At 45.4% G+C, this 57,671-nt stretch carries 46 protein-coding genes (1 of these 46 running past the window's edge); 11 read left to right on the top strand and 35 right to left on the bottom strand.

Features of this window, described 5'->3' with window-relative positions; translation table 11 throughout:
• Window positions 1–1,070 carry the 3' portion of a S41 family peptidase gene (locus ABV001_RS08150; protein ID WP_352422336.1) on the top strand. 646 nt of this gene lie to the left of the window's left edge, so the window shows 1,070 of its 1,716 coding nt (coding positions 647–1,716); its start codon lies beyond the left edge, outside the window; the stop codon is at window positions 1,068–1,070.
• Between the two features lie 183 nt (window positions 1,071–1,253).
• Here the strand turns inward: ABV001_RS08150 and ABV001_RS08145 are convergent, their stop codons facing one another.
• From ABV001_RS08145 to ABV001_RS08085, 13 genes are all read right to left on the bottom strand, one after another.
• Window positions 1,254–2,120 carry an N-acetylmuramoyl-L-alanine amidase-like domain-containing protein gene (locus tag ABV001_RS08145; RefSeq protein WP_352422335.1) on the bottom strand — a complete coding sequence of 289 codons (867 nt, stop codon included), beginning with the start codon at window positions 2,118–2,120 and terminating at the stop codon, window positions 1,254–1,256.
• A 75-nt stretch (window positions 2,121–2,195) separates the two neighbouring features.
• Window positions 2,196–3,269, bottom strand: a complete 1,074-nt coding sequence (aroC, locus tag ABV001_RS08140) for a chorismate synthase (RefSeq protein ID WP_352422334.1) — start codon at window positions 3,267–3,269, stop codon at window positions 2,196–2,198.
• 240 nt (window positions 3,270–3,509) lie between these two features.
• Window positions 3,510–5,591 (bottom strand): cation:proton antiporter, encoded by a 2,082-nt coding sequence (locus tag ABV001_RS08135; protein ID WP_352422333.1) that lies wholly within the window; start codon window positions 5,589–5,591, stop codon window positions 3,510–3,512.
• Between the two features lie 17 nt (window positions 5,592–5,608).
• Complete coding sequence (locus ABV001_RS08130) at window positions 5,609–6,220, bottom strand: FKBP-type peptidyl-prolyl cis-trans isomerase (RefSeq protein ID WP_352422332.1); 612 nt, start codon at window positions 6,218–6,220, stop codon at window positions 5,609–5,611.
• A 173-nt stretch (window positions 6,221–6,393) separates the two neighbouring features.
• Window positions 6,394–7,566, bottom strand: coding sequence for a MalY/PatB family protein (locus ABV001_RS08125; RefSeq protein ID WP_352422331.1), 1,173 nt, complete (start codon window positions 7,564–7,566; stop codon window positions 6,394–6,396).
• Window positions 7,567–7,806: 240 nt separating this feature from the next.
• Window positions 7,807–8,652 (bottom strand): DUF3316 domain-containing protein, encoded by an 846-nt coding sequence (locus tag ABV001_RS08120; RefSeq protein ID WP_352422330.1) that lies wholly within the window; start codon window positions 8,650–8,652, stop codon window positions 7,807–7,809.
• 21 nt (window positions 8,653–8,673) lie between these two features.
• Window positions 8,674–11,385 carry a DNA gyrase/topoisomerase IV subunit A gene (locus tag ABV001_RS08115; protein ID WP_352422329.1) on the bottom strand — a complete coding sequence of 904 codons (2,712 nt, stop codon included), beginning with the start codon at window positions 11,383–11,385 and terminating at the stop codon, window positions 8,674–8,676.
• A 179-nt stretch (window positions 11,386–11,564) separates the two neighbouring features.
• Window positions 11,565–12,479 (bottom strand): M48 family metallopeptidase, encoded by a 915-nt coding sequence (locus ABV001_RS08110; protein WP_352422328.1) that lies wholly within the window; start codon window positions 12,477–12,479, stop codon window positions 11,565–11,567.
• Between the two features lie 273 nt (window positions 12,480–12,752).
• Complete coding sequence (locus tag ABV001_RS08105) at window positions 12,753–13,208, bottom strand: DUF4293 domain-containing protein (protein ID WP_352422327.1); 456 nt, start codon at window positions 13,206–13,208, stop codon at window positions 12,753–12,755.
• A 1-nt stretch (window position 13,209) separates the two neighbouring features.
• Window positions 13,210–13,545 carry a DNA-directed RNA polymerase subunit omega gene (locus ABV001_RS08100; RefSeq protein ID WP_352422326.1) on the bottom strand — a complete coding sequence of 112 codons (336 nt, stop codon included), beginning with the start codon at window positions 13,543–13,545 and terminating at the stop codon, window positions 13,210–13,212.
• A 107-nt stretch (window positions 13,546–13,652) separates the two neighbouring features.
• Entirely contained in the window at window positions 13,653–14,468 is an 816-nt protein-coding gene (locus tag ABV001_RS08095; protein WP_352422325.1) for an outer membrane protein assembly factor BamD, read from the bottom strand.
• Window positions 14,469–14,844: 376 nt separating this feature from the next.
• Window positions 14,845–16,356 carry a GH3 auxin-responsive promoter family protein gene (locus tag ABV001_RS08090; RefSeq protein WP_352422324.1) on the bottom strand — a complete coding sequence of 504 codons (1,512 nt, stop codon included), beginning with the start codon at window positions 16,354–16,356 and terminating at the stop codon, window positions 14,845–14,847.
• Window positions 16,357–16,387: 31 nt separating this feature from the next.
• Complete coding sequence (locus ABV001_RS08085; protein ID WP_323423430.1) at window positions 16,388–17,089, bottom strand: Crp/Fnr family transcriptional regulator; 702 nt, start codon at window positions 17,087–17,089, stop codon at window positions 16,388–16,390.
• 197 nt (window positions 17,090–17,286) lie between these two features.
• On the opposite strand from ABV001_RS08085, the gene ABV001_RS08080 reads away from it, so the two are divergent.
• The 9 genes from ABV001_RS08080 to ABV001_RS08040 all read left to right on the top strand — a co-directional run bounded on the left by ABV001_RS08080 (window position 17,287) and on the right by ABV001_RS08040 (window position 29,297).
• The gene (locus ABV001_RS08080) at window positions 17,287–19,461 is read left to right on the top strand and encodes a DUF5686 family protein (RefSeq protein ID WP_352422323.1); all 2,175 of its coding nucleotides are present in this window, start codon (window positions 17,287–17,289) and stop codon (window positions 19,459–19,461) included.
• Window positions 19,462–19,658: 197 nt separating this feature from the next.
• A complete protein-coding gene (gene ispE / locus ABV001_RS08075) occupies window positions 19,659–20,483 on the top strand; it encodes a 4-(cytidine 5'-diphospho)-2-C-methyl-D-erythritol kinase (RefSeq protein ID WP_352422322.1) in 825 nt (274 codons plus the stop codon).
• A gap of 147 nt (window positions 20,484–20,630) precedes the next feature.
• A complete protein-coding gene (locus ABV001_RS08070) occupies window positions 20,631–23,174 on the top strand; it encodes a S9 family peptidase (protein WP_352422321.1) in 2,544 nt (847 codons plus the stop codon).
• A 97-nt stretch (window positions 23,175–23,271) separates the two neighbouring features.
• Window positions 23,272–24,057: an inositol monophosphatase family protein gene (locus ABV001_RS08065; protein WP_352422320.1), complete on the top strand. Its 786-nt coding sequence runs from the start codon at window positions 23,272–23,274 to the stop codon at window positions 24,055–24,057.
• Window positions 24,057–24,851 (top strand): zinc transporter ZupT, encoded by a 795-nt coding sequence (gene zupT, locus ABV001_RS08060; RefSeq protein ID WP_352422319.1) that lies wholly within the window; start codon window positions 24,057–24,059, stop codon window positions 24,849–24,851. The genes ABV001_RS08065 and zupT overlap by 1 nt, the downstream gene beginning before the upstream one ends.
• Before the next feature lie 64 nt (window positions 24,852–24,915).
• A complete protein-coding gene (locus tag ABV001_RS08055; RefSeq protein ID WP_352422318.1) occupies window positions 24,916–25,476 on the top strand; it encodes a helix-turn-helix domain-containing protein in 561 nt (186 codons plus the stop codon).
• Between the two features lie 86 nt (window positions 25,477–25,562).
• Window positions 25,563–27,215, top strand: coding sequence for an AMP-binding protein (locus tag ABV001_RS08050; protein ID WP_352422317.1), 1,653 nt, complete (start codon window positions 25,563–25,565; stop codon window positions 27,213–27,215).
• 340 nt (window positions 27,216–27,555) lie between these two features.
• Window positions 27,556–28,437 carry an ACP S-malonyltransferase gene (gene fabD, locus ABV001_RS08045; RefSeq protein ID WP_352422316.1) on the top strand — a complete coding sequence of 294 codons (882 nt, stop codon included), beginning with the start codon at window positions 27,556–27,558 and terminating at the stop codon, window positions 28,435–28,437.
• Between the two features lie 158 nt (window positions 28,438–28,595).
• Window positions 28,596–29,297: a DUF4919 domain-containing protein gene (locus tag ABV001_RS08040; RefSeq protein WP_352422315.1), complete on the top strand. Its 702-nt coding sequence runs from the start codon at window positions 28,596–28,598 to the stop codon at window positions 29,295–29,297.
• Between the two features lie 23 nt (window positions 29,298–29,320).
• On the opposite strand, the gene corA is transcribed toward ABV001_RS08040, so the two are convergent.
• From corA to ABV001_RS07950, 18 genes are all read right to left on the bottom strand, one after another.
• Window positions 29,321–30,373, bottom strand: coding sequence for a magnesium/cobalt transporter CorA (corA, locus tag ABV001_RS08035; RefSeq protein ID WP_352422314.1), 1,053 nt, complete (start codon window positions 30,371–30,373; stop codon window positions 29,321–29,323).
• Window positions 30,366–30,662 (bottom strand): HigA family addiction module antitoxin, encoded by a 297-nt coding sequence (locus ABV001_RS08030; RefSeq protein ID WP_352422313.1) that lies wholly within the window; start codon window positions 30,660–30,662, stop codon window positions 30,366–30,368. The genes corA and ABV001_RS08030 overlap by 8 nt, the downstream gene beginning before the upstream one ends.
• 143 nt (window positions 30,663–30,805) lie before the next feature.
• Window positions 30,806–31,591, bottom strand: a complete 786-nt coding sequence (locus tag ABV001_RS08025) for an outer membrane beta-barrel protein (protein ID WP_352422312.1) — start codon at window positions 31,589–31,591, stop codon at window positions 30,806–30,808.
• Window positions 31,592–31,627: 36 nt separating this feature from the next.
• Window positions 31,628–32,722, bottom strand: a complete 1,095-nt coding sequence (locus tag ABV001_RS08020; RefSeq protein ID WP_352422311.1) for a PCMD domain-containing protein — start codon at window positions 32,720–32,722, stop codon at window positions 31,628–31,630.
• A gap of 316 nt (window positions 32,723–33,038) precedes the next feature.
• Window positions 33,039–35,186, bottom strand: coding sequence for a methylmalonyl-CoA mutase (scpA, locus tag ABV001_RS08015; protein WP_352422310.1), 2,148 nt, complete (start codon window positions 35,184–35,186; stop codon window positions 33,039–33,041).
• Between the two features lie 92 nt (window positions 35,187–35,278).
• Entirely contained in the window at window positions 35,279–36,190 is a 912-nt protein-coding gene (gene menA / locus ABV001_RS08010) for a 1,4-dihydroxy-2-naphthoate octaprenyltransferase (RefSeq protein WP_352422309.1), read from the bottom strand.
• Window positions 36,191–36,229: 39 nt separating this feature from the next.
• Window positions 36,230–36,595: a four helix bundle protein gene (locus ABV001_RS08005; protein WP_352422308.1), complete on the bottom strand. Its 366-nt coding sequence runs from the start codon at window positions 36,593–36,595 to the stop codon at window positions 36,230–36,232.
• Window positions 36,596–36,625: 30 nt separating this feature from the next.
• Window positions 36,626–38,533, bottom strand: a complete 1,908-nt coding sequence (locus ABV001_RS08000) for a methylmalonyl-CoA mutase family protein (RefSeq protein ID WP_352422307.1) — start codon at window positions 38,531–38,533, stop codon at window positions 36,626–36,628.
• A 137-nt stretch (window positions 38,534–38,670) separates the two neighbouring features.
• Window positions 38,671–39,543, bottom strand: a complete 873-nt coding sequence (locus ABV001_RS07995; protein WP_352422306.1) for a LuxR C-terminal-related transcriptional regulator — start codon at window positions 39,541–39,543, stop codon at window positions 38,671–38,673.
• Window positions 39,543–39,884, bottom strand: coding sequence for a nitrous oxide-stimulated promoter family protein (locus ABV001_RS07990; RefSeq protein ID WP_323423450.1), 342 nt, complete (start codon window positions 39,882–39,884; stop codon window positions 39,543–39,545). Before ABV001_RS07990 ends, ABV001_RS07995 begins: the two co-directional genes overlap by 1 nt.
• Before the next feature lie 82 nt (window positions 39,885–39,966).
• Window positions 39,967–41,268 (bottom strand): hypothetical protein, encoded by a 1,302-nt coding sequence (locus ABV001_RS07985; protein ID WP_352422305.1) that lies wholly within the window; start codon window positions 41,266–41,268, stop codon window positions 39,967–39,969.
• Window positions 41,269–41,304: 36 nt separating this feature from the next.
• A complete protein-coding gene (rodA, locus tag ABV001_RS07980) occupies window positions 41,305–42,765 on the bottom strand; it encodes a rod shape-determining protein RodA (protein WP_352422304.1) in 1,461 nt (486 codons plus the stop codon).
• 12 nt (window positions 42,766–42,777) lie between these two features.
• Window positions 42,778–44,673 carry a penicillin-binding protein 2 gene (mrdA, locus tag ABV001_RS07975; protein WP_352422303.1) on the bottom strand — a complete coding sequence of 632 codons (1,896 nt, stop codon included), beginning with the start codon at window positions 44,671–44,673 and terminating at the stop codon, window positions 42,778–42,780.
• Window positions 44,663–45,178, bottom strand: coding sequence for a rod shape-determining protein MreD (mreD, locus tag ABV001_RS07970; protein WP_352422302.1), 516 nt, complete (start codon window positions 45,176–45,178; stop codon window positions 44,663–44,665). Before mreD ends, mrdA begins: the two co-directional genes overlap by 11 nt.
• Window positions 45,175–46,026 (bottom strand): rod shape-determining protein MreC, encoded by an 852-nt coding sequence (gene mreC / locus ABV001_RS07965; protein ID WP_352422301.1) that lies wholly within the window; start codon window positions 46,024–46,026, stop codon window positions 45,175–45,177. Before mreC ends, mreD begins: the two co-directional genes overlap by 4 nt.
• 159 nt (window positions 46,027–46,185) lie before the next feature.
• Window positions 46,186–47,211: a rod shape-determining protein gene (locus ABV001_RS07960; RefSeq protein WP_323423456.1), complete on the bottom strand. Its 1,026-nt coding sequence runs from the start codon at window positions 47,209–47,211 to the stop codon at window positions 46,186–46,188.
• Between the two features lie 44 nt (window positions 47,212–47,255).
• Window positions 47,256–48,779: a bifunctional phosphoribosylaminoimidazolecarboxamide formyltransferase/IMP cyclohydrolase gene (gene purH / locus ABV001_RS07955; protein ID WP_352422300.1), complete on the bottom strand. Its 1,524-nt coding sequence runs from the start codon at window positions 48,777–48,779 to the stop codon at window positions 47,256–47,258.
• Window positions 48,780–48,938: 159 nt separating this feature from the next.
• Complete coding sequence (locus ABV001_RS07950; RefSeq protein WP_352422299.1) at window positions 48,939–49,904, bottom strand: ROK family protein; 966 nt, start codon at window positions 49,902–49,904, stop codon at window positions 48,939–48,941.
• Between the two features lie 237 nt (window positions 49,905–50,141).
• Between ABV001_RS07950 and ABV001_RS07945 the strand changes: the two genes are divergently transcribed.
• Window positions 50,142–51,590 (top strand): tryptophanase, encoded by a 1,449-nt coding sequence (locus ABV001_RS07945; protein WP_352422298.1) that lies wholly within the window; start codon window positions 50,142–50,144, stop codon window positions 51,588–51,590.
• Between the two features lie 163 nt (window positions 51,591–51,753).
• On the opposite strand, the gene ABV001_RS07940 is transcribed toward ABV001_RS07945, so the two are convergent.
• The 4 genes from ABV001_RS07940 to ABV001_RS07925 form a co-directional block, all read right to left on the bottom strand.
• The gene (locus ABV001_RS07940) at window positions 51,754–52,242 is read right to left on the bottom strand and encodes a hypothetical protein (RefSeq protein WP_352422297.1); all 489 of its coding nucleotides are present in this window, start codon (window positions 52,240–52,242) and stop codon (window positions 51,754–51,756) included.
• Between the two features lie 111 nt (window positions 52,243–52,353).
• The gene (locus ABV001_RS07935; protein WP_352422296.1) at window positions 52,354–54,105 is read right to left on the bottom strand and encodes a RagB/SusD family nutrient uptake outer membrane protein; all 1,752 of its coding nucleotides are present in this window, start codon (window positions 54,103–54,105) and stop codon (window positions 52,354–52,356) included.
• A gap of 20 nt (window positions 54,106–54,125) precedes the next feature.
• Window positions 54,126–57,326 carry a SusC/RagA family TonB-linked outer membrane protein gene (locus ABV001_RS07930; protein WP_352422349.1) on the bottom strand — a complete coding sequence of 1,067 codons (3,201 nt, stop codon included), beginning with the start codon at window positions 57,324–57,326 and terminating at the stop codon, window positions 54,126–54,128.
• A 129-nt stretch (window positions 57,327–57,455) separates the two neighbouring features.
• A partial coding sequence (locus ABV001_RS07925; protein WP_352422295.1) for a hypothetical protein occupies window positions 57,456–57,671 on the bottom strand: 216 nt, incomplete at its 5' end.

Below are 57,671 nucleotides of genomic sequence, written 5' to 3'. Positions count from 1 at the left end.
CGGTACAGGACCTGAAAGAGAAAGGAGCTACATCGTTGATCATGGACCTCCGCGGTAACGGAGGTGGTATTCTGGACGAAGCGGTGGATGTAGTGAATCTGTTTGTTCCGAAAGAGGAAGAAATCGTATCCACCAAGGGAAAGTTAAAACAGTGGGACAGGACCTACCTGACACGCAATCAGCCATTGGATAAAATCATTCCTATCGTGGTATTGATAGATACGGGGTCGGCATCTGCGTCGGAAATCGTAGCGGGAGGCCTTCAGGATCTCGACCGGGCGGTGATCGTAGGTAACCGGTCATTCGGAAAGGGATTAGTGCAGACTCCGCGTGACTTGCCATACGGCGGTAACATCAAGATCACTACTTCAAAATATTATATCCCCAGCGGGCGCTGCATTCAGGCGCTGGACTATTCACACCGTAACCCCGACGGAAGTGTAGCACGAGTACCCGACTCCCTGACCAATGTATTTAAAACACGGAATGGACGTGAAGTACGCGACGGGGGAGGAATTACACCTGATATCACCATTCCACAGCCTACGGGGGGAACAATTGCATTTTACCTGATGACGGATAATGTGATTTTTGATTATGTGACAGAATGGGTGCAACAACATAAAGAGATTGCCCCACCCCATCAATTCAGGCTTCCGGAGAGTGACTACGAAACGTTTAAGGAGTTCGTAAAGAAACGTGATTTCGAATATGACCAGTTGAGCGAACGTTCACTGCAACAACTGAAGAGCATGATGGAATTCGAAGGATATATGGATGTGGCAAAAGAAGAATTCACCGCGTTAGAGGCTAAATTGCATGCCAACCTGGATCGTGACCTGGAACTCTTTAAAGAAGATATTACCAACATGATCGAATCGGAGATCGTACAACGTTATTACTATAAGAAGGGAGTGCTTCAGCATCAACTGTCCGATGACAAAGTGTATAGCAAGGCCGTGGAGATTTTGCTTAATCAGGAAATGTATCAGTCGATACTCCAGCCTCAATCATCAAAGGTACCTCCTGCTACGGAAATAAAAGAGAAACTGAAAAACCAGTATTCGTGAAGGTTAGGTACCTGGGTGGTTAAGTGCCTGAGTGGTGAGGTGCCTGAGTGGTGAGGTGGAAATCTGCGAGTAAGTGAGGGCAAAGTAAGTTTACTTAAATTTGCCGAGCGGTAGCAGATTGCGCGAAGCGAAAGGTGGAAAGGTGCCTAGGTGGTGAGGTGGTTAAGTGAGGTGGTTAAGTGACTAATTTACAACTGCAACGATGATACCGGTACAGGAAGATTGACCGGCACAATAGTCGTTGAGATTCTTTTGGTCGACCACTACTTTTTTCCGGGTGGATGAGGCATGTACAAAAGAGAGCCTGCCTCCTTTGCGAAAAGTAAAACCCATATGGGTAACATCCAGCCCGGCAATACTTGTGGAAAAGGCAACCACAGACATATGGGGGATTATAGAAGTTTTATCGGCTATGGACCGTTTGGACAGATAATAAAATCCATTCCGTTCATTGATATTGTTTTCTATCACTTGCATCTGCCTGAGTAACATATCATCATCTTTCAATTGCCTGTAAGCATCGCGATGGGTAGTCATGAAATCAATCGTTTTCTCTTCCCTGATGCCGCCTAATCCGGCAGAGCGGTTTTTCAACAACCCTTTCTTCTCATTATCATAAAGCCAGTCGGAGGTGTAGTGTAGTCGTGAGGTATATCCCTGCAGGTTGCCGCCACGATAGCGGATGCATTGTAATTCATTGAGGAAAGTATCAAAATCAGGATTATCCGAACGGGCAGTACGTACCAGGGCGATCACCGATTCAACGAAAGTGGTACAGTCGAACTCACGCAGGTTGACTACCAATTTCTCTTCACCGGGCATCTCCAGCGTATGGGGAACATAAGGAGTATCCAAAAAGAAGAGAGCCGTCTTCTCAAGCAGGCTGTCGGTATGTGCTGATTGCCACGGACCAATATAGGCAATATAACGATCGAATATCTGCCGGTCTTCAGGAGTATAAACGGTTTTAGGAAGGCTACCAGCATTAATCACAGAGGAAAAAGCCACTGCAACTGCCATCATCGAGAAAAAAATAATCTGCTTACTCATTTTTTTAGAATAAAGAGTAAAGAATAAAGTTCCACCTAGACACCTGATTACCCAGTCCCCAAGTCCCGTGAATCATCAAAGCGGGGCTGTAGTTTTCGAGAGCAGGTAAGCATCCAGAAGGGTAATAGCCGCCATGGCTTCCACGATAGGGACTGCACGCGGCAACACACAAGGATCATGCCGGCCACGCGCTTTAATGATTGTATCATTGCCTTGCATATCTACTGTCTGCTGTTCCCGGAGGATGGTGGAAACCGGCTTGAAAGCCACGCGGAAATAGATATCCTGTCCATTGGAAATACCGGCCTGGATACCTCCGGAATGATTTGTGCGGGTACCTACCTTGCCATTGTCATTATAGAAAGAGTCGTTCACCTCAGACCCGCGGGCAGAAACATTGAATCCGGAGCCATATTCAAAACCTTTGACGGCATTGATACTTAACATCGCTGAGCCTAACATGGCATGGAGCTTGCCAAAGACCGGCTCGCCCAACCCTACCGGCGTGCCTTTGACCACACACGTGACAGTGCCGCCGATAGTATCCCCCTGATAGCGTACCTCCTGAATCAGCTTGATCATCTGTTCCGCCATATCGGGATCGGGACAGCGAACAAAATTTTCTTCCGTACGCGAAAGGTCGTATATCCTGTAATCGTTCTCTAAGGCAATATCGCCTACCTGTGAAGTATAGGCTGTAATATCTATATTGAGTCGGCGCAGATAAAGCTTTGCCACAGCCCCCGCCACCACACGGGCAATGGTTTCCCGGGCAGATGATCTGCCGCCGCCACGGTAGTCACGGATGCCATACTTCTCCTGATAGGTAAAATCGGCATGCGAAGGCCGGAAAGCCTCTTTAATATTGTCGTAATCAGACGACTGTTGGTTCTCGTTCCGCACCAGAAAACCAATAGGTGCTCCGGTAGTTTTATTTTCAAATATACCCGATAGAAATTCCACCGTATCCGACTCTTTCCTGGGTGTAGTTATACGGGACTGGCCGGGACGGCGCCTGTCGAGTTCCGACTGTATAAAGTCCATATCGACCTCCACCCCCGGAGGACAGCCATCGATAACTCCTCCCACTCCAACACCATGCGACTCGCCGAATGATGTCAACCTGAATATTGTTCCGAATGTATTCATTATTTTAATTACCAATTACCAATTACTAATTACCAATGACTAATTACCAATGACCAATGATTAATTACCAATGACCAATTATCTCTTTATCACGCAAAATGCATTACCATTGATTACCAAAGCACTATCACTAATCACCGAAGCCACCATCACTAATCACCGAAGCTACTATCACTAATCACCGAAGCTACTATCACTAATCACCGAAGCTACTATCACTAATCGCCGAAGCTACTATCACTAATCGCCGAAGCCATTATCATTGACCACCGAAGGAACTATCAGGGAGACATTGGTCAAATCGTTATGATAATCTCCTACAGAAGCCGATTGTACCGGATAGAGCAACATGAAATTATTGTTTATGAAGTGTTTGTTGATATAATCGGGAATATTACGCATGGCAGGATCATAGGATATTTTCCGTTGGCGGCTCATCACAATGACCAATCCTTCATCTTTACCGATTTCTTTTGTCAATCTGATAAAATCTCTCCATCCTTCAAACTCATTGAAATCAGCATCAATAGGATGTACCTTATGCACATTACGAAGCGTATTAAGTATTTCCCGGTTGGTAAAAAAACTGAGTTTACCACCCGAATTACGACCCAAATTCCATATTTTAGATAACCACAATGAAAAACCGACCTCTTTATCCGCATTGGGTGGAATAACGACCAATCTGCGTTTGACCGTACCCAGTGGTTGGATGGCTTTGTATATGAAAAGGGTGGACTGGCTGTTATCGAGCACTCCTTCCACAAGATATCCAAGGAAAGACTCGGTTATCTCCTGTTTTACGTGAAGTCCCATCACAATATCGGTAATGGAATATTTCTTGACTATCCCAAGGATACCATTGAGAATATTCATATCATACCGCTTCAAGGGGTGGACTACCGTATCGGCAGCCGCACCCAGTATGACTGCCTCTTCAAGCAGTTTTTCGGATGTTTTTTCTGACTCGGGGGTAGATTCATTACTCTTTACAATATTGAGCGCATAAAGATTACTGATATTGGCCTTGGATTTAATAGTAAGACTTAGATCGACCAGGTCCCTGAGCGTATCTTTATTGGCTATAGGGATAAGAATGCGTTCATCAGGGCTCCCTTCTTCCTTTTTAGACATTCCTTCTGCAAGAGATACCTCCACTGCACCTTTCTGTGCGCGGAAAGACGCAATGGTACAAGTGACAAGGATCATAACGATAGTACCATTCAGGATATTATCGTCGAGTAACCCCACCCTGTGTCCCACCATTATCGCAGCCAGCGTGGCGGCCGCCTGGGCATTGCTGAGCCCGAATATCAGCATCCGCTCCGCTTTGGAATAGCCGTAAATCTTTTGTGTAGCCCATGCAGCCAGGAATTTGGCAAGTATCGCCACAACGGTCATTACTACTGCCACCTTAAGGGTCTCGAGGCCAGTGATGAAAGCGTGGTAATCGATAAGCATCCCCACGCTGATAAGAAATATGGGAATAAAAATAGCATTTCCCACGAAACCGATCCTGTTCATCAATGAAGATACATGCGGGATAAGCCTGTTCATAGAAAGTCCTGTGAGAAAAGCCCCGATAATGGCTTCAATTCCGGCTAATTCAGCAAGGAAACCACCAAGAAATATCATCGTCAGCACAAAAATGAATTGTGAGGTGCTATCATGAAAATTCTTGAAAAACCATCTGCCGATAATAGGAAAAAGAAAGATAACTACCAGTGAAAAAACAATCAGTGAAAGGGTCATCTGTGTCCAAAAGGCAGAAGTGACCTGCCCTTCGTTCATACTAATAATGATGGCCAGTACCAATAACGATAGTGTATCAGTAATCATTGTGCCTCCCACCGCTACGGTGACAGCCCTATTCTTCCCCGCCCCCAACTTACTGATGATGGGATATGCCACAAGTGTATGGGATGCAAACATACTTGCCAGCAGTACGGAAGAGATAAGCGATAGGTCAAGCAGGTACAATCCGGCAAAAATACCGATAATCATGGGGATCAAGAAAGTGAGCATTCCGAATACCAAACTCTTCGAACTGTTCTTCTTAAATTCGGCCACGTCGATCTCTATACCGGCAAGAAACATGATATAAAGCAAGCCGGCATTACCCAGCATGATCATGTTACTGTCGCGCAGCATCAAACCAATCCCATAAGGACCGATAACAGCCCCCGCAATAATCAACCCTATCAGTGAAGGTATCCTGATCTTGTTGAACAGTATAGGTGCCAACAATACGATCACGAACAAGATCAAAAATTGTACCGTAGGATTATGGATGGGTAGAGATAAATCGAGCGCTAATATCATCGGGGAGTATTCATTGGTCAACAGCTACCACAACCGCCGGAACCACAGCCGCAACCACCGGCATAGCTCTCGTCGGAAGATCCGCAACCACAGCCTCCTTCTTCGCCGGAACCGCATCCACCGGATCCACAGCCGCAGCCACCTCCTGAGAAGAGGGCAGCGATCTCTTCTACAGAGGCCTCCCGCACTCCCATGACAGCCCCTTCAAAATGCATAATTTCACCTGCCAGAGGATGGTTAAAGTCCATCGTAACCACCTCGTCGCCGATGGAGACAACGGATCCCATAAGCCGGTTACCGGAGGAATCCATCATGGGAAGCGTATTTCCTTCAAACAACACTTCTCCATCGATTTTCCCATCGATTTCGAAGATATTTTTGGGCAGTTCAATTACTTTGGTGTCGTCATAATCTCCGTAGGCCTCTTCCGGAGTAAGCCGGAAAGAAAATTTATCACCTTGGGAAAGTCCCCTGAGTTGACTTTCGAACGCTTCCAGCATGGAATTGGTGCCGAAAATAAATTCCAGCGGTTGTTCCGCAGTAGCACGCTCCATCAATTCACGTTCTTCACCTTCGCCCACATTAAGGTCATATACAACCGTAACATATTTATTATCTGATACTTCCATTATTTCTACTTATTATATTTGGATTATTAAATTGATTTCCTTTCTTTACTTTTCGCTTCGCGCAATCTGCTACCGCCCGGCAAATTTAAGTAAACTTACTTTGCCCTCACTTACTCGCAGATTTCCACCTTTCCACCCTTTTCACCTTAAGAACAACTAAGTTCCACCGATGTTTAGGGGCATACTGCTTTTTTTAAATTATTTAATCCCTTTTCGAGGAGGCTGCGCGGACATCCCACATTAAGACGCATAAAACCCTCTCCGCCCGGACCGAACATGGTACCATCGTTCAACGCCAGGTGAGCCTTCTCTATGAAAAGTTTCACAAGTTCCCGTTGGGATAGGTTAAGCGAACGACAATCGAGCCATACAAGGAAAGAGGCTTCAGGCTGGATTGCTTTTATCTCGGGGATATTCTCTTTCAGGTAGTTATCCACAAAATCGACATTGCCCTGTACATAAGCAAGCATCTGGTCGAGCCACTCCTCACATTCGTCGTAAGCGGCATGGGTAGCCGTAAAAGCAAAGATAGTGCCCTGCTGCAACTCCCGTGGTTCGAGATAAGCCAGATATCTCTCTCTGATTGTTTTATTAGTGATGACCGCAAAGGAACTCACAATACCGGCGATATTAAATGTTTTGCTGGGCGCCATAAGCGTAAGCGAAATCTCTTTGGACTTTTCAGAAACCGAGGCAAAGGGGGTATGCTGGTATCCCGGCAGCGCCAAATCGGCATGGATCTCATCGGAAACCACCAATATATTATTTTCGTAACAGATATCGGCCAGTTCGTTCAGTTCAGAAGGAGACCAGACCCTACCACCAGGGTTGTGAGGATTGCAAAGGATCAGCATTTTACAATCGTTGCCGGAAACGATATTGCGCAAACCTTCGAAATCCATCCTGTACTGCCCGTTATCGAGGATAAGCGGATTATTCACCACCTCACGTTCAAGCGAGGAGGTAACAATACGAAATGGATGATATACGGGAGGTTGTATGATAATTTTATCTCCCTTCCCTGTGAATTCATCGATGGCAAAGGCAAATCCCTTGACCACACCAGGCACAAAATTGATATGTTCCCTTTTTACCTGCCAATGGTGGCGTCTTCCAAGCCAATTGACAATGGAAGAGGTGTACTCTTCAGAAGGGATCGTATAACCAAAGACGCCATGTTCCACGCGTTGCTTCAGCGCTTCTATAATAGCCGGCGGGGATTTGAAATCCATATCCGCTACCCATAACGGGATAAGATCCTCCTGTCCGAAGACAGGTTTCAATCTCTCTAATTTGACAGCATTACTGCCCGCACGATCTACTATTTCATCAAAATTATATTGCATCTTTTTAAATTAAAAATTAAGAATTAAGAATTAAGACTTTTAGAACCAAGAACCATGACTTTTAGAACCAAGACTTTTAAAACCAAGAACCAAGACTCAATGTCCAAGACTATTCTAGATTGAGGATGGTCGGACTTGGGATTCGGAATGTAGGACTAAGAACGACCACTCTCCCACTTTTCCACTCTCCCACTCTCCCACTTTTCCACTCTCCCACTTTTCCACTCTCCCACTTTTCCACTAATAATACACCGAGGGTAGTGACGGATTATTACGTACCCTTTTCCCACCGATATTGAGAGATTCCACTGCAAGTCCGATCATGAATTGATGGGTTACAATACGGGTAATAAGTTCATTCACGTCGGTTTTATAGTAATCTCCCAAATATGCGGCACGAATGGTCATGCGCTGCATCGGAATATCGACAGAAAAATAGTTGCGTAATGCCTGTTGATTATGGAAAGAACCGAAATGAACGGTTCCTTTATTATTTCCGAGCTGGAATATTTCATAATAGGAATGCCCGTACTCAGGAGAAAAGAATATGCCGGCAAAAGGAGTGGCCAACTGCCACCGGAAGGTAAAACTCTTCCAGTTGTAGATAGCCATAGCCGAAAGGTTGAGATTGGTGGATACCTTCAGTGAACCGGGATTATTGGAATTCCTGGTGTTATATACGCCCCCCAGTGATGCTTCCAACCCACCGCCGCCGTAAATCCTCAGATTTCCACCGGCGAACAGGGGATAAAATCCGGTAAGCCTATAATCAAGGTTGCCATAATATTCCGAAGCCGAGGCTGTGGGATTTTTAGTGATGGCCGTCTGTATAAGGAACTGCTGCTGCAAGAGCAGGTTGCCGTTGAAATAAGAGGTCCCTTTAATGCGGTCGTGCATGAGCGCTATGCTGATGCCGCTATATTTGAGTGGCGAGAGGTAAGTGTCGTTTAGGAACGACTTTCCGACACCCAAAAGGGTAGCTTGGTTGACAGGGTCTACCGGAAGTACGGGGGCATGGTTCTCCTGAGAGATCGTCGCACATAGGCTGCCCATCCATACACTAAGCAGTAGAGCCGTTTTCTTCATATTGTTTTTTTATCTGCAGCATTAAAACAATTTCATCTGGCCGGTGATCTCATCGCGTAAATCAGCATCGGAGATATCCTGTTCGCCATTCTCCTCACCATCACCATTCTCTTCAGCAATCTCCACTTTCATTGCCTGTTGTGCCTCTTCTTTCGGTTCGGGAAAACGGAGAGGCTCCAGTTCCTCCACCTCCCTTACCTCGTAATTGGAGATACGTTTACCTTTTGCCTTATACCCTTTTACGCCGATGAATTCCTCCACTTCAATCTCCAGCGGCTCACGAAAATCGTCATGCCCGCCAAAGATTGCTTTGATCCTCGGATACACCGTATCGGTCAGGAGGAACAAACTGGAATCGGGGTTATCTCCCACAAAGCGAAGCGGTTTTTCCGAAGGTTCAAAAGTGAACCGTTTAAGATAGGCATATCCCTGATCGGCATCAAAGAGTGCTGCTGTCCAGACTTTATGCTCATCGAACTTCTCAATATGGAGTATCTTATGGGGAAAATGATTGGTGAGATCAAAATTACAGATGTAATATTCACCGTCGGTAGTGACCACCAGGATCATATCGTCGCCCTGGAACTCACCGAGGAATTTACCGCTACCTTCATAATTGAGACGGAAGACATCGGGATCGAACCATACCTTACGGCCACCAAGTGTTGATACGCCTTTCTGTTTAAGCTGGATGCGGTGTACATCGGCTTTGGTAAGGATATTACCCATAGCCTGCCGCCCCTTGATCTCGATCTCACTGAAATCTTTTTCGAACTGCAGGATACGCATGCGTGGCTTGGGTTTCAGGATCACTTTAATCGTTTCGGCCTCACCATTGGGATTGACACTGAAGTAGGCGATACGTGAACCCGCTTCTCCCCGGGTAAGATCATATTCCTTATCCCGGTTAACGCCGATAACGGCAAACCGTTTGATGTAGTGCGGCCCTTTTTTACCGTCGCGGTACACCACATTATAGATGGTACGCTTATCGTTCCTTTTGAAGACGCCGGCATAGAGGATACCTTTACCCACGAACATCTTGTCACTTACCTTCAACACCTTGTATTTACCATCTTTGAAAAAGACAATAATATCATCGATATCGGAGCAGTTGCAGACAAATTCATCTTTTTTCATACCGGTCCCGATAAAACCCTCTTCCCGGTTTACATACAATTTCTCATTCGCTTCCACCACCTTGGTCGCTTCGATATTTTCGAAACTGCGGATGATAGTACGACGCGGAAAATTCTTACCGTACTTTTCTTTGAGCATCAGGAACCAGGCGATCGTATAATCGACAAGGTGGGCCAGGTTATGGTCGATCTCACCTATCTCCTCTTTCAACCTGGCAATCAATTCATCTGATTTGTCGGAGTTGAATTTGAGGATACGTCCCATCCTGATCTCCATCAACCTGAGAATATCGTCCCGGGTGATTTCACGGAGGAAAGAAGCCTTATAAGGTTCGAGGCGTTGATCGATATGGGCTATGGCTACATCCATGTTTTTGGCGTTCTCGAACTCCTTATCCTTATAGATACGCTCTTCGATAAATATCTTTTCGAGTGATGCAAACAGGAGTGCCTCCTGTTTTTCACCTTTTTCAATTTCCAGTTCGCGGCGCAGCAGCTCCCGGGTAGTATCCACGGACGAGCGCAACACATCGCTCACGGTAAGGAAATGGGGCCTGTTATCGTCAATGACGCAACAGTTGGGAGAGATACTGATCTCACAATCGGTAAAGGCATAAAGCGCATCGATTGTTTTGTCGGAAGATACGCCCGGAGCCAGTTGTACATGGATCTCCACATTCTGGGCAGTGATGTCGTCCACCTTTTTGATCTTGATCTTCCCCTTATCGTTGGCTTTAAGGATAGAGTCGACCAGTCCGGCCGTAGTTTTCCCGTAGGGTATATCTTTAATGACCAACGTCTTGTTATCTATCTTGGAGATGGTAGTGCGGATCTTCACAGAGCCGCCCCTTTCGCCATCGTTGTATTTCTCTACATCTATATAACCTCCGGTCTGAAAATCGGGATAGAGCGTGAATTCTTCCTCCTCCAGATAACTCACGGCTGCATCACACACCTCATTAAAATTATGGGGCAATATTTTGGAAGAAAGGCCCACCGCAATCCCTTCGGCACCCTGTACCAACAGGAGAGGGAATTTGGCCGGAAGTGTGACCGGTTCCTTATTACGACCATCGTAAGAAGCTTTCCATTCTGTAGTCTTCGGGTTGAAGAGCACTTCGAGAGCAAATTTATTGAGGCGCGCTTCTATATAACGAGGCGCAGCAGCACCGTCGCCGGTAAGAATATTTCCCCAGTTACCCTGACAATCTACCAGCAGGTCTTTTTGTCCCAGTTGCACCAACGCATCGCCGATAGAGGCATCCCCATGAGGATGATACTGCATAGTCGTCCCGATAATGTTAGCCACTTTGTTGTAGCGACCATCATCCATGCGCTTCATGGCGTGCAGGATACGACGCTGTACGGGTTTGAGCCCATCGGAGATATGAGGCACCGCTCGCTCCAGGATCACGTAGGATGCGTAATCGAGGAACCAGTTCTGGTACATTTTGGAAAGATTGAGTGAACTATCATCACCCAGCCTTACAGGCACTTTTGAGCCGGAGAAAGACTCAGGGGAAAGAGTTTCATCCTCTTCCCTATTTTCCTCCCTCTCTTTAATATCGTCGTCATCAGGTAATTTTGGGGACATTTGTTCGATTGATGTTCGGTTGTTATTCAGTTGTTGTTCAATTGTTATTCAATTGTTATTCAGTTGTTATTCGGCTGTTATTCAATTGTTACGTGCGAAGCACAAATAACGCGAAGCGAATATCTATTGAATAACGGCGAAGCTGGACAAAGGTAACAATTTTAAGAAGAATTACCAAATCAGAAAGTCCACTCTTTGGAAGTCTTTGCCTTACCGGTTTCGACCGGTACCGTTACGTTGGTCTTGATGGGCTCTTTGGTTTTGTTCTCTACACCCGCCCCTTTATAGTACTGTAATGCATTGGGCATAATAGATTCAATACGGGAAATACGATTCATGTCGTTGGGGTGCGTACTCAATGCCTCGGGTACCTGGGCCCCACCTGAACTCTGTGCCATCCTGGTCCAGAAAGGGACTGCCACACGGGGATCATAACCGGCTATCGCCATAAGTATCAATCCAATCTCATCGGCTTCATACTCATGCTTGCGGGCATAAGGCATCATCACACCATATTGCGCTCCCAAACCGAAGACAGTGCTTCCAAGTTGTTGCATCATCTGCGAGTTGCCCAAAAGCCCCCCTGCGATGGCACCTCCATACTGCAAAGCCACCTGCTGGCTCATTCTCTCATCAGAATGGCGGGCAAGCACATGAGCTACTTCATGCCCCATAACTACCGCCAATGCCTCTTCGGTTTGAGTAATTGGGAGAAGGCCGGTATAAACGACTACCTTACCGCCCGGCATGGCAAAAGCATTGACACTGTTATCTTTCACCAGATTAAACTCCCATGCATAATCATTGAGTTCAGATGCATAACCGTTATTGGTATAAAAAGTTTTTACTGCATTGGCGATCCGTGTCCCGACACGGTTAACCATCTGGGCGTTGGCTGTACCTCTTTCCACGGGAGCCGTCCGCATAAAATCCTGGTATTGTTGCAGACTCAATGCCAGTACCTCTTCGCTGGATACCAGCTGCAACTGCTTTCTTCCGGTGAACGGTACGCTTCCGCATGACTCCATTAACAGCGCCATGACAAATATTACGAGCGTGAATTTTATCGTTCCTTGTACTCTCTTTGGTTCCATACTATTTATTATTTAAAGGATTTGGAATTTCCACCTTTTCACCTTTTCACCTTTTCCACCTTTTCACCTTTTCACCTTTTCCACTTGTCCCACTTTTCCACCTGTCCCACTTTTCCCACTTTTCCATCTGTCCCGACTTGTCGGAATCAATTTTGGCAAAAATATAAAAAAAACTTATTCAAAGTGATGAGATCCCCCATAAAAAAGGGTAGCCTGTCAATAAATAGTCGACAGGCTACCCTTACGATAAGATACAGCGTGAGATTTCCGCTTTTATTTCCTGAGTCTGCTGAGCGACCGAACCAACGCTTCGTCGGCTCCGATTCTACGAATAGCAAGTATAGTGAGGATAATGGCAATTACAGGCATAATAATTCCTACACCAACTTTCTGAAAATGAAGCGTCTCTACAGAAGTGAGCCGGTACACTATAAATCCGAAATAGAGATAGAACCCTATCATGAGGATAATATTAAAGATGGAGCAGCGTATCTGCAACATCCTGTTTTTGTAGAGAAAGACCGTAATAAGTGCCAATACCGAACTGGCAGCACCTATGACGAACAATCCCCAGGTAGAGTCGTTGAGTTGCCCGTTCAGGTAAATACCCAACGCCTCAAACACGGTCCGATCGGTATTATAGAGGAATGTGGCCAAAGGAGTGACGGAAGCAACCAGCATAGCGGCTGCCGCCAAAAGAAGAAAAACTGATTGGATTCGTTGCAACATACTACCCGAACATTTCTTTTTCCTTTGAAGGATTACGGTAGTAAATCTCTCCTTCTTTCCACTCTTCTATAGCCAGTAAAGAGGGTTTAGGCAATTTCTCATAGAAACGGGAGATCTCTATCTGTTCATGATTCTCGAACACCTCTTCCAAGTTATCGCTGTAAGAAGCGAATTCCTGTAATTTAGCATCGAGATCCTGCTTCATTTCCACAGCCATCTGATTGGCCCTCTTACTAATGATCATCACCATTTCATATACGTTACCCACCGGATCCGACATTCTCATTACATCGCGTGTTTCGGTGTTGGTGCTTGCGGCAATTTTCTTGTAATCCATTTTTATTATTGTCTTGTTTTATCCTGTTTTTTTGAATCTACCCCGAAAATTCTTTTTCTTATAATGGGAAAAGTGAGGGTTTCAATGTGAACTTTTTATTGAATTGATCAGGAAGTAGGAAGTTCTTCTATCTTTCCTTGTGCCTCGCGATAATACTTATCGGCTTCAGCCATATACCTACCTTCCGGAAATGAATTTTTATAATTGAAATATTCATCGACCACCAAACGGTAACGCTCGGGCTGTGCCCGTACCGTACTATTCTGTGCATACTCAAACCGAGCCCGTAATATAGTCATCTGATATTCCTCCAGATACTTGGAGAAGGGGTAGCTTTTCATTGCCTCACGGGCAGTGATCACAGCCGACTCGTAATTATTCCCCATATAATTCCCGAGATTCAGATAGAGTTCAGCCGCCTTCAATTCTTTATATGCCAACTTTTCCTGTAACTCAAACAGGTAGGTCTTTGCCTGCTCGGCTCTCTCCGTCTGCGGATACCGTTCTATATATTTTTGGAATTCCGCAATAGCCGTATAAGTCTTCGTCTGGTCCAAACGGGCTTCGGGCGAATCGAGATACATACCGTAAGCCGAATAGAAAAGAGCCGGTTCAGCATACTCGCCACTGGGATAGGTGTTATAATAGGTGGTGAACCACTGGGTCGCGGAATAATAATCTTTTGAGTTGTAATGGCTCTGAGCCAGAAGATAAAGCGATTCCTCGGCCTGTGCCGTTCCTTTCATAAAGGTGACCAGCTCTTCAAGCAAGGTGATGGAACGGTTGTATTTCCCCTCCTCGAAATACTTTTTGGCATAGCTGTATTTCAAGTCCCTGTCAGTACTTTTCAAAATCTTATTGTACTCGCTGCAGGAACTCAACACCAAAGCAAGCAGTAAAAAGTAGCACAGTTTTATTCTCATTACGTTACAAGTGGGTTTTAGGGTGCAAATTTACTGAATCTTTCTCATTAATGGATAGCAGACCCCAGTTTTTATTCAATTTTAGGATTTGGCATGATTAAAATTACCAATTACTAATTACCAATGACTAATTACCAATGACTAATTACCAATTACCAATGACCAATTACCAATTAAAAACTAAGAACTAAATTCTCGAGACACTTTTTCACTTAACCACTTAACCACTTAACCACTTAACCACTTAACCACTTAATCACTTAACCACTTAACCACCTAGGCACTTAATCACCTAGGCACTCATTCTTCACTTTTCACTATTAGTTATTCACTATTCATTGTCCATTTTCAATTCCATGACTCTTAACTCTCCTATTCACTTCGAACTGACAAAGCCCAAGATACTATCCACATACTTCCGGTTATTGGAGAGCTTGGGTACTTTGTTTTGTCCCCCTATCCTTCCCCTGTGTTTCATCCAGTTGTAAAAAGTTCCTTTTTCCATGGCTTTTACAACCGGCATTCCCAATGAAAGATTATACGAACGCTTTGCCTCATAGTCAGAATTCAGCCGTTTAAGGTTCTCGTCGAGAATACGGGTAAATTCATCAAGCCCTCCTTCAGGCAGGATTTCAAACTCAATAAGCCATTCGTGAGCGCCATTGCGATGCTCTCCAAAATAAACCGGCGCAGCGGTATATTCGGTCACTTTTGCCCCAGTAAGGCGGCATGCTTCATTGATGGCTTTGTCGGCATTGTCCACGATCAGTTCTTCACCGAAGGCATTGATGAACTGTTTAGTACGCCCGGTAATCTTGAAAAGGTAAGGGTATGTGGACATAAATTGAATGGTATCCCCTATCATGTAACGCCAGAGCCCCCCGCTGGTAGAAATTACTACAGCATACTGTTTCCCCGTTTCCACCTCGCCCAATGGCACGGCAACCGGGTTATCCTTGTCCCACTCACCCTCGGGAATAAATTCATAATAGACTTCATTATCGAGCAGCAACAGCATATCTTTGGAGGCAGGAGAGAACTGCACACCAAAGAATCCCTCAGAGGCGTTATAGGTCTCCCAGTAAGACATCTTTGCCGAGGATATCAATTTTTCATATTGCTCCTGAAACGGAAGGAAACCCACACCTCCATGGAAAAACACTTCCAGGTTCGGCCATAATTCAGGTATGGTCCGGCCGGTATCCTCTACAATCTTTTTCAGCAATACCAGCATCCAGGAGGGAACTCCCACCATGGCACGGATATCAGCCTTCACTGCATAGTCGGTTAACTTTTGCAGTTTTTCTTCCCAGTCGGGTAACAGGGCAATACTTTCGGGCGTCCTGCTTCTCTTTGCCACTAACGGAAGGTTCCTCATCAGGATAGCAGATATATCACCGGTATAAATATTACCGCCAATGCGGTTGATTTGCTGGCTCCCGCCCATTACCAATGTCTTGCCTAATATAAATGCGGTATCGGGATGATGGTGGGCATAGATTCCCAACATGTGGTAACCTGCACGGTAATTGCCGTTATATAACGATTCTTTGGTTACCGGAATATATTTGCTCTTATCCTCGGTAGTACCCGACGACATGGCGAACCATTTCACTGGAGTATCCCAGAGTACATCCCGCTGCTTATGGAGGATTATCCTATCAAGCCAGGGGCGTAACTCTTCGTATGAGATAACCGGTATACGGGCAGCAAAATCACCGCCGTTACGGATTGATTGAAAATTGTTTTCTTTTCCATAGATTGTATTCCGTCCATGCTTAAGCAAATAATCGAGGGTTTGTTGTTGTGTGCCCAACGGATCTTCTACAAATCTGCTCACCGGCCTATAATACCCAGTGAGTATGGAACGGGTTATTTTTTGAATCATTCTCTATCATGAATTGAAACGCATAAGATATTTATCCCATGCGGCTTATCTTGTGGAGTCGCTCTTCATCGATAATCTTTATTTTTCTTCCATCGATGGCAATAATACGTTCGTTTACAAAATTGGAAAGGGTTCGGATAGCGTTGGAGGTGGTCATATTGGAGAGACTGGCCAGGTCTTCACGTGCCAGATAAATATTGATGGTAGCGCCATCCTCCTCAAGCCCATAGCTTTCCTTCAGGCCCAATAACGATTCTGCCAACCTTCCGCGCACATGCTTCTGCGTAAGATTGACAACCCGTTGATCGGCGATACCAAGGTCAACCGACAACATCTGGATAAAGAAAAAAGCCAAATTACCATTTCCCCGCAGGAATTTCTCAATCAAATCCAGAGGAATCATACAAACAGTACAGGATTCGAATGCCATGGCGGCAGTCACATAATTCTCCCGTGCAAAATAAGCCCTGTAACCAAAATATTGTACAGGGCGTATAATTCTGATAATCTGGCTACGCCCCCCCACTCCACTTTTAAAGATCTTCACTTTTCCTGTGAAAAGGCACATCAGCTCCTTAGGTGTATCTTCCTCGAGATAAATCAGTTCATTTTTTTTAAAATGCACTATACGGGCGCTCCTGCGCAACATTTCACGCTCAGCGTCCGTCAACATCCTCCATATATCGGGTAACGAGGAAGATAAATCGATTACATCTTTTTTCTTTGCGGCCATGAATGTTCTAGAACTATGTTCTAAAACACAAATGTACCGTTTTTTCTCTAAATAACCATAAAAAAATATCTTTTTTGCTATCAGCTTGCTCTCTTAGATAATTTTTTCCGATAATAAAAACCAGTTTATGGGCATTATCCTCTTTATAAAATTTTCGACGATCAAAAAAAAAATGTAAGTTTGCAGCCTTATAATAAATGAAAGGGAAAGTCACTGTATACATCCTGTTTCTGATAATTGCTTCTTCTAAAAGTTTCGCCTCACAAACGGAACTGCCGGTGGATACCGTTATGGAGAAGACAATGAATGCCGCCGAGAAATATAACAATCTGGTAGAGAGTTTCTCAGCGGAAGTATATACACGCACCTATATAGAAACCCTGAAGAAGAATTTCCTCTATAAACATACCCATCTGATTCCCGACTTTGTAATGCATGACCCCAAAAATAAGACGGCTTTAATTGAGACCATCAGCGAATTGCGATTCGATTACCCGAACAATTACGTGCAGGATGTGCAATATGTTACCGGCACACTTACCGGCAAGCGGGACATTGAAATGATCCCTTTCGAGTTGCTGAGCATCAATATTTATGGAGAAACGGCCTACGATGAAAGTTTTTTCATGCCCCTCAGGTTCAAGACATCGAAATATTACCGTTACAACCTGGCGGACACCTTCACCGAAAATGAAAAGACCTATTACAGCATCAACTACGATCCCATTTACGAAAACACCAAACTTCTGAAAGGCTCATTTATTATAGAGGAGGGAACCTGGCGCGTGATCTTTTTCAGAGGTGAAGGGATTGACATCATTTCCAACTTTTCGTTTGAAATAACCATGGGAAGCGAGTGGATCACCCTCTATTTACCCGTGCAACTCACTATCTATGAGACTTCCTCCTATTTGGGCAATGTGGTAGCCAGCCGGCATCTGTCGACCATCGATTATAAGGATATAGAATTGAGAAAAACTACGGACACGGCACGATCTCTCAATATCAGCGATTTTTTCAAAGTGAGGCTTGACTCGGTGCCGATACAGGGTGACTCGACCTTTTGGAGTGAACACCGTCCGATTCCTTTACAGGCTGCAGAGGTGGATGTATTGACACAACATTCGCAACGGCAAAAAGAAGAGGAAGCCATACGGAAGCTCCACAGCGATTCCCTCAATGGACCTAATATAGCTCAACAGGTACAACGCATGGCAATGAACTCAAGATACAAGTACCGTTCCACCGCCATTAAATATTCGGGACTGTTCAACCCGCTACTGCTGGGATACACTTCGCGCGACGGGATTACCTATCGCCAAAAAGTCTCTTTTAATTTCGACCTGAAACATAACCGTTCGGTAGATGTGAAAGTTTTTGGAAAATATATGTCCCGCCGCAATGAATTCATTACCGACCTCACCACGGTATGGAATTATGACCCACCCCGGCTGGGAAGCTCCTCCATCTCCATCGGGAATGGCACACCCATTTACAGTTCGGATTTCGTCGAACAAATACAGGACAGCCTCAACAAACAGGGTATCGATTTCGAAGACATTTCTGTGAATTATTACAGGGATTATTTCGTGAAACTTTTCAATACTTATGAAGTGTCCAACGGATTGCTCCTGCACACAGGGATAGATTATCACATCAGGAAACCCAAAGGCAACATGGGCAAATTGCGCTCAGCCGGTCAGGACGATGAGCAGACAGACAACAATGGAGAGATAGAGAATATGTTCCATATCCAGCGGTCATTCGCCCCCTTTATCCGTGTCAGTTGGACACCACGGCAATATTACCGGTATGACGGACGGCAAAAGATCTATGAACGTTCCTCCTTCCCCACCTTCAAGCTGGAATTTTCCCGTAGTTTCCAAAATATCTTCGGCAGCACATCACAATATAACCGTATTGAATTCGACATCAACCAAAATATCGAATTCGGGTTACGCCATTCCCTTCAATACCATCTGGGGGCAGGTAAGTTTATGAACCAGAAAACCGAATATTTCGTCGATTTTGTCTATTTTTCCAAAAACAACGATTCGGAAAATTGGAATGACGGGCTGGGGGACGGTTCGTTTAACCTGTTGAGCCGAAGCCTGTATAATGCCTTTGACACCTATATTCAGGCGCATGTCATGTTTGAAACCCCTTTCCTGATACTGAAAAACATACCGGGCATATCCGACTTTGCCGCAAATGAACGAATTTACCTGAGTTACCTGCACACCCCGCAACTCACCTCTTATACCGAACTTGGCTACGGAATCGGCAACCGCTTTTTCAATGCCGGCATCTTTACGGCCTTTCACCAAGCCAAATTCAGGGAAGTGGGCGTAAGAGCGACACTTGAGTTTTGAGAAAGTGCCTGAGTGGTTAGGTGCCTGAGTGGTGAAGTGAAGAGATGAAAAGGTGGAAAAGCGGAATGTGGGGGAAGTGAGAAAATGGAATAAAATCCGTACATTTGCGGGGAGCAATCTGTGAAGTAGGATCGGGAACAATTCTGGTTTTACCTAATATGAAAATAGAAAAAATTTATTGAAAAGTTAAGCAGCTCATGATCTGTTTTCCCAATGCAAAAATTAATATAGGGCTTCACGTTGTTTCTCGCCGAAATGATGGTTACCACAATCTGGAGACCGTTTTTTATCCGATCGGACTGAAAGACGCCCTGGAGATCGTGCCGACTGAGGATGACGGGGGAGAAATGAAGTACCGTTTTTTTTCAACAGGCATCCCGATTGAGGGATCCCCAGAGACCAATTTGGTCATCAAAGCGTTGAATTTAATCGCCGCAGAGAAAAAATTGCCGGAAATAGATATCCATCTACTCAAAAAGATCCCATCCGGTGCGGGATTGGGTGGCGGTTCTTCAAACGCGGCTTTTATGCTCAACCTGCTCAACGAGACTTTCAATTTGGGGTACTCAAAAGAGGAACTGATATTGCGTGCCGCCCGCCTGGGTGCCGACTGTCCTTTTTTTATCTTCAACAAGCCGGCTTTCGCGACAGGCATCGGAGACAAACTGGAGCCTATAGAATTAGATGTAAGCAACTACGCACTCTTACTGGTCAAACCAGATATCATGGTCTCCACCAAAGAGGCTTACGCGATGATCACTCCAGGAAAACCGGAGTTGCCGCTCAAAGAAATCATCCGGAAGCCACCCGAAACATGGAGGGAATTACTGAAAAATGACTTCGAGGCACCGGTTTTCAAAAAATTTCCCGAAATTTGCAAGATCAAAACTCAACTTTACGAAATGGGAGCGGTATATGCTTCCATGAGCGGATCGGGATCATCCGTCTTCGGCCTTTTTGAAAAGGAACCCGATTGGCATGGAAAATTCGACGGACATTTCGTATGGAGCGGGGAAAAGTGATATGATGAGTTACTGATATGGAGATGTGATGATGTGTGGTTGAATAAGGGTTCATTGAAGATACAACACTTCTCAGCTTCTTAACTTCTCAGTTTCTCAACTTCTCAACTTCTTTAGTTTTCACTTTTAGTTCTTAGTTTATAAATTATGATTCGACATATACCAACTCTGATTATCAATATATTACTGGCAGCTTCAGTCTTAAAGGCCCAGCAACCGCTGATGCCGGAAAAGATATATTCTTTCGACCCTATTCCGGTACAGAAACCCGTAATGCTGGACAGTGTGAATCTCAATAAATCTGCCTTTTCGGATGAAAAGCTACTCGCCTATCCCGTTTCCTTTCCGTCACAGGAACGGTTTACCACGGAGCTGGCACCGGATACGGCCGGATTCTTCAACCTGGCCAAACCGTCACAGGGAGAAGCATTGCAATTGTTCTCTTTCTTTGTCAGTAGCGACCGCTATGGCAAAGGGAAACTGACCGTGACGTCACCCAATCCCCTGGAGTTGTGGATTGATGATGTGAAGCGGGGCACCAAAACACAGGTGAACGACAGCCTGCACCATGCGGGGTCGGTGGATACGAACCTGAACGGGCCGGCTAATAATATACGTATCATCATCAAGATGCTCACCTCGGCAGAATATAAGGCCGGTCCCGCCGTAAAGATCGAACTGAAACCCGACGAGAAAGATTCCCTGCTCATCTATTCATTTAATAATACGGACAAGAGAAGGATCAATATCAAAGATATCCTGGAAGGAAAGAGGGTGAATAGTTCCTCCATTTCACCCAGCGGACGGTTCCTGTTGCTGAATCTGCGGGAGACCTTGTCAGGCGGAAATAATCGCACCTACACGGAGATATACGATGCCAAACAGAAGCGGACGATCTTTTCGGAGCCGGGCGGCAGAGCACAACTGAGCTGGATGCCCCAATCGGATTTGCTCTATTATGTATCCGACGATAACGGCGGACGGGCTCTCTATACTCTGGATCCACTCACGACGGAGACCAAAATTATTGCCGAAGGATTGCCGAAAGAGAACTTCCATATGGCACCCGACGAACGATCGGTCTTTTTCTCCACGAAAGAAAGCATCACGGTCAGTAATCCCGGCGGATTAAGACGACTACTTGGGATTGACGACAGGCAACCGGGTTACCGTGACCGTTACTATCTTTACCGCCATTTCTTCGATACCGGACTCACCCAACAACTCACCTTCGGACAGCAGACAGCATCGCTCAACGACATAACAGACGATGTAAAGAAACTGCTCTTCTCCACTTCGGAGGAATACCTTACGGAACGTCCTTTCCGCAGAAGTTCGCTCTATATGCTGGACTTGGAATCCATGGAACTCGATACGATCTGGAAAAATGAAGCTTATGCCTACTCGGCCCAATTTTCGCCCGACGGAAAGCAACTGCTGATCCACGGGGCCCCGGAAGCATTCAGCGGAATCGGCCTCAATATCAAGGAGGGACAGATCGCCAACAGCTACGACACGCAGTCGTTCATTATGAACCTGGCTACCCGGCAGGTGGAACCGGTCACCAAAAATTTCGATCCGGCCATTAACGCACAGGAATGGAACGCACAGGATGGATATATCTACTATCGTGTGGAGGAGGGCGACCGTGCAAATATATACCGTTATGATCCGAAACGGAAAAAATTCGATCTCTTGCCTCTCAAAGAAGATGTGATCCGCTCATTCAATATCGCTGAAAATGCCGCATGGGCGACTTATACGGGAGTAAGCACATCCAATTCGAATCGAAGCTACCTACTAAATCTGAAGACGTTGGAGTCGACGCTGGTCTCCGACCCTTATGCGGAACGGCTCAATACGTTGCAATTGGGTGAAGTAAAGGACTGGCAGTTTACCAGCTCCTCCGGCGACGTAATCGAAGGACGTTACTACCTGCCTCCCAACTTCGATCCGAAGAAAAAATACCCGCTGATCGTTTATTACTATGGTGGAACCAGTCCCACGGCACGAACATTTGAAAGCACTTATCCGTTACATGTCTATGCCGCGCAGGATTACGTGGTCTATACATTACAACCGAGCGGTACCACAGGCTACGGACAGGAGTTTTCCGCCCGCCATGTGAATGCGTGGGGCGACCGGACCGCCGGGGAAATCATAGAAGGGACCAAAGCATTTGTTGCCTCCCACTCTTTTGTGGATGGCACCAGGATCGGTAATATAGGTGCATCGTACGGAGGATTTATGACACAATACCTTATTACAAAAACCGACCTGTTCACCGCTTCGGTATCACACGCCGGTATCAGCAATATCACCAGCTACTGGGGTGAAGGCTATTGGGGTTACTCCTACAGCGCAGGAGCCAGTGCGGGCAGCTACCCCTGGAATAACCCTGACCTCTATGTGAAGCAAAGCCCGCTCTTTTCTGCCGACAAGATCAAAACGCCGTTGCTGCTCTTGCACGGAACGGTCGACACCAACGTGCCTATCGGCGAAAGTATCCAGATGTATAACGCCCTGAAACTGCTCGGCAAGGAAGTGGAGTTTATCCAGGTGGATGGTGAAAACCATGCCATCTACGATTACGACAAGCGGATCGCCTGGAATAACGCCATTTATGCATGGTTCGCCAAATGGCTGAAGAACGACGCCCGTTGGTGGGATTCGATGTTCCCGAATGAGTGATATATGTAGAAAGGTGGGAAAGTGAAAAAGTGCCTGGGTGTTTAAGTTTTTTTAATTCTTAGTTTTTAGTTCTTACGTAATTAGTAATTTCAAAAATATGGATCTGGAAAAGATTTGTGATAAGGTGAAAGAATTGGCATTCTCTGTGGGGACATACCTGAGAGAGGAGCAAGCAGCCTTGATGAAGAAGGATGTCGAGTTGAAAGGCACACGCAATTATGTGACCTATATCGATAAAGAGGCAGAGAACAGGCTGGTGGAGGGATTAAGAGAATTGATTCCCGGAGCGGGGTTCCTCACCGAAGAGGGGACTGTAGGCTTTGAACAGAAAGAATTCACCTGGATCATCGATCCACTGGACGGTACCACCAACTATGTCCACGGGGACTCTCCTTTTTCAGTCAGTATCGCCCTGATAAGAGGAAAAGAGACTGTCCTGGGCGTGGTATACGATCCGTTGGCTTCACAGATGTATTGTGCCACGGGTGCGAGAAAGGTATTTTTGAATGATCATCCGATAACCGTGAGCAGCCAGTCCACCTTAGTGAATGGTTATATCGGGTTCGGTATCCCATACAGTTTAGACGAGAGAGGAGAAAAGATACTGGAGAATGCCATGAAGCAATTTCGCAAATGCAGTTTCCGCATCAAGGGGTCGGCAGCGCTGGAAATATGTTATGTGGCAGCAGGTGTGAGCGACGCTTATTTCCATAGCGGTCTCTCACCTTGGGATGTGGCTGCCGGAGCATTTATCCTGCAATGTGCAGGTGGAAAATGCACCGACTTTTCCGGAGGGGATAATTATATTTTCGACAAGGAACTGGTCGCTTCAAACGGTATCATTCATCAGGAAGTTATGGAAACCATCATACAAGGGGACTAATGGATAACCAGACTGTTTTAGTGGCATTACTGCTAACCCTTTTTGCCGGTTTATGTACCGGTATCGGCAGTTTGACGGCATTTTTAGCAAAACGCACCAACACCAGTTTTCTGAGTTTCTCACTGGGGCTTTCCGCAGGGGTGATGATCTATGTATCCTTCATGGAGTTGATGCCTAATTCATTAGGCTCCCTAACCGGGGCGTTTGGAAATAAAATGGGGATGTTATATATGATCCTCGGTTTTTTCGGAGGGATTGTCCTGATCTCACTGATAGACTTTTTAGTACCCAAGTCACAGAACCCGCATGAAATACATGGCGTGGAAGAGATGAATACAAACTACCGGCTGAAACAAACAGGGATGGTCACGGCCATCACCATCGCCATCCACAACTTTCCCGAAGGTATTGCCACCTTTATGTCGGCGTTGAATTCCTTTGAAGTGGCTATTCCTATTACAGCAGCCATCGCCATCCACAATATCCCTGAAGGGATTGCGGTGTCGGTTCCCATCTATCACGCTACGGGCAGCAAGAAAAAAGCATTCTGGTTATCATTTGCTTCGGGACTGGCAGAGCCTTTAGGTGCGGTGATCGCGTTCCTGTTCCTGCTTCCTTTCTGGAATCCGGTGTTGGATGCATTGATTCTCTCGGTTGTTGCGGGAATAATGGTATTTATTTCCCTGGATGAATTGTTACCTACTGCGGAGAAATACGGTAAACATCATCTCTCCATAATCGGGTTGATAGTGGGCATGGCCATTATGGCGTTAAGCCTCTATTTGTTCGTCTGAATAAAAAAGATTATTTTTGTTTATCTTTTTGCATTGGTCTATCAACATTCATACAGATACGGAAATGACTACAGATATTAAACAGATCGGGGAACGGATTAAAGGGTTGCGCGATGCGATCGACCTCTCTCCCGATGAAATGGCCCACAGGCTGGAAGTAGATACCGATGATTACCTCCAATTTGAAACGGGAGAGAAAGATATCTCCGTCTCGTTTTTGCAACGTATCGAGCGAGAGTTCAATGTGGATATGGGAACCCTTATGTTCGGCACAGAACCACGAATGAACGCTTATTTTATTACCCGGAAAGATAAAGGTGTAAGTGTGGAAAGAGTTTCAGCCTATAAGTACCAGTCACTCACCTCCGGGTTCAACAATAATGTAGCAGAGATTTTCGTGGTCACGGTAGAGCCCAAGCCCATGGATACCGATTTCTATCAGAATATCCATGCGGGACAGGAATTCAACATGGTGTTGGAAGGAAGCATGATGTTACATATCAATGGCAAAGACATGGTATTGGAAGAAGGTGACAGCATCTATTTCGATTCGTCGCTACCACACGGAATGAAGGCGCTTGGCAACAACCCGGTGAAATTCCTTGCAGTCATCCTTTACCCGTAATCCCGTAATCAATAAAAATAAAATACTTTCTTCCAATCGTCGGGATCTTTCCAAAATAAAGATCTTGAGGTCATAATACGGTTATCATGTTAGAAAAATTTGTAAAGAAAACCTCATTCAGTTCGCACCAGGATTTTATCGACCATTACGATATCTCTGTGCCCGAAAACTTCAATTTTGCGTATGATGTGACGGACGAATGGGCAAGGACAAACCCTGAAAAACGGGCACTCTGCTGGACAAACGACAAAGGGGCGCATAGGGATCTGACGTTCGGTGAACTGAAGACACTATCAGACAAAACGGCCTCTTTTCTCCAATCGCTCGGCATCGGCAAAGGGGATATGGTGATGCTTGTCCTGAAACGAAGCATTGAGTTCTGGCCCACTATCCTGGCTCTACACAAGATCGGTGCCATCGCAATCCCGGCTACCCACTTGCTGACCGACAAAGATATTATTTACCGCAACAACGCAGCGGATATAAAAGCAATCGTAGCAGTGCAGGATGAGAACCTGATCGGGCATGTAAATCTCGCCATGCTGAAATCACCCTCCATACAACATCGCATTCTGGTAGGCGACACCATTCCCGAAGGATGGATCGATTTCCACCGGGGCGTGGAAGAGGCAGCTCCGTTTGCCAGACCCGAAAAGGTGAATGATAACGACGATATCATGCTCCTTTATTTCACTTCCGGCACTACGGGGCAACCCAAGATGGTAGTACACGATTTCACCTATCCCCTGGGACATATCACTACCGCCAAATACTGGCACAACCTGCATGAGGACAGTGTGCATCTGACAGTAGCCGACACCGGATGGGCCAAAGCAGTGTGGGGAAAGATATATGGACAGTGGATCGTGGGTGCCTGCATCTTTGTCTATGACTACGACGGCCGTTTTATTCCACAGGATATGCTCCGGATGCTTTCCGAGTACAAAGTAACTTCATTTTGCGCTCCTCCCACCATCTACCGTTTCCTGATCCGTGAGGACCTGAGTAAATACGACCTTTCGGCATTAGAATATTGCACCACGGCAGGTGAAGCCCTTAACCCTTCGGTATTCGAGACTTTTTATAGGCAGACCGGTATCAAGATGATGGAAGCCTTCGGCCAGACCGAGACAGCTCCCACTATCATCACCTTCCCCTGGATAGAGCCGAAACCGGGCGCAATGGGGGTGCCTAACCCCCTTTACAAGATGGACCTGCTGACGCACGACGGGCGTTCGGCCGAGGACGGAGAACAGGGAGAGATCGTCTTTTATACCGATGAAAAGCGCCCCCTTTCTCTATTTAAAGGCTATTACCGCGATGAGGCGCTTACCCGTGAGGTATACGCCGACCATGTGTACCATACGGGTGATATGGCCTGGCGCGACGAAGAGGGATATTACTGGTTTGTGGGACGTACCGATGATGTGATCAAGAGCTCCGGTTACCGTATCGGCCCGTTTGAAGTGGAAAGCGCGGTAATGACCCATCCTGCCGTAGTGGAATGTGCCATCACCGGCGTACCCGACGAGATAAGAGGTCAAGTGATCAAGGCTACCATTGTACTGGCAGAAGATTACAAGGATAAGGCGGGCGACGAACTGGCCAACGAAATTCAGGATCATGTGAAGAATGTGACCGCTCCCTATAAATACCCGAGGTTGATTGAATTTGTCGATGAACTGCCAAAAACGATCAGCGGAAAGATTCGCCGGGTGGAGATCAGAGGGAAGAAATGATGTAACAATATGAATAATTACAAATTACAAATTACAAATTACAAATTACAAATTACAAATTACAAATTACAAATTACAAATTACAAATTACTAATTACAAATTACTAATTACAAATTACTAATTACAAATTACTAATTACAAATTACTAATTACAAATTACAAATTACAAATTACTAATTACAAATTACAAATTACAAATTACTAATTACTAATTACTAATTACTAATTACTAATTACTAATTACTTAATTCAAAACAGTCTTGGTTCTTTACTCTTTATTCTTTACTCTTTACTCTTTACTCTTTACTCTTTACTCTAAATAATTAAACTATCAAAAATATGAAGAAGGCATATGTATTTCCCGGACAGGGAGCCCAATTCGTGGGCATGGGCAAAGGATTGTATGAAACATCGCCCTTAGCAAAAGAATTATTTGAGAAAGCAAACGATATATTGGGGTTCCGGATTACCGACCTGATGTTTGCCGGGACGGATGAAGACCTGAAACAGACAAAGGTTACCCAACCTGCCATCTTCCTCCATTCAGTGATCCTGGCAAAAACACTGGGCTCAGCGTTCCAACCTGATATGACCGCAGGTCATTCGCTGGGAGAGTTTTCGGCGTTGGTAGCCGCCGGAGCCTTATCATTTGAGGATGGGCTAAAACTGGTATATGCCCGCGCGCTGGCCATGCAAAAGGCATGTGAAGCGAACCCTTCTACTATGGCTGCTATTCTCGCTCTTCCCGATGAAAAAGTGGAAGAGATTTGTGCATCTATCGATGACGTCGTTGTTCCCGCCAATTACAATTGTCCGGGACAGATCGTGATTTCCGGTTCCAATAGCGGAATAGAAAAAGCATGCGAACTGATGAAAGAGGCGGGGGCAAAACGTGCATTGCCATTGAAGGTCGGCGGTGCTTTTCACTCACCGCTGATGGAGCCTGCCCGTGTAGAATTGTCGGAAGCTATTGAATCGACTCCTTTTGCCACACCGGTCTGCCCGGTATACCAAAACGTATCTACTACCGGTGAAACCGATCCGGACACCATCAAGAAGAATCTGATCGCGCAACTGACCTCACCGGTAAAATGGACGCAATCGGTACACCAGATGATCGCCGACGGCGCCACGGAATTCGTGGAACTCGGTCCAGGCAGCGTGCTACAGGGATTGATCTCGAAGATCGATAGAAGCGTTACTGTCTCTGGAGAACAATAATCTGATTTTATTCGGATTAAAGAACAATAACCGGAGCTGGTATAGTGTCCTGCTCCGGTTTCTCAGTGCCTTTAAGGTTTGTTATCTTATTTTTTTTGTTAAAATCGAATTTAGAAAATACATTTGTATTAATAAGTTCATTACTAAAATAGAAAACTATGCAAAAATTATTGTTTATATGTACCCTTATCGCAACTGTAGCACTTTCGGCACACGCACAGGACGAATTTTTCAGCGCTCCGGATTATGCGCAGATAGAAAGGAATATAAAAGAATCGACTTCCACCTATTATTATCCCAAACTGATGGAAAAATATATGGCCGGTGACGAAAAGATGACCCTTGAAGAAGGACGACATCTTTATTTCGGCTTTATCTATCAGCCGCAGTATATGCCGACGGATACCTCCGCTTATAACAATCAACTGGCACAAGTATTATCAAAAAAATCATTCTCACCGACTGATTACGCCAATATACTTGAATATTCGAATGCACTATTATTGGAAGATCCGTTCAACCTGCGTGCGTTAAACGCTAAATTGTTAGTGCTCGCGCAACAGAACAATACCGAAGAGTATAAAAAGGTGGCACAACAACGACGGATCGTACAAAATGCGATTGCAGGTACGGGCGACGGAATGTCGGATAAAACTCCGTTCTATGTAATCAAGGTGGCACACGAATACGACATACTTCCTTTCCTGGGCTATAATTTTGGAGGCAATGATAAAATTCTCTCAAGTAAAAAGGTGAATTACCTTACCCTCGGAGATAACCGGTTCGGTGTGGAGAGAGTCTATTTCAATATCGCCCCTGTGATCGACCATGTGAGTTCCCGGGGCGGAGGAAAAATGTAGCATCTAAAAATGTAAAGTGGTTGTCAAAACCACTTTCTTTTTTTAAAATACCAAAGCATCCCGATGGCTATCACGACCATTACGCCCCATACGATGAAATAACCATACCGCAGATGCAATTCCGGCATATTGTCGAAATTCATTCCATAGACACCCACTATAAATGTGATGGGGATAAATATCACCGAGAAGATGGTGAGCAATGCCATAATATCATTCAGTCTGGTACTCATGGAAGAGTGATAGATATTCAACTCATCGTACAATAATTCACGGTAGTATTCCAATAACTCTACCGCCTGGTTGATATTATCCTGCAACTCTTTATAGTGTTTTTCGTTTACCGGGATAATAAAATCACTGTCTGATTTTACAAGTCCCATAATCATTTCCCTGGCAGGTCTTATATAGCGTGCCAGATTAGTGAGTTCTCGCTTGAGCAGATTGATGATTTTGAGTGTTTCCCTGCCCGGCTCCATGACCATCTTGTTTTCAAGGTTTTCAATCTTTTCGCCGAGTCTGCCCAGGATAAAGATGTAATTATCAATTACGACGTCCAGCAAGGCAAAGGCCAGATAATCGGCCCCCAATGTCCTGAATCTTTTGGAATGCTTTCTGATCCGTACCCTGACCGGATTGAACAATTCATTCTTTTCCTCCTGAAAAGTGATCAGCAGCTTATCCATGATCACAAGGCTCAGATTATCAATTGAAACCTGATTAGTCTTTTCGTTGAGTTGCATCATTTTCAGGGAAACAAAAAGGCCGTTATCAAACTCTTCCATCTGGGGACGCGTACCCGGTTGCATCACATCCGACAGGATATCGGCAGGAATCTGCAAGGTATCCACCAATTCCTGCATCAGTTGCTCATTATGCAGTCCGTCGACATTCAGCCAGGTGAGCCTGTCGCTGTTTTTATAGGGTAACAACTCCTCTACCGAGTTGATCTCCGATTGGTCTACCGTTTCAAAATCAATATCGAAAAGGGTCATTCGTACCTCTGCGGAGCGGTGCCGGCCGCGAAATTTCAGTTCATACGGTGAGAGCCCTATATCTTCCTTGCGCTTAAGCATAACGAAACTTTTCTAAATGAACAGGGTGAAGAAGTAAATTACGACGTTCTTCCTCCAGATCATACGTTCGTTGCAAACGTAACCAGAAATCGGCTTTTCCTCCGAAAACGGCTAATCTCAATGCAATATTAGGAGTAATTCCTCCCCGACCGTTCAATATTTTCGATAACGTCAAACGGCTCACCTTCAATCTATCAGCAGCTTCTCCGATAGTCACTCCGGCAGGTTTGATTACATCCTCTAATAAAATCTCCCCTGGATGAATGTGTATATCCTGATGTTTATTCATAATCGCCTTTAGTGATAATCTATAAAATTCAAATATACAGTATTTATTTAAAAAAAACCTTTCCGATGAAGATTTGTTCCACCGGAAAGGGTCATTTTCAGCGCATAATAATTAGTAGGATGTCAGTATGGTTTTAATTCATCCTAAAAATTATACCCAAAGCCAATATTCAAATAGATATTGTGCATATTGAACGAAATTGCCGCAAAATCTTTATCGAGCAAGCTGGTGAAGGTATAATCTATATGCGAGAAGATTTTAAAATTATTTCTCATTGACCATTCTGCACCCAATTGTGTTCCCCACTGTACAGTATTCAATTCCGAGGAGAAGTCATAGGCGGCCCGGCTACCATCTTCGAAGGATATTTTTGGACCAACCGGAGTCTCTTCTCGCAGATACCCGTCACTTACATATCCTTTAAAGCCTTTATCAATCACGAAAGAGGCACGGAAACCACCATAAAGGTTTACCCGGTCGGAGAGGCCGTAAACCAGGGAGACAGGAATAACGACAAAGGTGTTGCCCACTTCGGTCTTCACCAATCCCGTATAGTAACCTCTCACAGAGGACTGGTCCTGAATAATTTCAGTCAGGTAGTTCTTCACGCGGGCTTCGGTTTTCATTCCCTTTCGCTCCACACCCACCTGCAGGCGGATACCCCAATCTTTCGTGTCGGAGAACCATTTAGTGGCGTGCACTCCTATTCCTGTCTGCAACCCGGGATTGTATGATTCAATTTTTCTGATCTCACGGGGGAAATCAACCGGAAGTGAGCCTCCAAGGCTGAAATGTGCATCCACTCCGTAATCGATATTTGTGGTAAAAAAGTGTCGGACGCCTGAATTATCCGACGCATTGGAGCTACTTACACAAGTCAGCATGACTATACAGATTGAGAGTATAATCCGGTTATTTCTTTTTTGCATATAAAATTGTTTCATCTTAAGCGTAAATTTGATTTGTTATTCTTCCGTTATTATCTCTACCTCATCAATCCACAGCGTGCTGCCGACCGCACCATTGAACCTGTCGCCTTCCTTGCTGGAGGAGAACACAATAGTGTACATATATTCCGCATTGGGATCAAAAGATTTTCCTTCCCAATCAAACGACATTTCAAACGGTAGCCATTCATCGGTCTCGATCCGAAAATCGTCACTAATCCGTGCAATATTTACTATTCTCTCATCTTCAAAATTATGATCGCCCAGGAGATAGTTCTCTTCTTCCCTTTTTTCAAATAAGATGGCATAGGCATCCCAAGTATCTTTTTCTAATTCGGAAGGAAGATTGTTTGCGATAAAATTCTCACCCGCCTTATACTTGAAATAGCCTGAGACCGTCACAGGCGCTTTTTTATTATTGTAGGGTTGGCCAAAGCGTGTGGACCTTATGGCGGGGAAGTTCGTTTCAAAATTGCCAAGAAACAGATTGCCTGCAGCCAATGGGGAACCAAACGTAGCTCCCATTGGGCCGGTGTCTTTGGTTTGCATTATCACACCATTACCCTCATATCCATCGGGCGTTTGCGAAGTCGGGTAGTCAGACGGCGACTTAGCACCCAAAATGGCTGCCAATATACTAAATCCCTGATTACCACTATCCCAATCTTCCAGTTTTCCTCCGGGAGTGTCTTCATAAAACTTATGATAACGATCATTAATAAGATCCACATTCTGGAATGAGTACTTAAAAAGGATATTATTGCTCACCACAAAAGACACCGTATAGGTTTTCTGCCAGACGCCATCTTCTGATGTCACCGTGTATTGGTGCGGCGTAAGAAAATCGAATTCCGTGCCGCTCACCGGCTCGATAATCGCACCGGGAGTCAGTGTAAATTGGGGTGCAAAGGTATAATTATCCTGATATTCTTTCAAACGGAACATTACCGTTTTATCACCAATGATGGGAGTGGTTTGCAGCAGTTCTGCCGAATTCTCAATGGTGGCCGAATTGATATCCGCTTCCGCATTCATTGCTTCGTCCTTGATACAAGATACGCACAAGGGAATTATTAGCAACGTAATAATAAAATTTAAAAAAAGTTTTCTCATTGTTTCTATCTTAAAAATCATTTATAAATCCCCTCTAAAAAGCACACTTTCTCAATCCCCTCCAGAACTCTGGAGGAGGTAAATTTTTGGTAAAAAAGACATTCTCAAGTAGGCTCAAGACTTAAAATTTGATACAAAGTTACGTGATCATACTACCCCTGTTTTCACGTATTCACCAAAATAACGAATTTGAGCCCCCAACTGTACAAAATCAGTCCCCAAAAGTTATTCTCCAGCATATACAACTACTCCCGACCCAGTTTAATACAAACCGGATCGGGGAGCAAAACTATAAATATAAAAAATATAGACTTAATTAGTCATTCATCAACACATGCATGATCTGGCATGCTGATTCGGTGATGGAGCTTCCCGGGCCGAAAATAGCCGCCACACCTGTCTTGTAGAGAAAGTCGTAATCCTGTGCGGGAATTACGCCCCCCGCGATGACCACAATATCGGGGCGTCCCAACCGTTTGAGTTCTTCAATTACCTGCGGCACAAGTGTCTTATGTCCGGCAGCCAATGAAGATACGCCTAACACATGCACATCATTCTCCACAGCCTGGCGAGCTGCTTCAGCGGGGGTCTGGAACAATGGCCCCATATCCACGTCAAACCCACAGTCGGCATAACCGGTAGCCACCACCTTGGCGCCACGGTCGTGTCCGTCCTGTCCCATCTTGGCTACCATAATCCTGGGCCTGCGGCCTTCTTTTTGGGCAAACTGGTCTGTGAGGGCACGTGCTTTTGCGAGCGTGGGAGCCTCTTTTGATTCTGCTGAATACACGCCTGAAATTGTTCTGATTACTGCATTATAACGTCCTACTATTTTCTCACATGCGTCGGAAATCTCTCCCAGTGTAGCACGTACGCGTGCTGCCTCTACTGAGAGTTCGAGGAGGTTACCCTGTTTGGTTTCCACACAGCGGGTGATGGCATCGAGTGCCTTCTTCACAGCTTCGTTATCGCGTGTTGCCTTCAGTTGGTTGAGACGCTCTACCTGCTGCTTGCGCACCTCCGTATTATCGATATCGAGGATGTCGATCGGATCTTCGTGGTCGAGCCTGTAGCGGTTCACCCCGATGATGGCCTGCACGCCCGAGTCGATACGTGCCTGTGTGCGGGCAGCTGCTTCCTCGATACGCATTTTGGGAATACCGGTCTCGATGGCCTTTGCCATTCCGCCCAATTCTTCCACCTCCTGGATGTGTGCCCATGCCTTATCGACCAATTCCTGTGTGAGTGACTCCACATAGTAAGAACCGGCCCACGGGTCGACCTGACGGGTAATCTGGGTCTCTTCCTGGATATAAATCTGGGTGTTACGGGCGATACGGGCCGAGAAGTCGGTCGGCAAAGCGATGGCCTCGTCGAGCGCGTTGGTATGGAGCGACTGTGTATGTCCGAGTGCGGCAGCCATTGCCTCGATACAGGTGCGTCCTATGTTGTTGAACGGATCCTGTTCGGTGAGCGACCATCCCGATGTCTGGGAGTGGGTACGCAACGCCATCGATTTGGGATTTTTGGCACCGAAACTCTTCACGATCTTGGCCCAGAGGAGACGCGCAGCGCGCATCTTGGCTATTTCCATAAAATGGTTCATCCCGATCGCCCAGAAGAAGGAGAGTCGCGGTGCAAAAGCATCCACATCGATACCGGCATTGATACCTGCCCGCAGGTACTCAATCCCGTCAGCCAAAGTGTATGCCAATTCAATATCGGCAGTAGCACCTGCTTCCTGCATGTGATATCCGGAGATGGAGATAGAGTTGAACTTAGGCATCTTTTGAGATGTAAATTCAAAAATATCGGCGATAATCTTCATCGAGAATTCAGGCGGATAGATATAGGTATTCCGCACCATGAACTCTTTCAGGATATCATTCTGAATGGTACCGGCCATCTCCCCCAGTTCTGCTCCCTGCTCCTGTGCCGCTACAATGTAGAATGCCAGGACGGGCAGTACGGCGCCGTTCATGGTCATGGACACCGACATCTTGTTGAGTGGAATACCATCGAACAATATTTTCATGTCTTCCACCGAGCAGATAGAAACACCGGCTTTCCCCACGTCGCCCACTACCCTCTCGTTGTCGGCGTCATAACCGCGATGCGTGGGCAGGTCGAACGCCACAGAGAGCCCTTTCTGCCCCGAAGCAAGGTTACGGCGGTAGAAAGCATTGGATTCTTCTGCTGTTGAGAATCCCGCATACTGGCGGATAGTCCACGGACGCATCACATACATCGTGGAATAAGGTCCGCGCAGATAGGGCGCCACACCGGCGGCATAGTTCAGATGTTCCATGCCTTCAAGGTCTTCTTTCGTGTAGACCGGTTTCACCGGAATCTGTTCCGGCGTAAGCCAATCGGCTTTGATCTCATTTTTTTCAGCCCATCCGGCCACATCGGTCGACGCAAAACCATCTGAGTGAATATTGATACCTTTAAAATTCGGTTTCATATTATTTAGACTTTTAGAACCAAGATCCAAGACTTTCAGACTTAAAAAAACAAAAGCGTTGGAATTGATTCGTTTGTTTTATTTTATTTTTTTTAAGTAAGAGAAGCTATGAGATTACCCGCCACCATCAACAAACTGAATAGCAATACCAATTGGGCCGTGCGAGTATCCAGAAAACGGATAATTCCCAGATCGTCCATAGTTGCTCTTTTCATCAGTTTGAGATTTTTAATGGCAAGCGGAAAACTGAATAGTACCAGGAAAACCCAACTATCCAACATCTGTATCATCACCATGATGGCGATCAGCAGGTAAGCTACCAGCAACAATGTCTGATAAGCAATCTGAGAACCTTCCAATCCCATCTTCATGGCCTGGGTATGTATGCCGGCATCTTTATCCTGTAGCATATCGCGCGTATTGTTGGCATGTAAAATGGCTACCACCAATAATCCGACCGGAGTACTCACAAGGAGCATTTTCCAAAGCACCTCTCCGGTCATCACATAGGCTACTCCTAAAGCAATCGACAAGCCGTAACAGATAAAGATGACCAGGTCACCCATCGCCACATACTTGAATTTGTAGTAAAACAGGGAGCCGATGATCCCAACAGCTCCTATGAACAGCAACGGAAAACCGGTATTCAACAGGAGATAGGTTCCCAGCAAAATACCGATAAAGAGAACCACATAGCCGTAATAGAGCACCGTTTTCGGTTTGAATATCCCCTCTACGATCAGTCGCCTCGGACCGGTTTTCTCTTTCGTGTCCACACCGCTCATATAATCATGATAGTCGCCCAACAGGTTACCTGCCATATGGAAGATAACCGCACCGACAAGGGCCAAGATACCATATATCCAGTTCAAATGAGTTATTTCTCCTTGTGTATAGAGATAAAACACATAGGATATGGCAATCAGCGCCGGCGATGCCGATGCCGGGAACGCCCACGGATGTGCTACGATGATCCAGTTTTTCAGTTTCCCGTTTACAGACATACTATTAGAGTAAAGAGTAAAGAGTAAAGAACAAAGATTTTAACTTTCTCCTTGTTGATATAATCTATCTTTAAAAGAATAAATCATGTTTTGAAGTTCAACTATCCGGTTTTTGTATAGTTCATAATTTTCAACATCGATATATTCCAAATTCATTGCGACTATCAACTCAGTTTCAAGTTCAAGTAAGGAACCGTATGCAATTTCAAGAAACCGTGCAAAATCTTTATAACCGGATTTCGCAGATCCTTCTGTAATATTAGTAGGACAAGAAATTGCCGCACGTTGCATTTGTGATATTAAGCCAAATCTTTCATGTGCAGGAAAAGTATTCGTTAATCTGTAGATGTCTGTAACCAGATCAACAGGTCTCGACCAAATATTCAACCTTCTGAAATGATGCATAATCCCAAATTTATCTTTACTCCTTATTCCTTACTCTTTATTCTTCAACAAAAGTTCATTAAACCCTTTCAGTGTCTCCAGAACATTACTGCGCACATTGATGAAATGTTCGATACCGATTGCTTTGAGGTCGTCTGCACAGGCAGGAGCACCGGCTACCACGAAAATCTCTTTGCCCCCCTTGAGGAGATTATAGGCTTCGGGGGCCAAATCGGCATATTCATCATCGCTTGAGCAGAGCACTACCACATCAGCGTCTTTGGCACGGGCTGCGTTGACACCCTCTTCCACAGTCTTGAATCCGAGGTTATCAATCAACTCATAACCGGCACAAGCAAAGAAATTGCTCGAAAATTGCGAACGTGCCAGACGCATTGCCAGGTTACCGATGGTAAGCATAAATACTTTGGGACGTTTTCCACCCTGTTCGGTAGCCAGACGCAATTCGTCGAAAGCATTGGAGAGACGACGCGTATTAAGTCGCTTGAGCGGCCTGTTTTGTGTATCATCACTTCCACAACCGCAATGAGTTCCTTTATTTTCTATCTTTTGACTCATGGTCTCACCGAAGTTGGGATACTGATTGGTACCCAACAGGATTTCCCGCCGGTTGGCTACCGCGTTGAAGCGGGCATCGGCCGAAGCATTGATGGCATCCTGTACTGTTCCGGTTTTGAGTGCTTCATAGAAACCCGTCTCTTCGGTTTGAAGAAATAACTTCCATGCCTGCTCACCCAGGGCAGTAGTAAGTGTCTCAATATAATAGGATCCTGATGAAGGATCGGTAATCTTATCGAAATGTGACTCCTCTTTCAGCAGTAGTTGCTGATTGACAGCAATACGTTCTGCAAAAGCGGTAGGCGTCTCGAACGCCTCATCAAAAGGACGCACCGTAAGAGAATCGACAGCACCGATAGTGGCGGACATCGCTTCTGTTTGCGTGCGTAACATATTTACATAAGGGTCGTATAACGACTGGTTGAATCGTGAAGTGGAGGCATGGATATTCATTTTTGCAGCACAACGGCAAGTGCCGTCTTCTGCTTTGTTGTCGCAATCATGCGAACAGGCTGGTTTGTAGGCATCCACGATTTCAGCCCACAGCCAGCGTGCAGCACGGAATTTAGCGATCTCCATAAAGTAGTTGGCGCCTATACCCAGCTCGAATTTTATTTTCTTCGCAGCCATGGCAGGATCAATACCATTTTCGATCAATGCCGACAATACCTGGTTTCCGTAGGAAAGGCTGTATCCCAATTCCTGATAGCTGTAAGCACCGGCATCGTTCATTCTGTCTCCGGATACGGTAATAGCACGATATCGGGGAAGTGGCGCCATAATTTTCACTATCTCCACGGCCTTTTCCACCCACTCAGGTTCATCGATTCCCTTTTTCAGTATCTTCCTGAAAGGATCGAATTCAATGGCTCCGAAGCATTCCATCACATTGAGATTCTGTGACCGGACATATTCTACCACTAAGCGTGCCAATTCGATCGTCCGGGATATACAGGTACTGAAGTTCAACTCTACCTTGTCCGGGGCTATCCCCTGAAGCAGAACTGCCAGGTTTTCTGCCGAAAGTTCATTCTTCGGCAATCGAAAGCCTAATGAGGTAACACCTTTTTCGAGCAGGATAAGCGCTTTTTTGTTAGCTTCCGCAAAATCCTTTACATTGATCTCATGGCGCACATGCCACTTATTATCCTTTCTGGTGCTACGGACATAAGGAAACTGCCCCGGCAGATTTTCAGCCGCAAGGGATCCCTCTATATTTTCCGCACGATAAAAAGGATTCACATTAAACCCTTCGTTGGTTCTCCATACCAGTTTTTTCTGGAAGTCAGCCCCCTTCAGGTCTTTTGTGATAACTTCCATCCATTCTTCAGTGGAAACCGGAGGAAAACCAGTGAAAAGTTTCTCTCTCTGATTACTCATAATTCACTATTTTATTTATTATTTTGAGGTTTTTTCCCTGATTATTTTGACAAATTATGATTGACTGTACCACCAGTCCCTAAAAGAGAACAAAAATAACGCTTTTTATTCTCTTTAGAAAGTATTTACTCCAAAACTTACATTGTAATCAACCCTTTACGGATAGCATAAAAGGTGAGTCCCGACACAGTTTTGATTCCTGTTTTTGAAATAATATTCTTCCGGTGTGTGAGGACTGTATTATGGCTGATATGCAGTTTTTCAGCTATTTCTTTATTGAGGTGTCCTTTCACAATAAGCCGTAGGATTTCCTCTTCCCGGCTGGTAAGTTGATGGGTATGCTGATCCGGTTGCTGCTGCGTATGATCACCGGAAATAAGATGATGCAGATGTCGAATATCGGTTGAGTCCAACTCGTCAAGTTTGGGTCGAAGAATTTTATCCCTTAACCTGTTGTGGATCGCAAGATCTTTTTCAAAGGAATGAACGGAAAAGATGATTGCATACATAAGATTTTGATTGAGGTCCGTAGAGAGATGCCTGATTAAAATATTTTTCAGATCATGCAGCAATTCATAAGGAAAATCATCATCGAATAGGGTTTGATTCTGTAGGTGTTCCGTCATCTTCTCCTTAAATTTCTGAAAAAGGTTATTGAGCATCCGCAGTTCCTCTTTTTCGGGACCGCTGATGGCAATAAAGGCATTCAGGTGTTTCTCAATGTTAGGGATTAGCTCATGAATATAACTTTCCACCGTACACTGAAAATAATCGGCAATCGATTGGGCATCGAACAAAGCCAGGGAAGCTTCAGGGAGGTAGTTTTCATCAAGGTAGACATTCATGATTGTAAGGATAAAATCGGGGTTGAGAGTATGTTCATCGCACAGTTTCAAAATAGTCTTATCTCCCACACCAAGCCGTATTCCGAAACGGTTCAGTACAGGAACAAGCTCATTGTGCTCCATCAGCACATCCCCCATAACACTATATTGGTCCAATAAAGCCACTATCTATCCCGATTTGTTTTGATTCTTGCAGTATAATTACGGTCAAGCCTGCGTTCACGATAAAGATGGCGGATAGTTGCCACAGGATGTACAAATAACATTCGTGGTCCTGCAAAACGCATCACTTCCTTGATTTTCACACGCATGCTGGTCTTATAGCAGTGAACAGGACAACTGGCACAGGTGGGCTTCTCTTCACCAAAACGGCAAGTCTCCAATCGCTGCAAAGCATACTCTTTCAACGACCGGCATTCCGCACATAACTCCCTGCCTGAACGGTGTTTAGATCGGCAGTAAAGCGCAATCATGCTGCTGACAACTTTCTTCTCACCTTCGTTCATGCATGCATCCTTTTAAATGGAATTGAAATGTAAAAGTAACCATATTATTTTTTGCAGCCAAATCGATTTACGGCCGGCAACCTCACTGTTTCTTTTTCAAAATCTGATAATCACCTTGTGAGTTTCTACTTACCTCATATCCTTCATTGAGTTCAATCACCCATCCTTCTCCGACAATTATCTTACCGGTTATTTCCAACGGCTCTGAAACAATCACCCATCGCCAATCACTCCTTAACAATGCTCCTCCCTTCTCTACGGTAAGGGTTCCCCAATGATCACTGAGCGTGATAGTAGGATAAACGGTTCCCTCATCTTCATCAAGGGGGATCAGATTTTGCAGGTCGAAAGCCATATTCATCTCTTCCAATCGTATTTCGAGACGTGGCTCCTCAAAAAATTTCTCCCTATATTCATCGAGCAACCTATTATGGGATACTTCCCTTCTATTCTCCTCATCGGCTATCGCGCGTCCCCGGTACTCTTCGGCAACCTGTTTCACATACGACTGCAACAGGATACGCCTATCTACCCCGAATGCTTCCGAAAAGAATTCGGTGAATTGTGTATCCTCATCCACCTTCTTATTCCAGTGGTTATCTTTCTGATAAAGGAAAAACCCATATACCGGCACCATCTCATAAGCAAATGAGCGCACAAATGAAGGAATCTCTTCAAACCGTTCGATCCGCCGGATAAGATACTCTCTCCACTGCCATTTATTACGTCCACTCATTATCTGTCCCGTGTATGTAGCCATACCTTCCAATAGTTCAAGACTATTTTCCGTGGTTTCGGAACCCCGGTATATCATCTGCCGATATTTCCTGAAAATCAATGCGTTCCTCAGATGTTCCTCTGCGCGGTTCAATCTTCTGGCTTTCAATGCTGCCTCCAATGCAGCCATTTCCAGACGGAGATATATTCTCCCTTCCCTGAGATCCAAATGGTTGTTCTCTTCTCTCCTGATATGAAAGCCAAGTGAAGGCTGGGCGACATGGAACAACTCATGGGTCATCAGATCAACCCGATCCTGTTCATTGATGGATAGAGGCAATGTGATCATAGCCCAATGAGTACCGCTCCATTGAATATCGGTGTTGGAGAAAGTCACCTCCTTAGGCAATATACCCCTGTAAATTCCTTTATCGGGTTTCAGTACACCCTGGGCGTCGGGCAGGTTGGCATAGACCTCCCTTGTTTCAGTATCTACAAGGAGGATTGGTCCGTAAATGTCTTTATCCCACAATCCCTGATGCAGAAAGGTAGCCTTCTCCACCTGCCTGAAGTAGAGTAAGAGCGAGTCTGCAGGGTAGTAAGAAACCTGGGCGGCCAGGGTCGTAGAGAGCAGCCCCGTGAACAATATGATTGTAAGCAATTTCATTGCTTTGCGATTTAGGCAACGGTCTGTTTATTTTTTTCAACTCCGTTTTCTCGATTTGTCGATCCGGAGGAAGATAAAGAGCAAAATAGTAAATCCCCACAGGGAAGATCCCCCGTAACTGAAAAAAGGTAATGGAATTCCAATAACAGGCATAATACCTATTACCATTCCGATATTGACGATCATGTGAAACAGGAAGACGCTCGCCACCCCGTAACCATACGTACGTCCGAAAGCGGTTGTCTGTCGTTCTGCCAACCGGAGCAGGCGGAGTACAAAAAACATCATCAGCAACAAAACAATGGTGGAACCGATGAATCCATGTTCTTCTCCTATAGTGCAAAAAATAAAATCGGTATCTTGTTCGGGCACATATTTGAGTTTTGTCTGCGTGCCGTTAAGAAACCCTTTACCTGTCAGTCCACCTGAACCAATGGCAATCTTGGATTGTCCCACATGATACCCCGCCCCGGTCAGGTCCTGTTCCATACCCAAAGTTACTTTGATACGCATCTGCTGGTGTGGCTGGAGTACATCGTAGAACACATATTCCACCGATTCGAGGAAGGCGAATGACCCCATCAAAAACAGGAAAATATAAAGATATGCTTTTTTCCCATACCTGAAGAAGTGGAAAAGCAGATAAAGTGCGGTATAGGACAATGCTATGATAGCCACTAATCCCCAGTCTATTTGCACTGAAAAGAAAGAAGCCCCAAGAGCCAGTAAAAAGATAGCAGCCACCGACAGCAAAAGGATTAAAAAGGTAGAAAGCCGTTTGACATAATTCCATATCATGGCTGCCGAGAAAATAATGATGAGAATAACGGTGGCAAATTCTCCTTCGGAAAGGGCACCCATCTGGTTGTCGGAAAAACGGATTCCCAGAATAAAATAGAGAATAGCGGCGATCCCCATAAAAAGGAATCCACCGGGCAGCCCTTCCCTGTAGAGTACCAGGATAAAACTCAGGTAGACCAGAGCCGTACCCGTTTCGCTTTGGGCAATTACCAGGAACACCGGTAACAGGATGATAACACTTGCCAGCAGGAGGTTCTTTCGTTCCATCAAGTGGAAGCCGTAAGAATTGAACACCTTTGCCAATGTCAGTGCAATAATGAATTTCATAAATTCAGCCGGTTGCAGCCGCACCGGCCCGATAATCAACCATGAACGGGAACCGTTGATGTCTTGCGCCACCAGGAGTGTAATGACCAGCAATAGAATACCGGCCAGATAAAAAAGAAACGCATAGGTCTCATAAAAAGCTGTATCGATCTTTAACAGGGCAAACGCCAGCAGGAACGAGGTACCCATCCAGATCAATTGCATTCCCGCCCTGGAAGAGAGATCGAACAGTCCTGTGGCATTTTCCAGATCGAAACTGGCGGCGTAGATATTGAGCCATCCGAGAAAGACAAAGAGGAGGTAGAAAGTGATCGTTATCTTGTCCACTTTCCCCTTTTCCTCTATTTCATTATTGCCCTGATAACTCATATCCTTTTTATATTAATTCTTCGGTGGAAGAGGTGGCAGGTTCCTGATATAGGAATAAGGCAGTATCTCCCGGTTTACAATGGTAGTTTCCAACCATTGGTCGCTCTCGGGTATTTCTCCCCTGAAGAACTTCTGCATCATCAACCTGGCGATGGGTACCGCATTGGTTGCACCAAACCGGCCATTCTCCACCACAACGGCAATAGCCACCTGAGGGTCATCTTTCGGCGCAAAGCCCATAAAGATTGAGTGGTCGTCGCCATGAGGATTTTGCGAGGTACCGGTTTTTCCACATACATCCACTAAAGGCGAAAGATTAATTCCGCGGCAAGTACCCTTGGTCACCGCGTCAGCCATCCCCTCCACAGTTAATTCAAAATACTCCCTGTTGATGCCCGAATCATGTCTTGTGGTATAGGTTGTCTCCAAGGCTGCTCCTTTACGCTCTTTTACTACATGGGGTGTATAATAGTATCCCCTGTTAGCAATCAAAGCACCCAGGTTGGCAATTTGCAGGGGAGTGGCCAGTATCTCTCCCTGTCCTATGGCTATAGAAATTATATTATGTGCATTCCAACGCTCCGTTTTGAATATGTTCGTATAGAATTTACTATTGGGAATAAAGCCTCTCTTCTCGGAAGGGAGATCCACTCCCAATGGATAACCATATCCCAAATCCACCATATGGTCGCGCCACACGTCAAAAGCGGCTACCACTGACGCATATTTACTCCTGTTGCTCAACATGGCGTTAAGACCATAACAGAAGTAAGAGTTACAGGAAGTGGCCAAGGCCGGCTGAAGCGCCAGGGGCGAGCCGTGGGGATGACAGGCAGGGCGTCCACCCAGTGGGGGATATCCGCCATAGCAGGCATAATGCGTCTCGGGAGTGATAATACCCTCTTGCAGGAAGATGAGTCCCTGAGTAGGTTTAAAGGTTGATCCCGGCGGATAGGTCCCCGCAATTGCCCTATTGAGAAGCGGTTTAAAGGGATTATTCTCCAGCTCGCGGTAATTGGCACTGAAATCGGAACTCTTTCCTGTAAGCAGTACCGGATCGTAAGTAGGGGCAGAAACCATAGAAAGGATCTCCCCCGTCTTGGGATTGATCATTACAATGCTTCCTACTTTGTTGTGCATCAGCTTCTCACCGTATGCCTGGAGATCAATATCGATACCCAGAGTTAGGTCCTTTCCCGATACCGGCGCTTTGTCGTGTGCCCCATTTTCGTACTTCCCCTGTACCCTGCCGTGTGCATCGCGCAGAAGGATCTCTACCCCTTTCTCGCCGCGAAGATCTTCTTCATGCGATAATTCAATCCCCGATTTCCCGACATAATCACCCCTCACGTAATAAGGATCGGCAGCCATCTTATTCTTGTCGACTTCAGCCACATAACCGAGGATAAGTCCCATATTGGGATAATTATATTGTCGCTCTGTCCGCCCCTGGATATATATGCCGGGAAATTTATACAATTTTTCCTGTAACAATCCGTACTCTTCTACATTGAGTTGCGTCATGAACAACTGCGGCGTGTAAGAAGAATAACCGGGATTCTTCCGGCGGTCCCTCATATCGGCGTTCAGTGTATGAAAACGCTCCACATCGATATTGAGCGTGCGACAGAAATCGAGCGTGTCGAACTGTTTCATTTCCCGCACCACCATCATTACATCATACGTAGGCCTGTTATATACAAGCAACTTGCCATTCCGGTCATAAATAGCTCCCCTAGCCGGATAAAGGGTCTTGCGAAAGAAGGCGTTACTGTCGGCATACTCCCTGTACCGCGGGCTCATCAACTGTAAATTGAACAGCTGGCCCACATACACCAGGACAATTACAACCACTATTGTGGCAATAATATATCGTCTTTTGGCAAGGGAATTCGCATTATTGTTCACCGGGATTTCTCCTAAACATTAAACTATCCAACGTAATAATCAGCGGGATGGTCACTACCGAAGAGGTACCAATCCGCAGCAGCGTATTTTTCAAATTAAAAAGTGTGAACGATTCAATAAAGAACAGCAACGTGAGATGCAGGAATACCATGAAAATAGTGAATCGGACAAAAGGCCCCGCGGCAGTATTGATCCCCGGCACAAAATCATCATAGCCTTCCCTCTCAAAAAAAAGTCCCAGGATATTTTTCCTGAATGCGGCTACAATAGTGATTGCCGCCGCGTTCATACCCGGCGTATTCAGGAAGATATCAATGATCAGCCCCATCAGAAAAGCGGAGAAGATCACATAATAGAGATTTCTACCCACCGGCAGCTTCAGCAGGAAATAGACATACAATACCGGAGTGGCAATACCAAACAGGCTGATCCGGTTCAGTAACAGTACCTGAAGCAGTATCAGCACCACAAAAAGCACTATTTCATATATGTAATTCAGTTTCATTGCTGCAACATCTCTTCGAGTTTTTTCTGTTCCTCGTAATAGGTGTCGTCGATCACCAGCACGTCCTGCAACGTATAGAAATTGGTAGCCAGTTGAATATTGAACGTATTGAAATTATCGTCCCTGGACCTACCTTCACTGTTCACAAAACCTATCACAAGATTTCGGGGAAATATACGTGAGAAACTGGTCAACACGGTATCACCCTCATGAAAAACTTCATGCTTAGGCAATTCTTGCAGTTGCGCTTCCCCGATATTTGTCCCGTCCCAGGAAATAGATCCGTAATTCTCGGAGTTTTTCAGCCTCGCGCTTAACCGGAACTTGGGATTGATGACAGGAATCACCACCGCCCTGTTTTTCGACACAACAGAAACCACTCCCACTATACCCCCTCCTGATGAAATCACTCCCATATCGGGTTTGACCCCGTGCTCCGATCCCTTATTAATTGTAATGAAGTTGTTAGCTCCTGAGAAACTCAGGTTGACCACTTCTGCAGGGATAAAATCGAATTGTGATACCGGAAGTGAATCGGGTACAAGATCGCCTACTTCCAGGGAATCGGTAGCAGCCAGGATATCTATCCGGTCCTTGAGTAACAGTATCTCTTTCTCCAGTTCGGCACTCCGCTCCAACAGCAACTGATTGTTTTTCCTCAGATGAAAGAACGCCCCGACATCGTTAGAGATTGAATAAAACCATCCCGTTACCTGATTGGCGGAAGAAAGATAAACGCTGCGCTGATAGGAATTTTGCGTAAAAACGAGATAGAAACTGAATGCTACCAACAATGCGGCAAGCAGCCAGTGACTATTCCGAATGATAAAGTTAAAAAGATTACGCATCTAAACCTATGCTTTATCCTATTTTACACCCTGGATTCTACATTCCAAGTCTTAAATCTTGGTTGACTTCGTCCATTTTCTGTCGTCACTCGGCATAGAACAAGTAAACTTAACTCTGCACTCGTTCCTAAGAAAATTCTTGGATTTTGGTTCTAAATTTTACCTCATCAAAAAGTTGAATTTATCAATATTCCTCAACGCAATGCTGGTTCCCTTGGCTACCATGTGCAAGGGATCATCGACCACCCTGAAGGGGATTCCAATTTTCTCGGTCAGCCTTTTGTCGAGACCTCTCAGCAGAGCTCCCCCACCGGTCAGATAAATACCGTTACGTACAATGTCGGCATATAATTCAGGGGGAGTCTGTTCCAATGCGCTCAGCACAGCTGAATCGACTTTTGATACCGATTTCTCGATGCAGTGCGCGATTTCCTGGTAGGATACAGGCACATCCATAGGCAGGGAAGTCATCCTGTTGGGGCCGTGCACGACAAAATCTTCAGGCGGATTGTCGAGTTCCGTAACTACGGAACCTACCTGGAGCTTGATTTGTTCAGCGGTACGGTCACCCACCTTGATATTGTGCTGGCGTCCCATGTAATCCTGAATATCTTCAGTAAAATCATCTCCTGCAATCTTGATCGATTTATTGGAAACGATACCGCCGAGTGAGATTACGGCAATTTCTGTGGTTCCCCCACCTATGTCTACGATCATATTACCTTCGGGAGCCTCCACATCGAGACCAATCCCGAGGGCTGCCGCCATGGGTTCAAAGATCATATAGACATCGCGGCCGCCGGCATGTTCTGCCGAGTCGCGCACAGCACGGATCTCCACTTCGGTACTCCCCGAAGGAATGCAGATAACCACGCGCAACGAAGGAGAAAAAAGGCCTCCTTTATTTTTATTGGCCATTTTGATCATACCGCGGATCATCTGCTCCGCAGCATTGAAGTCAGCGATCACACCATCCCGCAACGGCCTCACCGTACGAATATTCTCATGTGTCTTCCCGTGCATTTGTCTCGCTTTCTCACCCAAGGCGATCATCTTGTCTGTTTTGCGATCCAGTGCCACGATAGAGGGTTCGTCCAGGAGTATCTTTCCCGCGTTGTTCACAATGACGGAATTGGCGGTACCAAGGTCCATTGCAAGCTCTTGTGTAAATGAAAATAAGCCCATAATGTATAATATTAAGCTATTCGATAGTAGTTATTGTCTTGTGTTTAATGTTTGAAATGTCTTATGCCGGTTTTCACCATCGAGAGGCCGTTTTGGTTGCAATAATCTACCGACTCACCGTCACGGACGGAACCACCGGGCTGGATAACTGCTGTGACACCTGCCTTGTGGGCGATCTCCACACAATCGGGGAAAGGGAAGAAGGCATCACTGGCCATCACTGCTCCATGCAGGTCGAAATGGAATGTACCGGCTTTCTCAATTGCCTGGTTCAGTGCATCTACCCTCGAAGTCTGTCCCGTTCCACTGGCAATAAGTTGTTTATCTTTTACCAGCACAATGGCGTTCGACTTGGTATGTTTCACCAGTATATTGGCAAAGAGCAGGTCTTCTGTTTCTTTTTCCGTAGGAGCTTTGGTTGTCATCACCTGCAAACCGGCGGCAGTTTCCACACTCAGGTCTTTATCCTGTACCAAAGCGCCATTGAGCACCGAACGGTATTGTAAGCGTTGTATAGCTTTTTCACTCGATTTCAATACCAAAATTATACGATTTTTCTTTTGGAACAAAATATCCAGCGCATCTTTATCATATCCGGGGGCAATAATCACTTCAAAGAAAATCTCGTGGATAGCTTCGGCAGCGGCTGCATCCACCTGCCGGTTGGTTACTACGATACCACCGAAAGCCGATACAGGATCGGCAGCCAACGCGGCGTCCCACGCTTCTTTCACTGTTGGGCGACAAGCCATGCCACAGGCATTGTTGTGCTTGAGGATAGCCAGGGCTGTCTCGTTGAAATCGGAAATCAGCGATACGGCTGCATCAATATCAAGTAGGTTATTATAGGAGATCTCTTTACCATGCAACTGTTCGAATATTTCGTTGAAATCACCATAAAACAGTCCCTTTTGATGAGGATTTTCACCATAACGGAGTGGTTTTCCTCCATCCTGGGCTACACGCAGCGCTGAATTATCATCGCCATCGAAATAGCTGAAAATCGCAGAATCATAGCCGGAAGAGATCATAAACGCTTCTTTGGCAAACCAGCGACGATCAGCATTGTCTGAAAGACCCTGTTTCTCTTTCAGCAAATTGAGCAACGGCGCATACTGCTCCTTCGATGCTACAATGAGTACATCTTTGTAGTTCTTCGCAGCTGCACGGATAAGCGAAATGCCTCCTATATCGATCTTCTCGATGATCTCCTCCTCCGTACCGCCGACAGCCACCGTTTCCTTAAAAGGGTACAGGTCTACAATGACCAGGTCGATGGAGGGGATATCGTAAGATTTTACCTGTTTCTTATCACTTTCATTGTCCCGCCGGTAAAGTATGCCTCCGAATATTTTAGGATGGAGCGTTTTTACCCTACCTCCCAGGATGGAAGGATAGCTACTGACATCTTCCACCGCTTCGCACTCATAGCCTAAAGACTGGATGAATTCCTGCGTACCGCCGGTAGAAATAAATTTAACCTTTAAATGATGTAATTCCTTAAGTATTTCTTCCAGCCCGTCCTTATGGTAAACCGAAATAAGGGCTGTTTGAATTTTTTTTGACATTATGCGTCCGTTTAAGTCGTTATTTTTAAAATGAGTACAAAGGTATAAAATCTATCGCTCTTTTCTGTCAATTGGTTCATTAGTTTTGCATAAATTTGAAAAAAACAGCTCCGGATTTTTCCGGAGCTGAAGCTTATGTGTAAAATTAAGTATTTCCGATCAATCTCTGACTTCCCAACCGAGTGCGCTGGCACCCAATACGGCGGCATCGCTCTCTTTGAGTTCTGAAAACATCAGTTTCACCTTATTCTTAAAGATAGGCAACAGATTCTTCTCCATACTTTCCCGGATGGGGTCCATAATAAGGTCGCCCGCTTTAGAAAGCCCACCGAAAAGGATGATTGCTTCAGGGCTGGAGAAAGCTACGAAATCGGCAAATGCTTCGCCCAGCATCTCACCGGTAAAATCAAAGATTTCTTTCGCCATCTCATCTCCGGCCATAGCGGCATCAAACACATCTTTGGAGGTGATGTCATCAGCCGGGATATTGCGGAGCCGCGTCTTTGCATCGGGTTTCAAATCAAGGTATTCGCGTGCTGTACGTGCCATACCTGTAGCCGATGTATAAGCTTCGAGACATCCTGTTCTCCCGCATCCGCAAAGACGACCGTTATGCCGGCGCATGATCACGTGGCCGAGTTCACCGGCAAAACCATCGTGTCCGTACACCAATTGTCCGTTCACCACGATACCACTACCTACACCTGTTCCCAGCGTGATCACAATAAAATCTTTCATGCCGCGTGCGGCACCGTACGTCATTTCGCCGATAGCTGCCGCATTGGCATCGTTGGTAAGAGCTACAGGGATACCTACCCGGTCTTCCAGCATCTGGGCAAAAGGGATCACTCCTTTCCAGGGCAGATTGGGTGCAAACTCAATACTGCCGGTGAAGTAGTTACCGTTGGGTGTACCTGCGCCAATACCCTTAATTTGATCCTTGGTGGTTGTTCCCTTGATAAGATCTTCAATCAAGTTGGTCAATTCATCCAGATAGTCTTCCACCTGAGCATGTTTACCAGTTTTAATGCTGCCGCTCTTTAAAATCTGTCCTCTCTTGTCCACGATGCCCACAACGGTGTTCGTACCGCCCACATCAATACCTATTGCATAGGGTTTATCCATAGATTTGTTTTATTAAAAATTAGTCAATGATAAATATTAGAATTATAAGTACAAATATAGGTTTTTTTGTTAAGACAATCCCATTAGTCGTAAAATTATTTCTTTTTCTTGGTTTTTCACTCAGCTTTCATTACATTTGCAGTTTTGAATTAAAATTTATCAGGAAAAGCCTGATATTAACAACAATCTTCAAGAATTATCAAACAATTACTAACTATAAGACAGAACGTAGACCCCATGAATGAAATTAAATTTTACAACGGAGAGAAAATTCCGTTGGAGTTGCACAAAGTACGTATAGTACAGAAATTACATTTAGTACCTATCGAGAGAAGACTGGAAGCATTACAGGAAGGAGGATTTAATACTTTCCGGCTCAATACAAAGGATGTATTCCTCGACATGCTCACCGACAGTGGCACCAATGCAATGAGTGACAACCAGATGGCAGCTATGATGCAAGCCGACGATGCTTATGCCGGATCGCAAAGTTTCTTCCGCCTGCAGAAAGCGGTGGAAGATGTACTGGGTAAAAAATATTACCTTCCGGTACACCAAGGGCGGGCAGCAGAAAATATCCTGTCGAACGCATATGTGCGGAAAGGTAACCTGGTCCCGATGAATTACCACTTCACCACTGCCATGGCGCATATCACCCAGTACGGGGGTAAAATCGCAGAGTTATTGTATGACGAAGCCTATGTGATCAACTCCTCACACCCTTTCAAAGGGAACATGAATATTGAAAAACTGGAAGAAGTAATCAAGGTACACGGAGCCAAGAACATCCCGTTCATCCGCATGGAGGCGTCCACCAACCTTATCGGGGGACAACCTTTTTCGGTGCAGAACCTGAGGGATGTAAGGGCTATTGCCGACAAATATAATATCCGGCTGGTACTCGACGCGAGCCTGCTCGGGGAGAATGCTTATTTAGTAATCCAGCGGGAAGAAGAGTTCAAAGATAATTCGATGGGTGAAGTGATAAAGGTCATGACCGATCTTGCCGATATCGTCTATTTCTCAGCCAGAAAACTAAGTTCTTCCCGGGGAGGTGGTATTTGTACGAATAACACTGATATTTATCGCGAGTTAGAAGCACTGGTACCACTGTTCGAAGGATTCCTGACTTACGGAGGTATTTCCGTGCGTGAGATTGAAGCGATGGCAGTGGGGCTATATGAAACGCTCGATGAAACGATGATCAGTCAAAGTCCCGATTTCATCGCCTATTTGGTAAATGCCCTTGACGGACACGGAGTACCCGTGGTAAAACCGGCCGGTGTGCTGGGCGCCCATGTAGATGCGATGAAAGTATGCGAACATATCCCTCAAAAAGAGTATCCTGCCGGTGCTTTGGCCGCGGCGCTGTTCCTTATTTCGGGGATCCGCGGGATGGAGAGAGGCTCCATCTCCAACCAGCGCGATGAATATGGCAATGAAACCTATGCTGATATGGAACTGGTACGCCTGGCAGTACCCCGCCGGGTTTTCACCTTATCCCAGATCAAATATGTGGAGGACCGGATGACCTGGTTGTATGAAAACCGGACATTGATTGGTGGTCTCCGCTTCGTATACGAACCTCCTGTGCTCCGCTTCTTCATGGGAGGACTGGAACCGGTAAGCGACTGGCCTCAAAAACTGATCGCCAAGTTTAAAGAGGATTTCGGAGAAAGTTTGTAAATTATTACTGTAAACAAGACTTTTTTACATAAACGAACCCCGACAGTTTTCCTGACTTCCGGGGTTCGTTTCAATATCGGGAATACGCATGAATTGATCCGATTATTGACCTTCCCACACGTAATCCCCTGGTATGGCTATGAAATCCTATTATCCGGCATACTCATTCTACCCTTTCCATTTTATCACTAATGAACCCTCCGGTAAATGTGATCAAACGATTGAAGCTATCCGGCAGGTATTCATCCATACTGTTATTGACCGAAACGAATTTGCTCTGTTCGTTATGTTTTAATTCGATCACGTAAATAATACTATTATCCGTATCGCTTCCCCGGTCGAAACCATAGGAGTTGTTCATTTTTTCCAATTTGCTCTCGGTTATCAATCCGGCAAACCTGTCAAATTCATCCCTTGTCAATTTTCCTTCCCTAAAGATTGGCTTTGCCTTTCCTTCATACTTATCGAAAAAATAATTATACTGATCAATTCGATAAGTGGAATCCGGATTCAACTGGAATTCGACTTTAAAATTATTGATACTCTCCATACTATATCTATAAGTGAAGTCTTCCAGGACTGGGGAGCGGTGACAAGCGATAAGGCAGGAGAGAAATAGAACGGACAAACAAAGATTGATTATTTTTGACATTATCGTTTCTTTTATACCATTCATTAATTCATCATTTATATCATTTCTGATGACGAATAAAAAGAGGGTAAAACACCATGGCGGCATACCCTCTTTTTGAAATCAAGCTATTTATTTCCAGGGAGCCGGTTGTTCCAGATAGGGTTTACCATTCTCATCCTCTCCCATGGTCTGAATCTGTCCTTCCGGCAACGGAAACATGGTTCTGGCACTGCTCAATGTAGAAGCTGTGGCGAATTTAGCGAGAAAATTCCTTTCAAATCGAATATAATCCCCCAGCTCTTTACTCATATAGTCTCCGCCCCAACGGACCAGATCGAACCAACGCTGTCCTTCCATGGCCAGTTCCAGCTTACGCTCCATACGGACAGCCTTGATACAGGTTTCCTTATCGCTGTATGCCGTGTGCGTCGAGGGGTAGTTTTCAATTTTATAATTCGCCGCAGGCACACCGCCCGTCTTAATGATATTCACCTCTAAAGCAGCACGGGTACGGATCTGATTCACCAGTGCCATCGCTCCTGCGAGGTCATTGTCATTGGCCAGACACTCTGCATACAACAATATCATATCCCGAAGGCTCAGATACTGCAGATTGATAGCAGAACCCGGAGCCCATCCATCGTGTAAAGCACCTCCGGCCAGGCCTTCATCCAATTCCTTCTTGGTATACACGTGTTTCTTGGGGAGGAAGTATCCACCATTGGCCACATCACGCACCCAGTTGTTTTGAGGTACGCCCCAATCCTTGTATGGAATGCCAAAACGACCGATGGCAAAATCGATACGAGGATCTACCGCCACATTATTGTTCACCGATAACGGGGCGTTTTCCCCTCCCGACGTGTTCCTCACGGTTACATACGGTGTGCTCCTGTATGAGTTGTCAAGCAACGGCAGGCCATCTGCTCCCACTTTAAAGGAGTTGGCCAGTTCGTTGGACGGCTGATAGAAACCGCAACAACCACCGGGAGATCCATCTCCTCCGTGAGGATAACAAAGAGACAATCCGCTATTGGCATTGTTGTAATCGGCTGAGAATTGAACGGCAAATATGGATTCCTTTCCATTATCGCGATAACTTTCGAAGTTGGCATTCATATCGTCTTCCAAACCGTACTGCAGCCCATTGGATGTCATACCATTATCTATCACATCCTTTAAAATTGGTTTGGCTGCCGACAGGTCACCCTTATGCATTAAAATTTTCGCTTTCAATGCTTTTGCAGCCCAGTGGTTGGCACGCCCCGGACTATCCTGTTTTTCAGGCAGGTCACGGATGGCAATGTCAATATCTTCAAGTACATTGGGATAAATATCGATATCGTTATACACTTTGGGATTATTGTCGGTAATGGTCTCATCTACCCAGGGGAGATAAGGTCCAAAAACCTTGATTCCTTCAAAATAAAATAATGCCCGGAGGAAATGCAATTCGCCGTTCCTTGAATTCAGGAAAGCCTCTGGAAGGTCTTCCACTTCTGCCATTGTCTGCAACGCCATATTCACCCGTTTTGCTCCTTTATATACCCACTCATATTTTTCACTGATGTATCCGTTGGTAGGCAATGTACTATACATTTCCATCTCATTCAACACCGACTGGTCGTTTGCATCGGATCCTTTATTGGCATCCCCGCCATACATTCCTCCGAATGTCCAGTTAAACGGGGTAGCTCCCCATCCGTTCTCGGTCAGATTCGCATACGCATTCACCGTTAAAAGGTCAATACCCGTCTGGTTCTTCAAAGCCTCATGATTAATACTCCCCTGTGGGTCTTTATACAAAAAGTCTTCCCCACAAGAACCCAGTAAAACGATGACCGAAATAACCAGTATATATAATCTATTTTCGTACTTCATTGCTCTGTAATTTAATGTGATTAAAATTCAAAATTAACACCAATGATGAACCTCTTTGTAGTAGGCCATCCACCTGCATCGAGTCCTCTCCGGAGGTCCGAACCGCTTCCTTCACCGGTTTCCATATTGGTGATCTCCGGGTCAAGGCCACTATAATCGGTGAATGTCAACAGATTCTCCGCCTGAATATACAGCCTCAGGTTAGAAATAGTAGCTTTCTCCAACAAGGATTTAGGGAAAGTATACCCCACTACAAGGTTTTTCAATTTAAGGAACGAACCGTTTTCTACATAATAAGATGATGCAACGGCACCACCCCAGTTATCCTGTGAATCAAGCACCGGTAATTTAGCTTTAGAATTGTCCGCCCCTTTTCTCCATGAATAATCTCTCATTGTGGTCGAACGGTTTCCTCCGAATAACGGGAAATCGGTAAAATATTTGGTATTGTTGAACAGATCATTGCCAATAGTGGCATACCAGAACATGGTAAAATCCCAGTTTTTATAGGTCAATGAAGCATTCAGCCCTGCCAGCAGATCCGGATGCGGATTTCCGATCACTGTACGGTCGTACGAATTGATCACGCCGTCAGGTACTCCATCGGGGCCGCTTACATCCTGGAACTTGTACTTGCCAATGTATGAACCCGGATTAGCGGTTATGCTGGCCAGGTCCGTACCATAGGGTACGGGGGAGTTCAACACATCCTCCTCATTCTCATAGAAACCGATGATATTGTAACCAAAGAACTCCGAAATGGGACGCCCTTTAATGGTTCTGGTTACATTTGTGGAAAGACGGTAGCCACTTCCATAGATTGCATAATCATCGGCATCGGCCAATTTCAGCACCTTGTTTTTATAGGTGGAAAGGTTCAATCCGAGATCCCAGGCCAGATCTCCGGCTTTATCACGGTAGTTAAAACTGAAATCGAACCCCCGGTTGCGCATATCTCCATAGTTGATATAAGGTTTTCCAATCTCCGTATTGGCCAGTGCCGAGTAGGCAGCCTCAATCAACATATCAGAGGTGACCTTATTATAAAATTCTAATGTGGTGTTAAAGCGTCCTTGTCCGAAAGTGGCATCCAGCCCAATATTGGTCATTTTGGTTGCTTCCCAACGGGTATCCTCATTTCCGTAGGTAGCCAACCTGTATCCCAGGTTTGATCCGGTATTTGTACCGCTCAGGTCGTAATTCGTATTAGCAGGAGTGGTACCAAAAAGCATGGCGAAGTTCGTGGCACGAGGTATTTCGGCATTACCGGTATGGCCATAACCGACACGCAATTTCAGGTCATCCAGCCAACCTTTCGTATTTTCCATAAATCCCTCTTCCGACAGACGCCAACCGGCAGACATCGAAGGAAATGTTCCATAACGGTTCTTTTTAGCAAAACGCGAAACGCCATCACGTCGCACGATTCCTGTAAACAGGTATTTATCCCGATAAGCATAATCGGCACGTCCAAAAACGCCGAAGAGAGCAAACTCTCCGTTGTACCAGGAGTTATTGGTACGTTGATTGTCGTTTTCTCCCATCGCCAGTACCCACGTATTTTCGTTGTCTTCATACAGGTAATTATAACGGCGCGCTTCCATTCCTCTTCCCAATCCATCACGAATGGCCTCCGTTCCCACCAGGACATTCAACGAATGTACATTCTGAAACACTTTGTTATAGGTTAGCGTATTGGTCCAAACCCAGCGGAAATTGAAGCTGGAGGCCTCCTGGAAGTGGTTAGTGCCGGGACTTTCGGAGAACTCAACGTTCTTCTTGCTGATATAGTAGCTATAGGCATTGGTATAGTCCAATCCGAAACTGGTGCGGAACATCAGTTCTTTCATCAAATCTATTTCCGACCATATATTTCCAAAGATACGCGAATTACTCCAATAATTATCTTTATTGCGTACCTGTATCGCTACCGGATTCTCCCAGTTACCCGTACCGGCAATCTTCGAACCGCCCCAATTACCGAATGTATCTTTTACCGGTACCCATGGCGAAGCACGATATACCCATGAATAGGGTGTACTTTCGGATGAGTTGCTGGTCAATCCCTGGTCTTTAGTCCAGGTATATTGCAGGTTTTCACCTACGCGTAACCAGGGCCGCACATCGAACGATGTATTGAGTCGGGTCTGATAACGGGTATAATAGGATTCAACAACTGTACCTCTCTGGTCGAAGAAGTTCAATCCCATCAGGTATCTTCCCTTGCTCCCTCCACCGGAGAGCGTGAGCTGATGGTTTTGCATGGGTGCCGTCCGGTCGATAGCATCCCACCAGTCGGTATCGGAAAAGGGGACGATCTGGTTATCGGGAAAACTATAATTATTGATATCAATATTCTGACTTCCCTGAGCGCCCGTAGTCGTCAAATAATTCGGGATCTTCGGTTGAGCACCTGACCCAAATTGTGCATGTTCGGGAACACCTGTCTCGCCACGGAGGTCGAACGAGTTCTGTTGCGACTCCCATTCTAATGCCAACCGATCCATGGAGTTCAGCAAATCATATTTTTTCCCTGTCTTCTGCATACCGAAATAGGCATCATAGGTAAGTTTCGGTTGTCCCGACCCGGTTCCTTTCTTAGTGGTGATCAGGATCACACCATTCGCAGCCTGAGCGCCGTAAATAGCGGCTGAAGAAGCATCTTTCAATACCTGCATGCTCTCTATGTCATTCGGATTAAGGCTGCTTAAATTCTGATTACGGGTGGAAACTCCGTCGATCACATACAGCGGCCCGTTATCGTTTACGGTATTGATACCGCGGATGCGTACCATGGTAGCCGACCCGGGAGATCCGGTCTGCCCGATGTACACACCCGGTGTTTTCCCCTGTAACTGTTGTGTAGCCGAAGAACCGGAAGAAGCGAGCAGTTCTTTTGTATTCACGACAGCCACCGAACCGGTGATATCTTTTTTAGCCTGGCTACCATAACCCACAACCACAATCTCCTGGAGACTTTCCATATCTTCCATCATCACTACTGTAACCGAACGGTTATTACCCACCTGCATTTCTTCCGCGACATAGCCCACATAGGTGAATACCAACACAGAATTGGAAGAAACCACATTTAACGTGAAATTTCCTTCAACATCGGTTACCGTGCCATTCAAGGTGCCTTTTTCCACGACATTCACACCGATCATTGGCGTACCACCAACATCGGTTACCGTACCCTGAATGCGTGTTTGAGCAAACATTCCAAGAGAAATTATCCACCATGATATGAATAACAACCCTTTCACCAGATTTAACATTTCTCTTTTCATACTTTCATGTTCTTTGATTAATAATTAAAAAACGGACATTTGTTTAAATATCAAGATATATCACCACTCTTGACAAGCATGGAATAACTCTCTTTTCAGAGGTAAATACAACAAAAAACGAATAGGAAATACAACGAATACAAAATCGGAAACGGCACAGCTTGGGTCTTGTCGTTCCGAAATATAGATTTGAAAATGATTTTGAAAGATAGAGAAAAGTGGGGAAGAATTTTTACAACAGGTTAAATAATGCGGTATTTCATTAAATAATGTAAT

The organism is Proteiniphilum sp. (assembly GCF_040307845.1).
GTDB lineage: Bacteria > Bacteroidota > Bacteroidia > Bacteroidales > Dysgonomonadaceae > Proteiniphilum.
Note: the sequence above shows the minus strand (reverse complement) of the source record. Positions and strands in the feature narration are given on the sequence as shown.

What these genes read in the sequence shown, in the direction of transcription:
- ABV001_RS08145 (WP_352422335.1), bottom strand. Translation starts at nt 2,120, where the DNA reads ATGAGTAAGCAGATTATTTTTTTCTCGATGATGGCAGTTGCAGTGGCT.
- aroC (WP_352422334.1), bottom strand. Translation starts at nt 3,269, where the DNA reads ATGAATACATTCGGAACAATATTCAGGTTGACATCATTCGGCGAGTCG.
- ABV001_RS08135 (WP_352422333.1), bottom strand. Translation starts at nt 5,591, where the DNA reads ATGATATTAGCGCTCGATTTATCTCTACCCATCCATAATCCTACGGTA.
- ABV001_RS08130 (WP_352422332.1), bottom strand. Translation starts at nt 6,220, where the DNA reads ATGGAAGTATCAGATAATAAATATGTTACGGTTGTATATGACCTTAAT.
- ABV001_RS08125 (WP_352422331.1), bottom strand. Translation starts at nt 7,566, where the DNA reads ATGCAATATAATTTTGATGAAATAGTAGATCGTGCGGGCAGTAATGCT.
- ABV001_RS08120 (WP_352422330.1), bottom strand. Translation starts at nt 8,652, where the DNA reads ATGAAGAAAACGGCTCTACTGCTTAGTGTATGGATGGGCAGCCTATGT.
- ABV001_RS08115 (WP_352422329.1), bottom strand. Translation starts at nt 11,385, where the DNA reads ATGTCCCCAAAATTACCTGATGACGACGATATTAAAGAGAGGGAGGAA.
- ABV001_RS08110 (WP_352422328.1), bottom strand. Translation starts at nt 12,479, where the DNA reads ATGGAACCAAAGAGAGTACAAGGAACGATAAAATTCACGCTCGTAATA.
- ABV001_RS08105 (WP_352422327.1), bottom strand. Translation starts at nt 13,208, where the DNA reads ATGTTGCAACGAATCCAATCAGTTTTTCTTCTTTTGGCGGCAGCCGCT.
- ABV001_RS08100 (WP_352422326.1), bottom strand. Translation starts at nt 13,545, where the DNA reads ATGGATTACAAGAAAATTGCCGCAAGCACCAACACCGAAACACGCGAT.
- ABV001_RS08095 (WP_352422325.1), bottom strand. Translation starts at nt 14,468, where the DNA reads ATGAGAATAAAACTGTGCTACTTTTTACTGCTTGCTTTGGTGTTGAGT.
- ABV001_RS08090 (WP_352422324.1), bottom strand. Translation starts at nt 16,356, where the DNA reads ATGATTCAAAAAATAACCCGTTCCATACTCACTGGGTATTATAGGCCG.
- ABV001_RS08085 (WP_323423430.1), bottom strand. Translation starts at nt 17,089, where the DNA reads ATGGCCGCAAAGAAAAAAGATGTAATCGATTTATCTTCCTCGTTACCC.
- ABV001_RS08080 (WP_352422323.1), top strand. Translation starts at nt 17,287, where the DNA reads ATGAAAGGGAAAGTCACTGTATACATCCTGTTTCTGATAATTGCTTCT.
- ispE (WP_352422322.1), top strand. Translation starts at nt 19,659, where the DNA reads ATGATCTGTTTTCCCAATGCAAAAATTAATATAGGGCTTCACGTTGTT.
- ABV001_RS08070 (WP_352422321.1), top strand. Translation starts at nt 20,631, where the DNA reads ATGATTCGACATATACCAACTCTGATTATCAATATATTACTGGCAGCT.
- ABV001_RS08065 (WP_352422320.1), top strand. Translation starts at nt 23,272, where the DNA reads ATGGATCTGGAAAAGATTTGTGATAAGGTGAAAGAATTGGCATTCTCT.
- zupT (WP_352422319.1), top strand. Translation starts at nt 24,057, where the DNA reads ATGGATAACCAGACTGTTTTAGTGGCATTACTGCTAACCCTTTTTGCC.
- ABV001_RS08055 (WP_352422318.1), top strand. Translation starts at nt 24,916, where the DNA reads ATGACTACAGATATTAAACAGATCGGGGAACGGATTAAAGGGTTGCGC.
- ABV001_RS08050 (WP_352422317.1), top strand. Translation starts at nt 25,563, where the DNA reads ATGTTAGAAAAATTTGTAAAGAAAACCTCATTCAGTTCGCACCAGGAT.
- fabD (WP_352422316.1), top strand. Translation starts at nt 27,556, where the DNA reads ATGAAGAAGGCATATGTATTTCCCGGACAGGGAGCCCAATTCGTGGGC.
- ABV001_RS08040 (WP_352422315.1), top strand. Translation starts at nt 28,596, where the DNA reads ATGCAAAAATTATTGTTTATATGTACCCTTATCGCAACTGTAGCACTT.
- corA (WP_352422314.1), bottom strand. Translation starts at nt 30,373, where the DNA reads ATGCTTAAGCGCAAGGAAGATATAGGGCTCTCACCGTATGAACTGAAA.
- ABV001_RS08030 (WP_352422313.1), bottom strand. Translation starts at nt 30,662, where the DNA reads ATGAATAAACATCAGGATATACACATTCATCCAGGGGAGATTTTATTA.
- ABV001_RS08025 (WP_352422312.1), bottom strand. Translation starts at nt 31,591, where the DNA reads ATGCAAAAAAGAAATAACCGGATTATACTCTCAATCTGTATAGTCATG.
- ABV001_RS08020 (WP_352422311.1), bottom strand. Translation starts at nt 32,722, where the DNA reads ATGAGAAAACTTTTTTTAAATTTTATTATTACGTTGCTAATAATTCCC.
- scpA (WP_352422310.1), bottom strand. Translation starts at nt 35,186, where the DNA reads ATGAAACCGAATTTTAAAGGTATCAATATTCACTCAGATGGTTTTGCG.
- menA (WP_352422309.1), bottom strand. Translation starts at nt 36,190, where the DNA reads ATGTCTGTAAACGGGAAACTGAAAAACTGGATCATCGTAGCACATCCG.
- ABV001_RS08005 (WP_352422308.1), bottom strand. Translation starts at nt 36,595, where the DNA reads ATGCATCATTTCAGAAGGTTGAATATTTGGTCGAGACCTGTTGATCTG.
- ABV001_RS08000 (WP_352422307.1), bottom strand. Translation starts at nt 38,533, where the DNA reads ATGAGTAATCAGAGAGAGAAACTTTTCACTGGTTTTCCTCCGGTTTCC.
- ABV001_RS07990 (WP_323423450.1), bottom strand. Translation starts at nt 39,884, where the DNA reads ATGAACGAAGGTGAGAAGAAAGTTGTCAGCAGCATGATTGCGCTTTAC.
- ABV001_RS07985 (WP_352422305.1), bottom strand. Translation starts at nt 41,268, where the DNA reads ATGAAATTGCTTACAATCATATTGTTCACGGGGCTGCTCTCTACGACC.
- rodA (WP_352422304.1), bottom strand. Translation starts at nt 42,765, where the DNA reads ATGAGTTATCAGGGCAATAATGAAATAGAGGAAAAGGGGAAAGTGGAC.
- mreD (WP_352422302.1), bottom strand. Translation starts at nt 45,178, where the DNA reads ATGAAACTGAATTACATATATGAAATAGTGCTTTTTGTGGTGCTGATA.
- mreC (WP_352422301.1), bottom strand. Translation starts at nt 46,026, where the DNA reads ATGCGTAATCTTTTTAACTTTATCATTCGGAATAGTCACTGGCTGCTT.
- ABV001_RS07960 (WP_323423456.1), bottom strand. Translation starts at nt 47,211, where the DNA reads ATGGGCTTATTTTCATTTACACAAGAGCTTGCAATGGACCTTGGTACC.
- purH (WP_352422300.1), bottom strand. Translation starts at nt 48,779, where the DNA reads ATGTCAAAAAAAATTCAAACAGCCCTTATTTCGGTTTACCATAAGGAC.
- ABV001_RS07950 (WP_352422299.1), bottom strand. Translation starts at nt 49,904, where the DNA reads ATGGATAAACCCTATGCAATAGGTATTGATGTGGGCGGTACGAACACC.
- ABV001_RS07945 (WP_352422298.1), top strand. Translation starts at nt 50,142, where the DNA reads ATGAATGAAATTAAATTTTACAACGGAGAGAAAATTCCGTTGGAGTTG.
- ABV001_RS07940 (WP_352422297.1), bottom strand. Translation starts at nt 52,242, where the DNA reads ATGTCAAAAATAATCAATCTTTGTTTGTCCGTTCTATTTCTCTCCTGC.
- ABV001_RS07935 (WP_352422296.1), bottom strand. Translation starts at nt 54,105, where the DNA reads ATGAAGTACGAAAATAGATTATATATACTGGTTATTTCGGTCATCGTT.
- ABV001_RS07930 (WP_352422349.1), bottom strand. Translation starts at nt 57,326, where the DNA reads ATGTTTGCTCAAACACGCATTCAGGGTACGGTAACCGATGTTGGTGGT.